The 56,722-nt window shown below is 62.4% G+C and carries 55 protein-coding genes (2 of these 55 running past the window's edge); 31 read left to right on the top strand and 24 right to left on the bottom strand.

The window, feature by feature from the left end; genetic code table 11:
* Both ACWFSR_RS14175 and ACWFSR_RS14170 read left to right on the top strand, forming a co-directional pair.
* Positions 1-94: the end of a Gfo/Idh/MocA family protein gene (locus tag ACWFSR_RS14175; protein WP_197109192.1), read on the top strand. 923 nt of this gene lie to the left of the window's left edge; only the last 94 of its 1,017 coding nucleotides appear in the window; its start codon lies off the left edge, out of view; its stop codon occupies positions 92-94.
* Between the two features lie 51 nt (positions 95-145).
* Positions 146-1,057 carry a TerC family protein gene (locus tag ACWFSR_RS14170; protein WP_447522716.1) on the top strand — a complete coding sequence of 304 codons (912 nt, stop codon included), beginning with the start codon at positions 146-148 and terminating at the stop codon, positions 1,055-1,057.
* A 104-nt stretch (positions 1,058-1,161) separates the two neighbouring features.
* Here ACWFSR_RS14170 and ACWFSR_RS14165 read toward each other — a convergent pair whose 3' ends face one another.
* The gene (locus ACWFSR_RS14165; protein ID WP_197109193.1) at positions 1,162-1,809 is read right to left on the bottom strand and encodes a biliverdin-producing heme oxygenase; all 648 of its coding nucleotides are present in this window, start codon (positions 1,807-1,809) and stop codon (positions 1,162-1,164) included.
* A 133-nt stretch (positions 1,810-1,942) separates the two neighbouring features.
* Between ACWFSR_RS14165 and ACWFSR_RS14160 the strand changes: the two genes are divergently transcribed.
* Positions 1,943-3,430 (top strand): MFS transporter, encoded by a 1,488-nt coding sequence (locus ACWFSR_RS14160; RefSeq protein WP_447523454.1) that lies wholly within the window; start codon positions 1,943-1,945, stop codon positions 3,428-3,430.
* On the opposite strand, the gene ACWFSR_RS14155 is transcribed toward ACWFSR_RS14160, so the two are convergent.
* From ACWFSR_RS14155 to ACWFSR_RS14145, 3 genes are all read right to left on the bottom strand, one after another.
* Positions 3,427-4,014 carry a hypothetical protein gene (locus ACWFSR_RS14155; RefSeq protein WP_447522715.1) on the bottom strand — a complete coding sequence of 196 codons (588 nt, stop codon included), beginning with the start codon at positions 4,012-4,014 and terminating at the stop codon, positions 3,427-3,429. The two genes, ACWFSR_RS14160 and ACWFSR_RS14155, sit on opposite strands and share 4 nt — an antisense overlap.
* Before the next feature lie 44 nt (positions 4,015-4,058).
* Positions 4,059-4,466: a DUF4383 domain-containing protein gene (locus ACWFSR_RS14150; protein WP_447522714.1), complete on the bottom strand. Its 408-nt coding sequence runs from the start codon at positions 4,464-4,466 to the stop codon at positions 4,059-4,061.
* Between the two features lie 101 nt (positions 4,467-4,567).
* Positions 4,568-4,975, bottom strand: coding sequence for a DUF4383 domain-containing protein (locus ACWFSR_RS14145; protein ID WP_197106826.1), 408 nt, complete (start codon positions 4,973-4,975; stop codon positions 4,568-4,570).
* A 260-nt stretch (positions 4,976-5,235) separates the two neighbouring features.
* On the opposite strand from ACWFSR_RS14145, the gene ACWFSR_RS14140 reads away from it, so the two are divergent.
* Complete coding sequence (locus ACWFSR_RS14140; protein WP_447522713.1) at positions 5,236-5,997, top strand: FadR/GntR family transcriptional regulator; 762 nt, start codon at positions 5,236-5,238, stop codon at positions 5,995-5,997.
* A 54-nt stretch (positions 5,998-6,051) separates the two neighbouring features.
* Here the strand turns inward: ACWFSR_RS14140 and ACWFSR_RS14135 are convergent, their stop codons facing one another.
* The gene (locus ACWFSR_RS14135) at positions 6,052-6,351 is read right to left on the bottom strand and encodes a DUF2470 domain-containing protein (protein WP_197106821.1); all 300 of its coding nucleotides are present in this window, start codon (positions 6,349-6,351) and stop codon (positions 6,052-6,054) included.
* A gap of 71 nt (positions 6,352-6,422) precedes the next feature.
* On the opposite strand from ACWFSR_RS14135, the gene ACWFSR_RS14130 reads away from it, so the two are divergent.
* Positions 6,423-8,462, top strand: a complete 2,040-nt coding sequence (locus ACWFSR_RS14130) for a heavy metal translocating P-type ATPase (protein ID WP_447522712.1) — start codon at positions 6,423-6,425, stop codon at positions 8,460-8,462.
* A 49-nt stretch (positions 8,463-8,511) separates the two neighbouring features.
* Here ACWFSR_RS14130 and ACWFSR_RS14125 read toward each other — a convergent pair whose 3' ends face one another.
* Positions 8,512-9,021, bottom strand: a complete 510-nt coding sequence (locus ACWFSR_RS14125; RefSeq protein ID WP_447522711.1) for a MarR family winged helix-turn-helix transcriptional regulator — start codon at positions 9,019-9,021, stop codon at positions 8,512-8,514.
* A 92-nt stretch (positions 9,022-9,113) separates the two neighbouring features.
* Between ACWFSR_RS14125 and ACWFSR_RS14120 the strand changes: the two genes are divergently transcribed.
* On the top strand, positions 9,114-9,905 hold the full coding sequence (locus tag ACWFSR_RS14120) for an SDR family NAD(P)-dependent oxidoreductase (protein WP_447522710.1): 792 nt from the start codon (positions 9,114-9,116) through the stop codon (positions 9,903-9,905).
* A gap of 87 nt (positions 9,906-9,992) precedes the next feature.
* Here the strand turns inward: ACWFSR_RS14120 and ACWFSR_RS14115 are convergent, their stop codons facing one another.
* The 3 genes from ACWFSR_RS14115 to ACWFSR_RS14105 all read right to left on the bottom strand — a co-directional run bounded on the left by ACWFSR_RS14115 (position 9,993) and on the right by ACWFSR_RS14105 (position 12,209).
* Positions 9,993-10,247, bottom strand: coding sequence for a hypothetical protein (locus ACWFSR_RS14115; RefSeq protein ID WP_447522709.1), 255 nt, complete (start codon positions 10,245-10,247; stop codon positions 9,993-9,995).
* A gap of 157 nt (positions 10,248-10,404) precedes the next feature.
* The gene (locus ACWFSR_RS14110; protein ID WP_447523453.1) at positions 10,405-11,154 is read right to left on the bottom strand and encodes an SDR family oxidoreductase; all 750 of its coding nucleotides are present in this window, start codon (positions 11,152-11,154) and stop codon (positions 10,405-10,407) included.
* A 32-nt stretch (positions 11,155-11,186) separates the two neighbouring features.
* Positions 11,187-12,209 (bottom strand): zinc-dependent alcohol dehydrogenase, encoded by a 1,023-nt coding sequence (locus tag ACWFSR_RS14105; RefSeq protein ID WP_447522708.1) that lies wholly within the window; start codon positions 12,207-12,209, stop codon positions 11,187-11,189.
* 159 nt (positions 12,210-12,368) lie between these two features.
* Here ACWFSR_RS14105 and ACWFSR_RS14100 point away from each other — a divergent pair, with 159 nt between their 5' ends.
* From ACWFSR_RS14100 to ACWFSR_RS14080, 5 genes are read left to right on the top strand one after another with little or no spacing between them, the layout of a single operon-like run.
* Positions 12,369-13,613: a CaiB/BaiF CoA transferase family protein gene (locus ACWFSR_RS14100; protein WP_447522707.1), complete on the top strand. Its 1,245-nt coding sequence runs from the start codon at positions 12,369-12,371 to the stop codon at positions 13,611-13,613.
* On the top strand, positions 13,610-14,743 hold the full coding sequence (locus ACWFSR_RS14095) for an extracellular solute-binding protein (protein WP_447522706.1): 1,134 nt from the start codon (positions 13,610-13,612) through the stop codon (positions 14,741-14,743). The genes ACWFSR_RS14100 and ACWFSR_RS14095 overlap by 4 nt, the downstream gene beginning before the upstream one ends.
* On the top strand, positions 14,728-15,198 hold the full coding sequence (locus tag ACWFSR_RS14090; protein WP_447522705.1) for a MaoC family dehydratase: 471 nt from the start codon (positions 14,728-14,730) through the stop codon (positions 15,196-15,198). Before ACWFSR_RS14095 ends, ACWFSR_RS14090 begins: the two co-directional genes overlap by 16 nt.
* Before the next feature lie 22 nt (positions 15,199-15,220).
* Positions 15,221-16,234, top strand: coding sequence for a LacI family DNA-binding transcriptional regulator (locus ACWFSR_RS14085; protein ID WP_197122555.1), 1,014 nt, complete (start codon positions 15,221-15,223; stop codon positions 16,232-16,234).
* Between the two features lie 21 nt (positions 16,235-16,255).
* Positions 16,256-17,227 carry an aldo/keto reductase gene (locus ACWFSR_RS14080; RefSeq protein WP_447522704.1) on the top strand — a complete coding sequence of 324 codons (972 nt, stop codon included), beginning with the start codon at positions 16,256-16,258 and terminating at the stop codon, positions 17,225-17,227.
* Here ACWFSR_RS14080 and ACWFSR_RS14075 read toward each other — a convergent pair.
* The 3 genes from ACWFSR_RS14075 to ACWFSR_RS14065 form a co-directional block, all read right to left on the bottom strand.
* Positions 17,224-17,550 (bottom strand): ArsR/SmtB family transcription factor, encoded by a 327-nt coding sequence (locus ACWFSR_RS14075; protein WP_447522703.1) that lies wholly within the window; start codon positions 17,548-17,550, stop codon positions 17,224-17,226. The two genes, ACWFSR_RS14080 and ACWFSR_RS14075, sit on opposite strands and share 4 nt — an antisense overlap.
* Complete coding sequence (locus ACWFSR_RS14070; protein ID WP_447522702.1) at positions 17,547-18,020, bottom strand: SRPBCC family protein; 474 nt, start codon at positions 18,018-18,020, stop codon at positions 17,547-17,549. The genes ACWFSR_RS14075 and ACWFSR_RS14070 overlap by 4 nt, the downstream gene beginning before the upstream one ends.
* A 193-nt stretch (positions 18,021-18,213) precedes the next feature.
* Complete coding sequence (locus ACWFSR_RS14065) at positions 18,214-22,293, bottom strand: family 78 glycoside hydrolase catalytic domain (RefSeq protein WP_447522701.1); 4,080 nt, start codon at positions 22,291-22,293, stop codon at positions 18,214-18,216.
* A gap of 269 nt (positions 22,294-22,562) precedes the next feature.
* Here ACWFSR_RS14065 and ACWFSR_RS14060 point away from each other — a divergent pair, with 269 nt between their 5' ends.
* From ACWFSR_RS14060 to ACWFSR_RS14025, 8 genes are all read left to right on the top strand, one after another.
* Positions 22,563-23,732 (top strand): mandelate racemase/muconate lactonizing enzyme family protein, encoded by a 1,170-nt coding sequence (locus ACWFSR_RS14060; RefSeq protein WP_447522700.1) that lies wholly within the window; start codon positions 22,563-22,565, stop codon positions 23,730-23,732.
* Positions 23,719-24,387, top strand: a complete 669-nt coding sequence (locus ACWFSR_RS14055) for an RraA family protein (protein WP_447522699.1) — start codon at positions 23,719-23,721, stop codon at positions 24,385-24,387. The genes ACWFSR_RS14060 and ACWFSR_RS14055 overlap by 14 nt, the downstream gene beginning before the upstream one ends.
* A 27-nt stretch (positions 24,388-24,414) precedes the next feature.
* Positions 24,415-25,281 (top strand): amidohydrolase family protein, encoded by an 867-nt coding sequence (locus ACWFSR_RS14050; protein WP_447522698.1) that lies wholly within the window; start codon positions 24,415-24,417, stop codon positions 25,279-25,281.
* Positions 25,282-25,443: 162 nt separating this feature from the next.
* The gene (locus ACWFSR_RS14045) at positions 25,444-26,769 is read left to right on the top strand and encodes an ABC transporter substrate-binding protein (protein WP_197109212.1); all 1,326 of its coding nucleotides are present in this window, start codon (positions 25,444-25,446) and stop codon (positions 26,767-26,769) included.
* A gap of 92 nt (positions 26,770-26,861) precedes the next feature.
* The gene (locus tag ACWFSR_RS14040) at positions 26,862-27,842 is read left to right on the top strand and encodes a carbohydrate ABC transporter permease (protein ID WP_197109213.1); all 981 of its coding nucleotides are present in this window, start codon (positions 26,862-26,864) and stop codon (positions 27,840-27,842) included.
* Positions 27,839-28,768, top strand: coding sequence for a carbohydrate ABC transporter permease (locus ACWFSR_RS14035; RefSeq protein WP_197109214.1), 930 nt, complete (start codon positions 27,839-27,841; stop codon positions 28,766-28,768). The genes ACWFSR_RS14040 and ACWFSR_RS14035 overlap by 4 nt, the downstream gene beginning before the upstream one ends.
* Before the next feature lie 2 nt (positions 28,769-28,770).
* Positions 28,771-29,094: an L-rhamnose mutarotase gene (locus ACWFSR_RS14030; RefSeq protein WP_197122571.1), complete on the top strand. Its 324-nt coding sequence runs from the start codon at positions 28,771-28,773 to the stop codon at positions 29,092-29,094.
* 102 nt (positions 29,095-29,196) lie between these two features.
* Positions 29,197-30,507, top strand: a complete 1,311-nt coding sequence (locus ACWFSR_RS14025) for an L-fuconate dehydratase (RefSeq protein ID WP_447522697.1) — start codon at positions 29,197-29,199, stop codon at positions 30,505-30,507.
* A 60-nt stretch (positions 30,508-30,567) separates the two neighbouring features.
* Here the strand turns inward: ACWFSR_RS14025 and ACWFSR_RS14020 are convergent, their stop codons facing one another.
* From ACWFSR_RS14020 to ACWFSR_RS14000, 5 genes are all read right to left on the bottom strand, one after another.
* The gene (locus tag ACWFSR_RS14020; RefSeq protein WP_447522696.1) at positions 30,568-31,134 is read right to left on the bottom strand and encodes a hypothetical protein; all 567 of its coding nucleotides are present in this window, start codon (positions 31,132-31,134) and stop codon (positions 30,568-30,570) included.
* Positions 31,135-31,136: 2 nt separating this feature from the next.
* Positions 31,137-31,574: a hypothetical protein gene (locus ACWFSR_RS14015; protein WP_447522695.1), complete on the bottom strand. Its 438-nt coding sequence runs from the start codon at positions 31,572-31,574 to the stop codon at positions 31,137-31,139.
* Positions 31,571-32,062, bottom strand: coding sequence for a hypothetical protein (locus ACWFSR_RS14010; RefSeq protein ID WP_447522694.1), 492 nt, complete (start codon positions 32,060-32,062; stop codon positions 31,571-31,573). Before ACWFSR_RS14010 ends, ACWFSR_RS14015 begins: the two co-directional genes overlap by 4 nt.
* A 20-nt stretch (positions 32,063-32,082) precedes the next feature.
* A complete protein-coding gene (locus ACWFSR_RS14005) occupies positions 32,083-32,646 on the bottom strand; it encodes a hypothetical protein (protein WP_447522693.1) in 564 nt (187 codons plus the stop codon).
* Between the two features lie 129 nt (positions 32,647-32,775).
* On the bottom strand, positions 32,776-33,318 hold the full coding sequence (locus ACWFSR_RS14000; RefSeq protein ID WP_447522692.1) for a hypothetical protein: 543 nt from the start codon (positions 33,316-33,318) through the stop codon (positions 32,776-32,778).
* A 488-nt stretch (positions 33,319-33,806) separates the two neighbouring features.
* Here ACWFSR_RS14000 and ACWFSR_RS13995 point away from each other — a divergent pair, with 488 nt between their 5' ends.
* Positions 33,807-35,345 (top strand): sugar transferase, encoded by a 1,539-nt coding sequence (locus tag ACWFSR_RS13995; RefSeq protein ID WP_197106808.1) that lies wholly within the window; start codon positions 33,807-33,809, stop codon positions 35,343-35,345.
* Between the two features lie 389 nt (positions 35,346-35,734).
* Here the strand turns inward: ACWFSR_RS13995 and ACWFSR_RS13990 are convergent, their stop codons facing one another.
* Positions 35,735-36,847, bottom strand: a complete 1,113-nt coding sequence (locus ACWFSR_RS13990; RefSeq protein ID WP_447522691.1) for a glycosyltransferase family 4 protein — start codon at positions 36,845-36,847, stop codon at positions 35,735-35,737.
* A gap of 83 nt (positions 36,848-36,930) precedes the next feature.
* Between ACWFSR_RS13990 and ACWFSR_RS13985 the strand changes: the two genes are divergently transcribed.
* On the top strand, positions 36,931-37,695 hold the full coding sequence (locus tag ACWFSR_RS13985; protein WP_447522690.1) for a CDP-alcohol phosphatidyltransferase family protein: 765 nt from the start codon (positions 36,931-36,933) through the stop codon (positions 37,693-37,695).
* On the opposite strand, the gene ACWFSR_RS13980 is transcribed toward ACWFSR_RS13985, so the two are convergent.
* From ACWFSR_RS13980 to ACWFSR_RS13970, 3 genes are read right to left on the bottom strand one after another with little or no spacing between them, the layout of a single operon-like run.
* Positions 37,692-38,618, bottom strand: a complete 927-nt coding sequence (locus ACWFSR_RS13980) for a hypothetical protein (protein WP_447522689.1) — start codon at positions 38,616-38,618, stop codon at positions 37,692-37,694. The two genes, ACWFSR_RS13985 and ACWFSR_RS13980, sit on opposite strands and share 4 nt — an antisense overlap.
* Positions 38,615-39,718, bottom strand: coding sequence for a Gfo/Idh/MocA family protein (locus ACWFSR_RS13975; RefSeq protein WP_447522688.1), 1,104 nt, complete (start codon positions 39,716-39,718; stop codon positions 38,615-38,617). The genes ACWFSR_RS13980 and ACWFSR_RS13975 overlap by 4 nt, the downstream gene beginning before the upstream one ends.
* A complete protein-coding gene (locus ACWFSR_RS13970) occupies positions 39,715-40,905 on the bottom strand; it encodes a DUF1972 domain-containing protein (protein WP_447522687.1) in 1,191 nt (396 codons plus the stop codon). Before ACWFSR_RS13970 ends, ACWFSR_RS13975 begins: the two co-directional genes overlap by 4 nt.
* 170 nt (positions 40,906-41,075) lie before the next feature.
* On the opposite strand from ACWFSR_RS13970, the gene ACWFSR_RS13965 reads away from it, so the two are divergent.
* The 3 genes from ACWFSR_RS13965 to ACWFSR_RS13955 all read left to right on the top strand — a co-directional run bounded on the left by ACWFSR_RS13965 (position 41,076) and on the right by ACWFSR_RS13955 (position 48,438).
* Positions 41,076-41,753, top strand: a complete 678-nt coding sequence (locus ACWFSR_RS13965) for a hypothetical protein (RefSeq protein WP_447522686.1) — start codon at positions 41,076-41,078, stop codon at positions 41,751-41,753.
* Between the two features lie 137 nt (positions 41,754-41,890).
* Positions 41,891-47,221, top strand: coding sequence for a PKD domain-containing protein (locus ACWFSR_RS13960; protein WP_447522685.1), 5,331 nt, complete (start codon positions 41,891-41,893; stop codon positions 47,219-47,221).
* A gap of 11 nt (positions 47,222-47,232) precedes the next feature.
* Positions 47,233-48,438 carry a hypothetical protein gene (locus tag ACWFSR_RS13955; protein ID WP_447522684.1) on the top strand — a complete coding sequence of 402 codons (1,206 nt, stop codon included), beginning with the start codon at positions 47,233-47,235 and terminating at the stop codon, positions 48,436-48,438.
* Between the two features lie 61 nt (positions 48,439-48,499).
* Here ACWFSR_RS13955 and ACWFSR_RS13950 read toward each other — a convergent pair whose 3' ends face one another.
* Positions 48,500-50,251: a right-handed parallel beta-helix repeat-containing protein gene (locus ACWFSR_RS13950; protein ID WP_447522683.1), complete on the bottom strand. Its 1,752-nt coding sequence runs from the start codon at positions 50,249-50,251 to the stop codon at positions 48,500-48,502.
* Positions 50,252-50,420: 169 nt separating this feature from the next.
* On the opposite strand from ACWFSR_RS13950, the gene ACWFSR_RS13945 reads away from it, so the two are divergent.
* The 7 genes from ACWFSR_RS13945 to ACWFSR_RS13915 all read left to right on the top strand — a co-directional run bounded on the left by ACWFSR_RS13945 (position 50,421) and on the right by ACWFSR_RS13915 (position 56,008).
* On the top strand, positions 50,421-52,016 hold the full coding sequence (locus tag ACWFSR_RS13945; protein ID WP_447522682.1) for a Wzz/FepE/Etk N-terminal domain-containing protein: 1,596 nt from the start codon (positions 50,421-50,423) through the stop codon (positions 52,014-52,016).
* A 44-nt stretch (positions 52,017-52,060) separates the two neighbouring features.
* Positions 52,061-53,287, top strand: a complete 1,227-nt coding sequence (locus tag ACWFSR_RS13940) for an O-antigen ligase family protein (RefSeq protein WP_447522681.1) — start codon at positions 52,061-52,063, stop codon at positions 53,285-53,287.
* A 4-nt stretch (positions 53,288-53,291) separates the two neighbouring features.
* Complete coding sequence (locus ACWFSR_RS13935) at positions 53,292-53,735, top strand: adenylyltransferase/cytidyltransferase family protein (protein ID WP_197106797.1); 444 nt, start codon at positions 53,292-53,294, stop codon at positions 53,733-53,735.
* 109 nt (positions 53,736-53,844) lie between these two features.
* Positions 53,845-54,489 (top strand): peroxiredoxin-like family protein, encoded by a 645-nt coding sequence (locus ACWFSR_RS13930; protein WP_197106796.1) that lies wholly within the window; start codon positions 53,845-53,847, stop codon positions 54,487-54,489.
* A 67-nt stretch (positions 54,490-54,556) separates the two neighbouring features.
* Complete coding sequence (locus ACWFSR_RS13925; RefSeq protein ID WP_197106795.1) at positions 54,557-54,745, top strand: hypothetical protein; 189 nt, start codon at positions 54,557-54,559, stop codon at positions 54,743-54,745.
* Between the two features lie 6 nt (positions 54,746-54,751).
* Entirely contained in the window at positions 54,752-55,516 is a 765-nt protein-coding gene (locus ACWFSR_RS13920; RefSeq protein ID WP_197106794.1) for an SGNH/GDSL hydrolase family protein, read from the top strand.
* A 54-nt stretch (positions 55,517-55,570) separates the two neighbouring features.
* Complete coding sequence (locus ACWFSR_RS13915; protein WP_197109235.1) at positions 55,571-56,008, top strand: OsmC family protein; 438 nt, start codon at positions 55,571-55,573, stop codon at positions 56,006-56,008.
* 14 nt (positions 56,009-56,022) lie between these two features.
* Here the strand turns inward: ACWFSR_RS13915 and ACWFSR_RS13910 are convergent, their stop codons facing one another.
* Both ACWFSR_RS13910 and ACWFSR_RS13905 read right to left on the bottom strand, forming a co-directional pair.
* On the bottom strand, positions 56,023-56,640 hold the full coding sequence (locus ACWFSR_RS13910) for a bifunctional 4-hydroxy-2-oxoglutarate aldolase/2-dehydro-3-deoxy-phosphogluconate aldolase (protein WP_447522680.1): 618 nt from the start codon (positions 56,638-56,640) through the stop codon (positions 56,023-56,025).
* Between the two features lie 34 nt (positions 56,641-56,674).
* Positions 56,675-56,722, bottom strand: partial view of a sugar kinase gene (locus tag ACWFSR_RS13905; protein ID WP_447522679.1) — the final stretch only. It continues 861 nt past the right edge of the window; 48 of the gene's 909 nt are visible here — the last part of the coding sequence; the start codon falls outside the window, past its right edge; it ends in the stop codon at positions 56,675-56,677.

The raw sequence follows: 56,722 nt of genomic DNA, 5'->3' as shown, positions 1-56,722 counted from the left end.
GCGCACCGAAGCCCCCGAGCATCCGTTGGATGTCTCACTAGAGATTCTGGAGACGCTCGACACGATGCGCGCCCAGATCGAGGCGATGGGCTAACTTTCTCAGGCGCACTCTCCCAATTGCGGGCCTCTAGTGGAGAATTGACGAATGGAATTCTCCTTCGCCTTCACGCCTGACCTCATCGCGGTCTTTCTCACACTCTTCGTCCTGGAAATTGTGCTCGGCGTCGACAACGTCATCTTCATTTCGATCCTCGCATCGAAACTGCCGAAAGATCAGCAGGCGAAGGCTCGCAACCTCGGCCTCACCCTCGCGATGCTCATGCGAATCGTTCTCGTGCTCTTTGCAGGCTGGATCATCACCTTGAAAGACGAAATTTTCGTCATCGGTGAGCTTGGCTTCTCGTGGAAAGACATCATCCTCATTGCGGGTGGCGTTTTCCTGGTCTACAAGGCCGTAACGGAAATACACCACAAACTTGAAGGCGACGAAGAGCACAGCTCTGGCGGGGGCAGGAAAGCGGTCACCTTCGGGTCAGTCATCGCGCAGATTCTGGTTCTCGACCTCGTTTTTTCGCTCGATTCCGTCATCACGGCAGTCGGTATGACAGAAAACCTCGTCATCATCATCACTGTGGTTGTGCTGTCGTTCGGCATCATGCTCTTCGCGGCCCGCTTTATCTTTACCTTCGTGAACCAGCATCCGACAGTGAAGATGCTGGCCCTCTCGTTCTTGCTCCTCATTGGAGTCTTCTTGATCGCCGAGGGATTCGGGGTCTACATCGACAAAGCTCTCATCTACGCGCCGATGGCGTTCGCGATTCTGGTCGAAGCTCTCAACTTGATCGTTGCGGCCCGGCGAGCGAAACGCGAGGAGCGTCGCCTGCGCCCCGTGGGCCTGCGCCCGCGGTACGCCGATGTCGACGAGTCGATCGCGGTGCACACTGCTCTCGAGGGCCGTTCCAGCGCCGGGTCGGTAGGGCTGTCAAAGAAGCCCGTTGAGGGATCCGTGGATTCCGAGACTGACGGCGTTCGCGATGAGCGCTCGGGTCTCGGATAGCGCTCAGGCCTCGGACAACGCTGCGGCCGCAAGTGCAGGCAGCAGGGGAGAACGCTGCCCCAAGCGGGCCATGCCGGTTCGGCGACACGGCCCGCGCGGCGGGGCTAGGCGGCCGCTTTTGCGCGCGACAGGTCGATGAACAAGTCCGTGTTGAACTTGTAGGCGGCGAGTACTTCGTTAATGACGCGGTCACGCTCGGCGTCATCCCACTCGACAGCATCGAGCTGGTCGCGATACGTGATCTTGAACTCTTTGGGCTTGGCGATCTGGTCGAAAAGGTAGAAGCCGACACCGTTGGTTTCGAACCCGAACTGGCGCTGCATGAGCGTGCGGATGACTTGGCCACCCGAGAGGTCGCCGAGGTAGCGCGTGTAGTGGTGGGCGATGAATCCGCCAGCCCAGTCCTGGGCAGCAACTGCGCGCACGCGGGCCGCATAGGCGGCGGCGGTGGGGAGGGGAGCGATCTGGTCGCGCCAGTCGGCGCCGATCAGAAACTCGAGGTCCGCTTCGATCGCGGGCAGGCGCGTGAGCTGCGAGGTGATGAAAGGCGCGGCAACGGGGTTGCTGGCGAAATGGTCAGCAGCGGCTTCAATGGCTTCGTAGATGAAGTAGTGCTGGGCCACCAACGCGATGTAGTCCTCGCGGGTTCCCTTTCCCGTCATGAGGTCTTTCATGAAGTCGGCGCCTTCGCTGTCTCCGTGGCTCGACCAGGTGCGCTCACGAAGTGCTTGCGAGAAAGGAATTACAGCCACGAGGTCTCCTAGAAGGGGGGGTTAGGTTACCCTCACTCTAGCGAAGGCGAATTGGGCGAAACATCATCCGAAAGTTGGGTATTCGGCGGGACTGTATCGTGAGCACGTGAGTGCAACTGAACAACCCCGGGTGATGGCAACGACTAAGCAGTGGTTGGCGCTGGGGGTGCTGATGCTGCCGACTCTGTTGGTGTCGATCGACAACACCGTACTGAGCTTTGCCCTGCCGAGCATTGCCCGCGATCTACGCCCGAGCGCGGTTGTTCAACTCTGGATTGTTGACGTCTATCCGCTGGTGCTGGCCGCACTGTTGGTGGGGATGGGCAACCTTGGCGATCGCTTTGGCCGCCGTCGGCTGCTGCTCGTCGGCGCTTCGGGGTTCGGCATCGTTTCGGTGCTCGCGGCCTTCGCTCCCGACGCCACGTCGCTTGTTCTCGCTCGCATTCTGCTGGGCGTCTTCGGCGCGATGCTGATGCCCTCGACGCTGTCGTTGCTTCGCTCGCTGTTTGCGGATCGCCGTCAGCGGCGCCTCGCGATCGCGATTTGGGCCGCCGGGTTCTCGGCGGGTTCTGCCATCGGGCCACTCGTCGGGGGAGTGCTGCTGGAGAACTTCTGGTGGGGATCGGTGTTTCTCGTCGCCGTGCCGTTCCTGCTGCCGCTGCTGATCTTCGCGCCCGTTTTGATTCCCGAATCGAAGGATCCCACCCCCGGGCCGTTTGACCTGGGCAGCATCCTTTTGTCGATTCTCACGCTCGGCCCGGCGGTGTACGCGATCAAAGAACTCGCTACCGAGGGCGTGGGAGTGCTGCCCATTGCCCTGTTAGCAATTGCGGCGCTGTCCGGCGTCTTCTTTGTGCGCCGGCTGCTGGGGCAGGCCAACCCCATGCTCGATATGCAACTCTTTCGCGTGCCCTCCTTCAGCGGTGCCGTGCTCGTGAACCTCGTGAGCGTCTTCTCGTTGCTCGGTCTGCTTTTCTTCCTCACCCAGCACCTTCAGCTTGTGGAGGGATTGAGCCCGTTCGACGCTGCTCTCGCTCTGACGCCCGGCATTCTCGTGATCATTGTCGCGGGGCTCGTTGTGGTGCCGCTCGTGCGTTTCGTGCGGCCGGGCTATCTGATGGCGGGCGGCCTCACGCTGTCGCTGCTTGCGTACGGCTCCATCGCGCTGACCGGTAGCGATGCCACGGTGCTGAGCTACATCGTGGCGTTCTGTGTTCTCGGTGCCGGAATCGGTTCGGCCGAGACCCTCTCGAACGACCTCATCATTTCGAGCGTGACGCCAGACAAAGCGGGGGCGGCATCCGGAGTCTCAGAGACCGCCTATGAACTTGGCGCAGTGCTGGGAACCGCGGTATTAGGCAGCATTTTGACTGCGTCGTACCGTTCGACGATCGACGTTCCCCAGGGACTGAGTGCTGTGGATGCGACCGCCGCGCGTGAAACGTTGGGCGGTGCCGTAGAAGTTGCGTCCACGCTTCCCGGAGGGCTTGGCGAAGAACTGTTGGAGTCAGCGCGTCACGCCTTCGATTCAGGCGTAGTGGCCACATCGTGGGTTGCCGTCGGCCTCATGGCTGTTGCTATCACAATCACTCTGGTTACCTTGAGGTCAGTGCGGAGCTAGTGACCTTCGTGGCTGGGAAGGTCGAACATGTCGTCAGTGCCCTCGTCAGTGGGAACATCGCGCTGCGGAGTGAATGAGCCATCGTGTTCGCCATGGGGCTGGGCATAGATTCCAGCCTCCGTGGCAGCAAGAGCAGGGGTCGTCAGGGCAGCGACTGCAAGGGCGCCAACCGTGAGAGCGATGAGGTAGCGTCCAGCACTGGGTGCTGACGCAGTGGCGTTCGAGCCTTCACGAGTTCGACGAGAGTGGAGCGCTAGGGTGCCCGCCACAAAAAGTTGGAACATGGCGGCGATTCCCCACGGCACGACATCCAGGGACGCACCGAGCGCCGGATTCTGGAAGACGGATGCTGCGGTAAGCAGCAGGCCCCAGGCAACAAGCGGCGTCACCGCTACGACCATGGCGATGCGCACAAACGGCAGTGTGTCGCGGGTGAAGGCCAGAATGCCCCACCCGAACTCGACGACACCAAGAATGGCGAGAGGGATGCCCAGCGCGAGAGGGGAACCGATCACGAGTGCAACATGGATTAGGCCGGTGCCTACTGCGGCAAAAGCGATCCAGGTTCGGGTAATTGCGGACATGACGGTTCTCCTCTCGGTGCGTGATCTGGGACTAGTGGTGCGAGTTATGCGGTGACGCTAGATGCACGCTTGTCGGCACCGAGGCCAACAGCAAGCAGGACGACGGCGCTGGCAAAGTGCAGCACGTTGTCAGCAGCGTTCAGGGCCAAGATATTTAGCGCAGAACCTACGAGAAAGAGACCGAGGAAGCCGAGCGCCAAGTAAGCAAAACCGACTACGGAGTTCACGGTTCGGGCAGCCTTCACGTTGGAGAGGCTAGCCAGCAGCAGGGCAGCTCCAATAAGGAGGTGGGCCACGTTGTGGAAGATGTTCACTTCGAACAGGCCCAGCAGCAGTCCGCCCTCAGTGGCGAAGAATCCGACACCGTTCGTGACGGTGAAGCCGAGCAGTCCGACGAGAATGTAGACCGCGCCGAAAACTGTTCCCAGCAGGCGGTTAGGTGATTTAGTCATTACAGTGCCTCCTCTGCGCAAACCTTGTGTTCGCGCGGTTGACTCTTATTCGTAGCCCTCGCCGAACTGGTTTGGAGTGCGAATTAGTGAGTCGGAGAGGATTACGCGCTCACGCCGGTCACGCGGCTGTCGGCACCGATGCCAACGAGCAACAGCACGACGGCGGCCGCAAAGTGCAGAACGTTGTCGGCGGCATTGAGCGCCAGAACGTTGAATTCTGACCCGACAAGCAGCAGCCCGGCGAAGCCAAGGATGAGAAGGGCAAAGCCCAATCCGGAATTGACCGCGCGCGCCGCAGTCCGGTTTGAGAGCGCTGCCAGCACCAGAGCCGCGCCAACCACTAGGTGGATAACGTTGTGGAAAACGTTCACTTGGAACACGCTGGCGAGCATTCCGCCCTCGGTCGCGAAGAAGCCAGCTCCGCCGCTGACAGTGAAGCCGAGCAGACCAAAGAGAACAAAGAATGCTCCGACGATGGCTCCGAGCATGCGGTTGGGTGATCGGGTCATGATTGTTCCCCCTTGTGCGCACACTAGGTGAGTGCGCATCGTGTGCTCTCTATTCGTAGTCGCTTCGAGCAACGCGCGCTAGGGGGAGGGGGAGGTGAATTTTCTTCCCAGGAGTGATTGAGCGTGTGATTCCTCCTGTTTTATTCAGTGGGCGACCTAAAAGACTTCATGGTGCAAGTAATGATCTAGGCAGGACGGTTAGTTCGCGCCAGCGCTGTGACAGAGTTCGAGGTGAGGATGCGCCCCTTTATGCTGAATGAATGGATCCTGTGAGTGCCGATGACGCTGCGCCCAAGTGGCTGGCCAGTGGTGAGGTCGGCCGTGCGCCGGCTGCTCGCCTGGGAGTTGCCGTCGTTCGCGAGCTCGTAGATTCGATCGTCACCGAGAAGGTTCCCTCGGGCACCACCCTGCCTCCCGAAGGCACCCTGAGCTCACACTTCGGCGTGAGCCGCACGGTTATTCGCGAGTCTGTAAAGCGGGTTGAAGAAAAGGGTCTGGTGACCGTCGCACAGGGTCGCGGAACCACCGTCAACCCGGCAAGTGCGTGGAACATGCTTGACCCGGTCGTGCTGTCGTCGCTCGTCGACAATGACGACACTCTCGGAGTGCTCGACGAACTCGCGGTAGTGCGCGGAAGTCTTGAATCATCAATGGCCGGTGCTGCTGCCACGCGCCGCACTGACGACGACCTTGCTGCCCTTCGTGCCCTTGTGGAACGGATGGAAGCCACCCTCAGCGACGCCGAAGAGAACAACCAGGCAGACGCAGAATTTCATCGCCTCGTGATGGAGCAGTCGGGCATCCGCTTGGCAGCAAACATCACGGGAATCCTTTTCGACCGCGCGCTCTCGAGCAACCGATTTGTGGGTGAGCGCGCCGATGAAGGTTCACTACGCGTCACGCTCGCTGAGCACGTTGCCGTCTTGGATGCCATCGAGAGCGGAGACAGCAAAGCCGCGTCTGAAGCGATGGCCACCCACATCTCGCGCGCGTGGCTGCGCCGCCGCCCCACCGCATCCTGACTTTCGGTCGCTGTGAGTCCCCCTTGCGGGCAGATCACCAATCGCGAGGGCTGGCTAGTGGGGGCGAGCCGGCACGCCGAGCTTTTCGCACGCGGCATCGTAGAGCTTCACGATCTCGTGGCGGATCTCCGCGCGCTCGGTGATCTCCGTGCTCCACGGCACGGTCACGTGATGTTCGATGCCGTCGACATCCGAATACTGCCACGTTCCCTCGGTGCCATCGAGCGACACCATGGCCGCAGAAATGGCGGAGGATTCCGCGAAGGCGCGCACAATGAGCAAGTTGTCATCGTTGTGGTCGCTGTTCATATGGGCGAGTACTGCGGACACAATTTCTTCACTGAAAGTAGTCACGGCTCTACGGTAGCTGGGAGTCGCCGGGTTTGGGGTTGCTCCATACCCTAGAGGGGTATAGCGTGGCGCCCATGGATGGAATGACCGAGCACGACACGCAGACCTCCCACAAGCAAAGCTCTGGCCACTCTGGCCATGCCGACCACGTAGCCCAGTTCCGCCGCCTGTTCTGGATCATGCTGGTGATCGCGGTGCCCGTCACGGGTTTCAGCATGATGTTCTCCGAGATCATCGGCTACACGATTCCGGATGTCGCGGCGTTCCACTGGATCTCGCCAGTGCTCGGCACGGTCATGTACTTCTGGGGCGGAAAACCCTTCCTCACGGGCGGCTACTCTGAGCTGAAGTCGCGCAAGCCCGGAATGATGCTGCTGATCTCACTGGGCATCACGGTCGCGTATGTCGCCTCGCTGGCATCCACTCTTGGCCTCATCGACCAAGCCCTTGAGTTCTGGTGGGAGCTCGCGCTTCTGCTCGTCGTCATGTTGCTCGGCCACTGGGTCGAAATGCGGTCGCTGGCTCAGACCTCTAGCGCACTCGATTCTCTTGCCGCTTTGCTTCCGGATGAAGCGGAGAAGGTTGAGGGGGACGACTTCGTCACCGTGCCGCCGTCTGATCTCGTTGTGGGCGATGTCGTCATCGTGCGTCCCGGCGGACGAGTACCCGCCGACGGCGAAGTGATTGACGGTTCAGCCGAGGTTGATGAGTCGATGATCACGGGAGAGTCGCAGCCGGTTTCGCGCGGCGAGGGCGACCGCGTTGTGGCGGGAACCGTGGCTACCGATAACTCGATCCGAGTGAAGGTCACCGCGATTGGCGATGATACGGCGCTCGCGGGCATCACCAAGCTCGTTGAAACGGCGCAAAACTCCTCGTCGCCCGCCCAGCGCATTGCCGACACCGCCGCCGGCTGGTTGTTCTGGTTCGCTCTCGGTGCCGCAGCGATCACCGCGACCGTGTGGACTCTCGCGGGCAGCCCGGATGACGCGATCGTGCGCACCATCACGGTGCTTGTCATTGCGTGCCCGCACGCTCTTGGCCTCGCCATCCCGCTCGTCGTCTCGATCTCTACTGAGCGCGCGGCTCGCGCCGGAGTGCTCGTGAAAGACCGCATCGCCCTCGAAACAATGCGCAAGGTCGACACCGTTCTCTTCGACAAGACGGGAACCCTCACGAAGGGCGAGCCCGCCGTCACGCACGTCGCGGCGGTCGGGGATGCGAGTGAAGACGACGTTCTTCGACTGGCTGCGGCCGCGGAGAACGACAGTGAGCATCCGCTGGCTAAGGCGATTGTGACCGCTGCGAAGGAGCGCGAACTCGAACGAGTAGGAGCCTCCAACTTCAGTTCATCGAGTGGTGTTGGCGTTGAAGCTTCTGTCGATGGTGCGACGATCAGCGTTGGCGGGCCGAGCATGTTGCGCCAGCACGACCAGCAGCCCATCGACGTAACGACCGAGTGGGCGGATGCCGGCGCGATCATTCTGCACGTGCTCTCTGACGGTTACGTGATCGGGGCAATCGGGCTCGCGGATGAAGTGCGCGAAGACTCGCGCCAGGCGATCGATGCACTGCACTCGAAGGGCATCACGGTTGTGATGATCACGGGAGATGCGGATGCTGTGGCACAGTCGGTAGCCGCAGAGCTCGGCATCGACCGGGTGTTCTCGGGCGTGCATCCAGAAGACAAAGCCGGCAAGGTTGCCGAACTGCAAAAGGCGGGCGGCACCGTCGCAATGGTCGGCGACGGCGTGAACGATGCGCCAGCGCTCGCCCAGGCGGATGTCGGAATCGCGATCGGTGCCGGAACTGACGTAGCCATCGCCTCGGCCGGTGTTGTGCTCGCCAGCGACGACCCACGCTCGGTGCTCGCCGTGTTCGAACTCTCGCGCCGCAGCTACGCCAAGATGCGCCAAAACCTGTGGTGGGCTGCCGGCTACAACCTCATCTCGGTGCCCCTCGCTGCTGGCGTGCTTGCCCCCATCGGCTTCGTGCTGCCGATCTCCGTCGGAGCGCTGCTCATGTCGGCTTCGACCGTCGTCGTTGCAGTGAACGCGCAACTGTTGCGCCGCCTCGACCTGCGGCCCGAGGCAGTTATTGCGCGCAAGGACTAGCGGCCGAGCCAATCGCCATCCGTGTTGAGGATGCGCCGAGCTTGGTTTGCTAGTCAGCGTCGGAGGAGAGTGATCTTGGCGGCTGCCATCCCTCCCGCTTCCGGATTGCTTGCTGGATACTCAGACTGATTTCTCTTAGCTGACTCTGTTGCGCCTTTGTGAGCGGATCGAGGACGAGTTCCGTGACCGACAAAGCGTGCACCGGGGTGGCCTTGTCGAGCATCTCCAGCCCGGCTTCGGTCAGGCTGGTAAGCATTGACCGCCCGTCCAGGGGGTCTCGAGTGCGCTGCGCCCAACCCCGTCCCTCGATACGCGACACTGCTCGAGATAACCGCGAAAGCGAGCTGTTTGCATAATCCGCCAGAACGGTCATCCTCAGCGTGCGGTCTGGCGCGTCAGCCAATGCGAACAGGATGCCGTACTCAAAGTGCGTGAGATCGAAACCGCGAACCAGAGGGACGTCGAGGGCGGGTGGCAGCCATTCGAGCACCGTCGCAAGTGCCGCCCACGTCGCGAGGTCATTTCCTGTGAGACGGTTCGGGGTGCTGGAATCAGTCATGTTTACACGCTACAGGTTTACTTGACTGAGCAACCAAATGAGGTTAGTTTTTACTTGACTGAGCAAGTAAAAAACGAGAGGCCCCTTCGACCATGGATATGCAGCTGGAAAACAAACGTGCCTTTGTAAGTGGTTCGTCGCAGGGGATCGGGTATTCGATCGCGAAGGCGCTTCTCCGGGAGGGCGTAGCGGTGGTCATCAACGGCCGTGACGACAGCCGGCTTCAGCAAGCGCTGACGAACCTCCAAGCTGAAGTACCTAGTGGGAACGTGACGGGTATTGCGGCGGACTTTGCCGACGCCGCTGAAGTGCAGCGCCTCCTCGATTCGCTCGGTGGCGTCGACATCCTTGTTAACAACGTCGGCCTCTTCGATTTAACGCCCTTCGCCGAAATACCCGACGATGACTGGTCGCGCTATTTCGAGGTAAACGTGATGAGCGGAGTCCGACTGTCCCGAGCGTTGATGCCCAGGATGATCGACGCAGGATGGGGCCGGATCATCTTCATCGGGAGCGAATCAGGCGTAAACATACCCGCTGATATGACTCACTATGGCGTAACCAAGGCGGGCATGCTCGCTTTGAGTAACGGCCTAGCCAAGCTCACCCGCGGTACCGGCGTGACGGTTAACACAATTCTTGGCGGCCCAACCTACTCAGACGGCGTAGCCGCTACCATCCGCGACATCGCCGAGGCGCAACGACTCTCGACAGATGATCTGAAGGCGTCCATCATTGGGGGAAACCAAACCTCTCTCCTAGAGCGCTTCATCGAGCCAGCCGAAATCGCGAACCTCGCCGTCTATCTCTCGAGCCCGCTTTCATCTGCAACGAACGGAGCCGCCGTGCGCGCTGACGGCGGAGTACTGACCGCAATGCTTTGACCAGCGCAGCCGGTAGCTCCGCCCTCCGACGATGGTGGAAGCGCCGGAGGGCACTCTTCGGAGCATCGTCTACTTCGTTGTCTAGTGTCATCCGAATGGCGTGAAGCCCGGAGCTGCGTGGGCTATCGCGCTGAGAACGCCGAGGATGATCAGGAGTGCGCCCAGCATCCCAATGTAAAGCGGGGATGGCGCGAGCGGAGAGTAGGGGTTGTAGCTGGGGAGCCACTCCTCGACGGCCGAAATCCAGAAGGCGAAGAGCGGGCGGCGCACGACGACGAGGGAAACGCCGGCCACGACTAGGCCGATGGCCAAGAGAATCTGATCCCACGCAAGACCATTCATGTTGCCGGAAACCTTTCGCCGCAGTCTCGGTTGGATGCCGCGGGTCGCGAGCGGGCATCCGACCTCAGTAGTACCAGAAAACGAATCCGAGAGATACCCAGAAACAACTGTTGGCACCCACCGTCGAGGATGGATGCCAACAGTCTGCGCGTGAGGGCTAGCGGCCGAGCCACCCGCCATCCACGTTGAGGATCGCGCCCGAGACGTAGTCGGAGGAGCGCGACGCGAGGAACACGGTGGCACCCGCGAGGTCGCTGCCGACGCCCCAGCGACCGGCGGGGATGCGGTCGAGGATTGCCTTCGAGCGGTCGGGGTCGTCTTGCAACGCCTGAGTGTTGTCGGTCGCGATGTAGCCGGGGGCGATCGCATTCACGGTAATGCCCTTGCTGGCCCACTCGTTGGAGAGTGCCTTGGTGAGGCCGGCGATGCCCGACTTCGCTGCCGTGTAACCGGGCACGTTGATGCCGCCCTGGAAGCTCAGTAGCGATGCGGTGAAGATGATCTTGCCGCGGCCGCGTTCGATCATCGAGCGAGCGATGGCCTGCGTGAGCGTGAACTGGCTCGACAGGTTCACTTGAAGCACGCGATCCCACAGTTCGGTGGGGTGTTCGGCGGCAGGGGCGCGCTCGATGGTTCCGGCGTTGTTGACGAGGATGTCCACGTTGCGGGTCGAGAGCGTCTCGCCCAGCGCGGCCACGGCATCCGGGTCGGCAAAGTCGCAGGCGATGCCCTCGAAGGTGCGGCCATACGAGGTGACCGCCTTTTCGATGTCGCTGCCCGAGGCCTCGATGGTGGCGCTCACACCGATGATGTTCGCGCCGGCGGCGGCGAGTGCCTCGGCCATGGCGAAGCCGATTCCACGTCGTGCACCCGTGACGACCGCGGTGGTTCCGGTGAGGTCAAACATGCCGTTCATGGGGTTGCCCTTCAGTTCTGTGCTCACTTCTGGCCCGCGACATCCACGAGAATTTTCATCGCTTTGCCCGCGGCAAGATCAGCAAAAGCTTCGCTGGTTTGCGACAGCGGCACAATGCGGGTGATCAACAGCTCGGCCGGGATGACGCCGCTATCGATCAGCTCGATGGCCTTTTCAAAGTCGGTGCGCTGGTAAACGCGCGCTCCCATAATCGTGAGTTCGCGCCAGAAGACGCGCAGCAGGTTGATCTCGCGGGGCGTGGGGTGGATGGCCACAACCACGAGAGTTCCGCGCACCTTCGCGAGGTCGGTGGCGCCGAGCACGGCAGCCGCAGCACCCGAGACTTCGAAGACCACATCGGCACCGGCATCCGCGGTCCACTCGTTGACCCACGCGACTTGGTCTACCTCGAGAGGACTGATGGTCGTGAAGCCAAGCGCTTCGATTTGAGCGCGACGACCGGCGTCGATCTCGATGACCGCGACCTCAGCGCCAAATTCGCGGGCGACGGAGGCGATGAGCACCCCAATCGGACCACCACCGATAATCACGGCCTTGTCTCCGGGCACCAAGCCCGAACGGCGAACATCGTGCACCGCAACCGCGGCAGGCTCAACGAGCGCGGCGTGATCCAGGCGCAGCTCGGGCGGCAACGCCACGAGGGTTTCGGCGGGAACATTCCACTTGCCCTGCAGGGCGCCGGGGGAGTCGATGCCGATGAAGTCGAGGTTCTGGCAGATGTGCTGATTGCCCGCGAGGCAGGCGGGGCACGTGTTGTCCCACCAGAGCGGCATGACGGTGACGTGGTCGCCAACGTTCCACCCCTCAACGCCGTTGCCGAGAGCGGAAATGGTGCCGCTCATCTCGTGACCGAAGGTCAAGGGCAGCTGCACGCGGGCATCCATGTTGCCGTGCAGGATGTGCATATCGGTGCCGCACAGTCCGTTGTAGGCGACAGCGATCTGGACTTCACCGGCGGCCGGAGGCTTCGGTTCGTACTCTTTGACCTCGAGGCGTTGCTCGCCTACATAACTCACGCTCAGCACTGGTGCGCTCCTTTGCGATTAGTGGTGCGCGAGGGAGGAAAGGTGGCTGGATGCCGTGAAGCAGCCGGTCTTTGACACCGTTTCCCTTGCGCCTATTTCTGCGTCATACTAGCATGATCAAACGATTGTTCACGAGGATCAACAGAAGGCTGAACAGCAATGGATGACCACACCGGCGCACCAACGGAGTCTGCGCCAATGGACCGCCCCCTCGAGGGCATTCTGGTTCTGGACTTCAGCCAATTCTTGGCCGGACCAGTAGCCGCAATGCGCCTCGCAGACCTCGGCGCCCGCGTCATCAAGGTCGAACGACCCGGCACGGGAGACATCGGTCGCACCCTCGCTTTCGCCGGTCGAGAGTTCGACGGCGACACTGTTTCCTTCCACGCGATGAACCGCAACAAAGAGTCGATCACGGCTGACCTCAAGGTCGCCGATGATCTCGCCTACGTCAAAGAGCTCGTCGAGCGTGCCGACGTGATCATCCAGAACTTCCGCCCCGGCGTGATGGAACGCATCGGCCTCGACTTCGAATCGGTGCGCGCCATCAACCCCGGCATCGTCTACGCCAGCGCAACCGGCTACGGCGAAGAGGGCCCGTGGAAAGATCGCCCGGGGCAAGATTTGCTCGCTCAAGCCATTTCGGGCATCCCGTGGCTCAATGGCTCGAAGACCGACGGCCCCGTGCCGGTCGGGCTCTCGATTGCCGACCACCTGATGAGCTGCCACATTGCCCAGGGAGTGACAGCACTTCTCGTGCGCAAGTTCCGCACCGGCAAGGGCGGAATGGTGCAAACGAGTCTTCTCGAAGCCATGCTCGACCTGCAGTTCGAACTGCTCAGCACCAAGCTCAACGACGACACCATCACGGTGCAGCGTCACGGCGAACACTCGGCCCACGCCTTCTTGGCGGCGCCCTACGGCACGTATCCCACCACAGATGGTTACATCGCGATGGCGATGAATCCGCTGCCGAAACTGGGCGACCTGCTCGGCATGCCCGAACTCAGCGCGATGCACGACCCGCAACTGGCGTGGGATCGTCAAGAGTACGTGGAAGAGATTCTCGCGGCGCGGTTCGCGACCGGCACCACCCAACAGTGGCTCGACATTCTTGATGCCGGCGACGTGTGGTGCGCCCCCGTGCTCACGCTCGACGAGCTGTTGAACTCGGGCGGATTCGAAGCGATTCGGATGACGCAGCCCGTGAACCGCGGAGGCAACGACCTGCTGACCACCCGCAGTCCCATCCGCATTGATGGCCAGATTCTCACGAGCACTAAAGCGGCGCCCACTCTCGGAGAAGACAACGCTCGGATCCGGGCAGAGTTCCCGTCGCGCGCCGCTACCGCCGCAGCTGCCGGGGAGAGCACCGGTGCCGCGACCCAGGAGGCTTCCGCATGAGCCCGACCGTCATCCGCGGAATGACGTGGGAACACGAGCGCGGCTACGGCAGCGTTGTGAAGGCAGCCGAAGCGTATCGCTCGGTTGCTCCCGACGTGGAGGTGCAGTGGGAGTACCGCTCGCTGCAGGCTTTTGCCGACCAAGATTTGGAGAGTCTGGTCGAGCAATACGACCTGCTTGTGATCGATCATCCGCACATTCCGATCGCGGCAGAAGACAAACTCTTTACGCCGCTGAACGGTCGCGGGTTCGACGCCGAGCTGGCCACGCTGGCAACGCAGTCGGTCGGGCGTTCGCACGAGTCGTATCAACACCTCGGGCAGCAGTGGGGGCTCGCGCTCGATGCTGCAGCACAGGTTGCCGCGTACCGCCCCGACCTTCTCGACGAACCGCCCCGCAACTGGGATGAGGTGCTCGCGCTCGCCGAAGAGGGTCGCGTGCTGTGGCCATTCAAGCCCGTCGACTCGTACTCGAGTCTCATCACGATCGCGGCCGGACTGGGCGAAGATCCCATGGCAACGCCCGGCAGGTTTTTGTCGGAGGAGACTTTGACTCGGTCGATGGAACTGCTCACGCGCCTGGCTCGCTTGGTGCCCGCCGATAACGCCGGCTTCAACCCGATTCAGGTCGCCGATGTGCTGGCCGAGAGCGACACCTTCGCGTACTCGCCGCTGCTCTTCGGCTACACGAACTATTCCCGTACCGGCTACCGCTCGAACCGCGTGCAGTACATCGACATCCCGAGTTCGACTCGTGGTGTTGCGGGTTCACTGCTCGGTGGTGCCGGTATCGCAGTGTCGTCACGCAGTCAGGTGATGGATGCCGCGATCGCGCACGCTTTCTGGCTCGCCTCGGGCCCCGTGCAAGAGGGTTCGTACTACGACGGCGGCGGCCAGCCCGGCAACGCGGTCGCGTGGGAAAGCGCTCGCACCAACGCCGACAGTCTCGACTTCTTCACCGGCACGCGCGCGACCCTCGAGGGTGCCTACATGCGCCCGCGATTTGCGACCTATATCGAACTGCAAAATGCGGTCTCCCCGCTCGTGACCTCGGCCCTGCTCGGCGAAATCACGATCACTGAACTACGCGAACGCCTCGATGCGGGCGTCGCAGAATGGCTGGTGCGCTGATGCTCACGAAAGACCGCTGGTACGACGACCACGAGGTGGGGGAGCGCCGCGAAACCGTCGGCCGCACCATCACGGAAGCCGACATCGTGCTGCACGCTGGCCAGACCGGCGACTTCTTTCCGCACCACATGGATGCCGAATGGATGGCAACGCAGCCCGCCGGTCAGCGCATCGCCCACGGCACCCTCATCCTCTCCGTCGCGGTGGGAATGACGGCAGGGGACATCAACCCGCAGGCCATGAGTTATGGCTATGACCGCATCCGCTTCATCCGCCCCGTCTTCATTGGGGACACCATTCGGGTGACCGCTGAGATCAACGAGATGTCGTTGCATGCCAAGCGCCCGGAGGAGGCGGGCTACCTGCACGAACTGGTGACGGTAACCAACCAACATGGTGACACCGTGATGGTGCTCACGCATCTCTATCTGGTCAATCGACGTACCACAGACTAGTTGCCCGAATACACTGGCAACCATGGCTACTTTGAGTGATGTTGCAACCCGTGCCGGAGTTTCGGTGTCGGCGGTCTCGCGCGTGCTGAGCGAAAAGCCTGGCGTGCGGGTGAGCGTGGCAACACGTCAGCGCATTCACGATGCCGCAAAAGAGCTCAACTATCGCCCCAACTTCACCGCTCGGGCGCTCAAGTCGTCGCGAACTCACGCGGTTGGTCTTGTCGTGCCCGGTGTCACGAACGCCATCTTCGCCGAGCTCATGCGCGGTGTCGAAGAAGAGGCAAGGACCAAGGATTACATGGTGCTGATCGCTAGCACCGAACGTTTGCCCGAGGGTGAAGAGTCGATCCCGCGTCTCATGGGTGAGGGACGAGTCGACGGCGTGCTCGTGCAATTCGGCGACCACTTGAGCGGTGACGACCTGCGCACCGTGACCGACAGCGGGCTGCCCGTGATCTCGATCAACACGATCAACCCCGGCAGCGGTGGCTCTGTTCGTCTTGAAGATGAGGCAGGGATGCGCCTCGCGACCGAGCACCTCATCGAACTCGGGCACACCCGCATTGGGTATGCCGGCGGTGTGCCCACCTCGGAGTCAGGTCAGCGTCGACTCGCTGGATTCCTCGAGGCGATGGCTGCGGCGAAGCTCACGGTCGAACCCGAACTTGTCACTGACTTCGGGTACTACCCCAAGCAGGGCGCTCAGGCTTTGGATGCCATGGCCGAGTTGTCGACCCCTCCCACGGCGGTCGTGGTGGCCAACATCAACGCCGCTCACGGTGTGCTCTCTGAGGCACGACGGTTGGGCATCCGCGTTCCTGAAGACATGTCGATCGTGGCCATGCACGACACGTGGACGGCTGAAATTGCGTGGCCGCCGCTCACGTGCGTGCGCTTGCCGCTGTATGAACTTGGCCGTGCCGCCATGGCGAGCCTGTGGGATAACATCAACTCCGGAACCGCCGAAGACCGTGTAATCGCCGACCCAGCACCGGAGCTGATCGTGCGTGAATCTACTGCGCCGCCGGCGCGCTAACACTCCCTGGAGGAGCCACTAGTGAAGACCAGATCAACTCAGCGCGGACTTGAACTGACAGAGATCGGCCTCGGTGCCGCCCAGCTCGGCAACCTGTACCGCGAAACCACCGACGCTGAAGTTGAAGAGGGCGTTGCTGCCGCGTGGGATGCCGGAGTTCGTTACTTCGACACCGCACCCCACTACGGTCTGGGCCTCTCCGAGCGCCGCCTCGGCGAACAACTGCGCACCCACCCGCGCGACGAATACGTGATCTCGAGCAAGGTCGGCAAGCTCCTCGTCGCCAACCCCGGTGGAGAAGACCGGATGGATGACGAAGGCTTTGCCGTGCCCGCCGTCACCAAGCGTCAATGGGATTTCAGTCGCGACGGCATCCTTCGCTCAGTCGAAGAATCTCTCGCCCGCACCGGGCTCGACCACTTCGACGTGCTCTACATGCACGACCCCGACGACCACTTCGAGCAAGCGTCGACGGAGGGCATTGCAGCGCTTATCGAGTTGCGCGAACAGGGCGTGGTGAAGGCCGTCGGTGCGGGCATGAACGCGGCGGCGCCGTTAGCTGAGCTAATTCGCCGTGCGGACGTCGACCTCGTGATGTGCGCTGGCCGCTTCACTCTCATCGACGACGACGCACTTGCCGACCTCATGCCGCTCGCTCTCGAACGCAACGTGGGCATCGTGGTTGCCGGCGTCTACAACTCCGGGTTGCTCGGTCGCAATCGTCCAAGCCCCGACGCGACTTTCGACTACGGGCCTGTTCCGCCCGCCATTCTTGAGCGGGCCAATCGGGTCGCCGACGCTTGTGAAGCCCACGGCGTCACGCTGCCCGAAGCCGCTATTGCATACGTGCTGCGGCATCCTGCCGTGGTCTCGGTGGTGGTTGGCGCCCGCGGCGGCGACCAGGTTCGCTCGAACATCGAGCGCTATGAAGCCGCGATGCCAGAGGGGCTGTGGGCTGACCTCGAAGCGGCCGGGCTAATCGCCGCTCTCTAGTCGCCGCGCTCTAGTTCTTCGGCGATCGCCTTGATCGCGAGAAGGCGGCGGTCCCACTCGGCGCCAATGGTGTCGAGGCGTGTGGCGGCTTCGCTGAGTTGTGAGCCGAGCACGCGATAGCGCAGTTCGCGGCCCACTCGAACGGGCTCAACGAGCCCGGCATCATGCAGCACGTTCAAGTGTTTGGCGATGGCTTGGCGCGTCACGGGCAAGCGTGCGGCGAGGGCGGATGCCGAAGCGTCGCCTTCTCCGAGCGCCGCCAGAATGCTCCACCGGGTTTCATCTCCCAGAGCCGCAAAGACGGGGGCGAGTGTAGTGATCATGCGCCCTCGAGATAGGCGACGAGTTCGTCGAGTTCGGAATCCCAGCCACCGCGGTGGTCTTCCATGTTGGCAGCGGGGTCGTCGCCGAAGTTGAAGCCCGTTTCAACGACGGTGAGCTGTGTGCCTTCCTCGATGGCATCCAGAGTGAACCGGAACACGGTTGAGCGCTTCGGGTCGATCGGCTTGGTGGGGTCGTCAGTTGGTCCGCCCCAGCGATACGCGATCACGTTCGGTTCATCGAGTTCTTCGACCTGCACTGGAAAGCTGCCATACCCCTCGAAGGTAAAACTGCCGGTTTCGCCAACCGCGACAGTGTCGAACGTCGCGACCTCGGGGAACCAACGCGAGAGGTGTTCTGGCCTGCTGATGGCTGCCCATACCGTGGCCACCTGCGCCTTGATGGTGATGGTTCGCCGCACGGTGAATGCGTCGCTGTCGACGGCGGCGGGTGGGTTGCTGGTCATAGTCATAATTCTCTCCTCAATTCATGGATGACTGCAACCCGATAGTTGCATTAATCTTCAGCGAGTGCAACCAGTTGATTGCAGAATGCGAGGCCCGCGCACTGCGAGTGCTCGCGGCATCCGTAAACCACCATCGCTCGCTACTAAAAAGGAGGGGCCGAGCCTAGTGGCTCGACCCCTCCTGTTCTCGTGTGTGGTGCTACCGAACGGTCACACTGACCGGCTGCGAGGCGGTTTCGCCGTGAGGGTTCACGAACACCACGACGAGCTGGTGCTTTCCGGGAGCGATATCTGAAAGCTCCACCGCCACATACTGCGCGAGCGGAGTTTCTGCCGTCAGCGCCCCTTCGCTCACGACAACACCATCGAGCTCGAAGCGATACTCGGTGGCATTCGTGCCCCACCAGAGATTCGCGAACGCCGTGAACGTCGACGACTTTGCCCAGTTGTTGTGGCTCGCCGTGGGGCGACCGGGGTCAGCAGACGTGACCGTCACCGTGGTGGTGGATGTCGACCGCACGCCCTGCGAGTTCACGAGCTCACCCGTGTACACGTACGTTCCGTTCGGCTTATCAGTGAAGTCGATGCTGGCCTTCTGCGCGTAGACCGAAGCCGATTCCGGCAGAACCATGTTCACGAGTTCCCCATTCTCATAGAGGCGGAAAACACTGCCCTGGGTGCCCCACCACATGTTCATCTCCACGCGGTAGTTGCCGTCGTGCAAGCCATAGGCCCACCCGCTGGTGTTGGAGAGTGTTCCGCGCGACGGCAGTTGAGTTGCCCCATCGTCGAAGGGAAGCACCGTGAGGGTTGCCGATTCTTCGGTGACCAAGCCGTCTCCGTTCGTTGCTGTTGCCGTGAGTACGACATCCGTGCCCACGAGCGCAGCAAGTTCTTCAGCAGAGATCGTTGCATCTGCCGCGACAGCCTCGCCGTTGAAGGTGACAGCCAGCGACTGGATGCCGCTCTCTGCGTCGCTGGCCGTTACGCCCAGCTCAAGGGCGGCATCCGCAAAGATGACCCCGGATGGCAAGCCGGCGAGCACGGGAGCCGTGTCGTCGGTGGCTATCGTCGGCTCGCAGAGTGCGGTGAGGTAGTTGTCAGAAGCGACATCCGGGTCGGCGGAGACGGTGACAGCCTGGCACCCAGCACCCACGTCGGGGAGCGTTGCGAACCCACCCTCAACCTCGACGCCGGTCAGTGTTCCATTGAGGTAGACCCCAGTAGTTCCGTCAGGAACCGGCACGACCAGATCGGCCGTCGTGTTTCCGGGGATCTCCGTGACGAGGCGAATCGTGCCATCCTCAGCATGGTTGAAGGCTGCACCAATCTGACCCTTGACGGTCGGAACGGTAATGCGCGCCTCGTCAACGCCACCCGGCTGCGGCTTCACTTGGAAGGTTTCGTAACCCACCTCGATCGGTTCGATGCCGAAGAGGCCTGCAGGCACATGGAATGCCGGTGAGGCCGCCCAGGGGTGCGAGTAGGTGAGGTTGTTCTTCTGCGACGGGTCCCACGCTTCCATCGTTGCGCCAGCACCGAGGTTGATCATGTTCATCCAGCTCGACGTACCTTCATCGGTGAGGAGGCCAACTGCGGCATCCGCAGCTCCACCATCGAAGAGGCCCGAGATCGAGAAGCCGGCGCAATACACGCTGCACGCCATGCCCTTTGAGGCGACAAAGTCGGCAACCTGCGCAGACTCGTCATTCTCGGGAACCCCGAACGAGAGAGCGAAAGCACTCGCGTGGAGTGAGTAGTGGCCGGTGAGGACGCCGTCGGCATCCATTCCATCGTCGTAGCTGCCGGTGTCTTCGTTGTAGAGCAACTCGTTCATAGCGTCACGCATGCGTTCGGCCTGAGCGGTGTACGTTGCAGCATCGTCATCGAGACCGAGTGCATCTGCCATAGCGGCCATGTCGACGAGCGAGCGGTACGCCAAGGCATTAATCACCGTGTTGTACTCGCGGAACTCGTAGTTGTCACGCTGGCTAGTGGGCCAGTCGACGATGTCGCAATCGGTGCGGCTAGCGCAGCCATCCGACCCGGACGACTTGAATACAAGGCCGGTTTCGGAATCGATCCACTTGGTCGGCATCTTGTCGACGAGTGATCCGTATGACGTCTCGACCTGTTCGAGATTGCCAGTCTGGCGCCAGGCATCATGGACCGCCAGCACCACGTACATCGGCCATTCGGTAGGCCACGTGCGGTTGTTCGCGAAGTAGTCCATCGAGTAGCGGCCGAGCGAGAGATCTTCCATGAGGTACAGCGACGACTTGAGCTGAAGGTAGCCGTCTGCTTCATAGTTGATGCGCTCGCGAGTCCAGGAATCGGTGTAGAAGTTCGCGTTGAGTGCTTCGATCGAATTCTTCGACAGCGAATAGACCTGGTTGAGGTTGTCATCGGATGACGTGAAGGTCGATGCTTCTTCGTTGAACGGATAGACGAGCGCAAGCGCCTGAAGGTTCTCGGCGGTTACGGGCTCGGGAGCATCCAGAATCTCGAGGTAGCGGAACACTCGCATGCCCCACGTTTCGATCGTCTGCTCACCGTCAGTGAGCGTTGCGACATCCCGGTACTCATTGGTGTTCGTAGTCAGCTTGTACTTCACCGTGTTCTCGGCCGAGGTGATCTCACCGAAGCGGAGTTCGACGGTATCGCCCGCTGTGCCATCGGCAATGTCGTAACTGACGCCACCGATCCACGTGCGACCGAAGTCAACGAAGTAGTTTCCATCACCCTTATCGACGATAGAAATCGGGTCGTGAAGCTGCTGCTCGACCTTGGCGATCGGCGTAGCTTGCAGATCAGGGAAGGCCGGCTTCTCGACTGCGCCCGACCATTCGGAGTCATCGAATTCCACGGTGGTGTAACCGGTGGGGAACTCGCGGAGGTCGAGGTTCTCCTTGGGAGCGGTGTAGCGCGACGAGCTGATCGATCCAGCATCCGGAAGCACCGGTGAACCAGGAAGAGCGGTCCACGATTCGTCACTGCCGAAGGCCTCCGTTGAGCCATCCGCATAGGTCACGACGAGCTCGCCGATGAACTTCTGAAGCGAAGCATCGGCCGAATACGCCTGGATGCCAATCGCATTGAGGGCGCCCTGCTCAAGCAGCGCGGTGACATCGAACCCGTCGTAGCGGTTCTCGGTGCCGATGCGGTTCGTGGGGCCGAGGCCCACAAACTCGCCATTGACGTAGGCCTTGAAAGCGAACTGACTGTGCGTCCGGAAGTCTCCAGCCGTGGCGAAGAGCGTTGCTCCGGTGATGGCCTGGTCACTGAGTTCAACCTCGGTGCGCAGGAACGCCCAGTTGGTCGTGATCGTTTGCGCACCGGGAACGGAAAGGAGGCAGGCACTGGACTTGCCCACCGTGATAACCCCGTTGTCGACAGAGCCGCACGCGAGCGGGCTAGAGCCGGTCGGGTCAAAAGCGAACAGTTCTTCGCCATCCGGTGCAGTGACAGTGAGGGCGCTCACCGTTCCACCTTCGGAACCACCGGTGCGGAAGCCGACGCCGCCGGAAGCGAATGCAGTATTGGTGCGTTCGTCAACCTGCACGCCAGCGACCGATGTGGTGATGGTCGAGCCCGACACCGTGATCTGAATGTCGACCGGAACGTCTGGCGTGATAGAGCCGCTTGGAAGCGCCACGGCGGGGAGAGCGACGTACTTGCCGTTGGTCAGAGTGTGCGGAACAAGCTGATTTTTGTCGGCACGAAATTGCCACATGTAGGCGTTGGAGCCATCGACGCCGCGCACAAAGATTCCGAGGGCAACCGTGGTGCTGATGGTGGTGTCGAGCGTGTAGTCGACCCACGGTGCAGCCGCGCCGGGGTATTCGGAGGAAGCCCAGATGGGTTCAGCATCCCAGTCGCTGCCGACCGCCGTGCCAAACCACGTTGGAGTGGCGGATGCCGATTCAGCGTCGTCGGAATCCCACGTGGTGACACTCCAGAAGTAGCGAGTGGCGGCGGCGAGAGGATCGCCACCATAGGCGACGTCAGTCTGATCGGTGGAGGAAACCTTGCCGGAATCCCAGACGTCACCATCACCGTTCGCAGCGGCATCCGCTGTACTCGACACCCGAATTTGATAGGCGGATTGAACGATCGTATTGACGTACCACGAGAATGTGGGGTCTTCGAGATCATCGAGATCGGCGGGCTTCTCGAGCCCGTTGATGCGCAGGCCGGTCGGGGCGGTTGTGGCCGCGGCGGCGTGCGCAAAAGTTGAGGTGCTGAGGGCGAGTGAGGTGATCAGGAGCAGAAAAGCCAACGCGGCCGCTACTGCTCGGGATGGACGGAGGACTCTTGGCGACATTGCCAGTTGCATCGGCTTCCTTGCCTTTTGCGATCGCACAGCGACCGGGACTGCTTCCTGAAATTCGACTCTGAATCGATTCAGGCTGAATCGATTCAATAGTGACGCAGCGTTCTACCCCTGTCAAGGGGTGTGGTGAGCCACTAATTCACACCCTTGTGATCAAACGTTTGATCAAGTACCGTAACCACTATCGCTCGCTAGTAGAAACGAGGCGCCCTTCCATGGGACTCACTGACACAGCCCTAACCATTACCGCCGTGCGCGCAGTGTTGCTTTCGCACCGGTACCAGCCCGGAGAAGAACTGACGTGGGTAGGAGGCACCATTTGGTCGTGGGATGCCGCGCTCGTCGAAGTAACCCTCTCTGACGGAACAACCGGTGTCGGAGAAGCGGGAGCCGGGATTATGGCCGCCGCTGCCGTGCCCGGAATCGTCGACGCTTTTCGGCCCTACGTGCTCGACCACGAGTTCGCTCACCCCCTCGAAGTTGCTGACCACCTGCGTGCCTACACCGCCTTTTGGGCGCGCGGCGGAATGCTCAACGGCGTTGCCGGAGCAATCGAAACCGCTGCACTGGATGCCGTTGGCAAGCGCCTGGGCGTGCCCGCCTACGAAGTGCTCGGTGGCCTCAAGCGCGACTGGATCGAGTCGTACGCCAGCGGCGGACTCGGCACTACCTTCGGCGAGGTCTCTGACTGGGCCGCCGCGCAGATCGAGGCCGGCTTTGGCACCGTGAAGTTCCGCGCCATGACCGACCCCGACACCACCATCAAACTGCTCGACCATGTGACCGCGCTGCTGCCCGAGGGCGTGCAGTTCGTTATCGACGCCGTGCAGGCCTGTGCCTCAGACCCGTGGCCTGTCGACGAAGCGATTCGTGTCGGGCATAAGGCCGCCGAACTTGGCGCCCGCTGGTACGAAGAGCCCTGCCAAGCGGATGACGTGGCTGGCTACGCCGCCGTGCGTGCCGCCGTCGACGTGCCGATTTCCGGTGTCGAATCCAACGGAACCGTGCGGGATTTCGCGCAACTGCTCGACGCCAACGCGCTCGATGTTGCTCAGCCCGACGTCACTTTCGTGGGTGGCCCCAAGGCTTTCGCGCAGGTCGCCGAGCTTGCTCACGCCACCGGCGTGAAGACGGTTCCCCACGTGTGGGGTAGCGGCGTCACCTTCGCCGCGAACCTGCACACGGTGCTCGCCAACCCCTACGTTGAGCTCTTCGAGTACTGCACCCTGCCGAATCCGCTGCGCGAAGCGATGCGGGTGGAAGAGGTCGACTTTAGGGATGGCGGAATCGTGGCTCCGAAGGCACCAGGCCTCGGCATCCAGCTCACTCCCGAAATCGAAGCCCAGTTTCCGTTCAGCCCTGGAGGTGGACATGTCATCCGCTAACGCAGGTTTCACCCCGCTGCCCGGCGACGAGCGCCTCACGACCGCGATTCTCAGCGACTCGTGCGACGAATCGGGCCTGCGCAACCAGGTGCTGACGCAGCGCCTCGCGCCCATCACTCCCGGCTCGCGAGCCTTCGGGCGGGCCCGCACCGTGCGGTTCGCCCCAGCCCTGGAGTCAGACCTCGATGACCCGTACAAGGAGTCGATCGAATTCATTGACGGCATCGGCGCTGGCCAAATGATCGTAATCGCGACCAGTAACAGCAACGACTCTGGCTTCTGGGGAGAACTCTTCAGCGCTGCGGCGCTGGGCGCGAAAGCCTCCGGCGTCATCACCGACGGCAACCTGCGCGATACCGACAAGATCGCCGAACTCGGGTTTCCGTCGTTCTCCCGCTCGCGCCGCCCCATCGACTTTCGGGCCCGGATGCGCGTCATCGCCTCCGACGTCGTGGTCGAGCTGGGTGGGGTGCTGATTGCACCCGGCGATCTCGTGATGGCCGATGACGACGGAGCAGTGGTGATTCCCCAGTCGCACGAAGACGAAGTACTGACGCGAGCCCGCACCCGAGCATCCAATGAATCAACGGTCTTGGCAGAATTGCTCGCCGGAGACTCGCTGCGCACCGTGTGGGAACGGCACGGCATTCTCTAAACTGGCCACCTGCGAAGGGACTACACCGTGGTTTTTCCAATCATTGACGCTCACCAGCACATCTGGAACCCCAACCGGGCCCACTATGACTGGCTCGACGAATCACTGGCTCCGATCAATCAAGCGATGACCCTCGATCAGCTCCTTCCTGAGCTGCGGGATGCCGGTGTCGATTACACGGTTCAAGTGCAGTCAGCAGACAACTTCGATGACACGCGTTTGATGACGGAGTGCGCGGCCGCTAACCATGAGGTTGCGGCGATCGTGGGCTACGCGCCCCTCGATCGTCCCGCGCAGGCGGCCCGCACGATCGAGTCGTGGGAGGGTGACACTCGCATGGTGGGGGTGCGCACTCTCATCCACAATCAAGAAGACCCGGAGTGGTTGCTGCGGCCCAATGTCGACGAGGGGCTCACGGTGCTGGAGCGCGCCGGGCTCACCTTCGACGTGGTTGCCGTTCTGCCGGAGCACTTGGCGCTGATTCCTGAACTGTCGCGGCGGCATCCGGAACTTCGCATGGTCATTGACCACTTGGCGAAACCGCCCATCGGACTCGAGGAGCGCGAGCCCTGGTGGTCAGCGATTGAGGCCGCGGCAGAAAACCCCAACGTCTATGCCAAGGTCAGTGGGCTGTATTCGGCGGCTGGTGACCCGCAGCAGTGGACGACCGAATATGTGCGTCCGTTCTTCGAACGGGCCCTCGAGGTTTTCGGAGCGAAACGCTTGATGTATGGCGGCGACTGGCCTATTTCAGTGCTCGCCGGCGGGTACACGCGAGTGTGGCAGGGCCTCCAGCCGCTCTTTGACAGTGTGGATGCCGTGGACCGCGAGCAGCTGCTTGGCCGTACTGCGGCAGAGTTCTACCGCATCGATCCCGCTCGCATTGGTTACTAAGGCGCCGTGCGAAAATCGCCAAATAACAGTTGAAAAACCTTTGATCAAACGTTTGCACAACTTCCGCGCTTGGTATAACGTTTGAGCACCGGAGAATTCGAGCCGTTCCAGGGCCTTGTTCTCTCCACTACGAAGCAGTAGAAATCTCACCAAGGAGTGTCAATGAAGACCAAGAGGTTCCTTTCCGCCAGTGCAGGAGTGGCCATAATTTCGGCCGCTGCACTCGTTCTATCCGGCTGTTCAGCTGACGGAGGCGCCACCGCCCCCGAGCAGACTGACTCGGGTGGAAAAATCACGGTGTGGGTTGACCCGCCCCGTGTTCCCGCCGCAGAAGCTTTCCAAGAGGCACACCCTGAGATCGAAATCGACGTTGTGCAGATCGATGGAACCGTGGGTGGCCAGACCGTGAAGCAGGCATTCGCCAACTTCGACTCTGCCGGATCAGGATGGCCTGACGCCATCTTCTTCCCCTCCAACGACGACATTGCGTGGGCAACTGGTGCTGCCAGCAACTACGCTGCCGACCTCACCGATCTGCTTCCCGATGTCATCGATGGTTACGACCCCGCAGTGCTTTCGTTCTGTGACATCGATGGTCAGATCCGCTGCCTCCGCAACGACGCTGCACCCGACGTGTTCTGGTACAACAAGGCATTCTTCGACGAGAACGGCTACACGCTGCCCACCACGTGGGAAGGCTACGGCGACCTGGCTGTGGAGATTGCAGCAGACCACCCCGACAAGATCAGCGGATTCCTCGGCGACGCTTATGCCGTGAACCGTTACCTTCAGGCCGCGGACTGCCCCACGAACGACCGTCTCTCCGAGTCGGAAGTTCACATCAACCTCGATGACCCGAACTGTGTTCGCGCCAACGAACTGCTCACCCAGATGTATGACGGTGGAGCACTCACCACACAGGGCATCTTCGACGGTGACGCCGCAGCAGCTGGCGTCAACCTCGTCATGAGCCCCGGTGCCGTCTGGTGGGGTAACTACCTCTTCCGCGACACCTGGAAGATTCCTGCCGGCGAGATGAGTGCAAGCGCACCGTTGACGTGGGAAGGCGAATCAAGCCCGACCGCCGGTAACGAAGGTGGCGGCCTCTGGGGCGTCTCCTCGCACATCACCGGAAAGCAGCTCGAAAACACGCTGACCTTCGCCACCTTCGTCGCGACTGACCCGGCATGGCAGGTTGAGCTCTCAACCGGTCTCCCCGGCTATGGCCCGATTCAGGATGCTTGGCTCGACAAGCTCGCAGAAGACGGCTACTTCGCTGATGTTGCCTCCGTGCAGCAGGCATTCAAGGATGCAGCGGCAGCAGTAGCGCCGTACTCCTACATGCTCTACGACACCGGTGCGGCCTGGACCGAAACGGTCAGCCCCACGCTGATCGCGGATGGATCCGTCAGCGATGCACTCAGCACCTTCGGTACTGAACTCGTGAACCGCGCCAACTCGGTCGGCTACACGGTCACCGCCGAATAGAAGTACCCAGCTAGGCACAGCAGGTGTGGGGGTTTCAGATCCTTGAGGCCCCCACGCTCTGTTCCACTCCCGAACTCATAGGCGAGGACTACATGAGCAGCTCAACGCTAGCCACGAAAGGCACGGAGCCACCGGCCACCGGCCCCCGTGCATCCACCACACCCCGGCGTCACCGCACACGCCACGCGGAATCACGCGGCGCCTGGATTCTGCTTGCCCCCTACCTCGCGCTGCTTCTTGTTGCCGCAGCGATCCCCATTGGCTATGCCTTCTGGATCGCCCTGCAAAAAGCACCAACCCTCGTCGATCCCTCCAGCGGATTCGGCGGCTTTGACTCGTTCATCACGGTAATCACCGACTATCGGTTCTCCGGAACGTTCATCAATATCTTCTCCGTCATGATCGTGTGGTTGCCGCTCATGATGGTCGGCATCGTCGGCTTGGCCCTGCTAGTTCATGCCAGCCCCGGCCGCTTTGGCGACACAATGCGGTTCTTCTACTTCATCCCCGGAGCGTTGAGCGGAATCGCGAACTTCGTGCTCTGGGTTTACCTCCTTCACCCCACCCAGTCACCGCTCGCGCCGCTCTGGCAAGAAGTCGGGTTCGGGTCGCTGAAAGAGATCGTGACCGACGGCAACATGCCGATGATCCTCACCGGAATGTTGTTCTTCCAAGGTGTCGGAACCTGGATCATCGTCGTCAACGGTGGCCTCAACGGCATCCCCGACGAAATCTTTGAAGCCGCCAAGATCGACGGCGCGAGCGCCTGGGATCTGGCCTGGCACATCAAGCTTCCGCTCATCCGCCCCTGGATTGGCTATGCCGCCCTCATGAACCTTGCCTATGGATTCCAGCTCTTCTTGGAGCCCTACCTGCTGCGACAGATTTCGTCTGGCGCGATCGCCGGCGAATGGGCACCAACCCAATTGGGTTACGCCTTCGCTTTCACTAACCGAAACTTCCCGGCCGCAGCAGCACTCTCCATCATTCTGCTCGTAATTACCCTCAGCATTGGAGTCGTCATCGTGATGAAGAGTGGACTCTTCGGCGACGAAAAGGAGAAGAAGCGATGAGTAACAGCGCTCCCGGCGTCGTCGGCGCCAAACACTGGACCGTCGGCCGAATTGCCCGCATCACCGTCATGGTGATCGTTGCTGCCGCCTTCATCCTTCCCATTATTGGCTTCATTGCGATGGCCTTCCGCAGCCAAGAGGGTGTCCTTGCCGGCACCGACGGATTCCTTGGTCTCGGCGGTGTCTCGTGGGACAACGTTGTGTTCAGTTGGAGCCAGATCAACGGCTTCGGCCCCGGTGATGGTGGCCTCTTCACCCGCTGGGTAGGAAACTCCCTCGTGATTGCCATCGTTGGTGGGGTGCTCGCCCTTATCGCGGCGCTTCCGGCGGGGTATGCGCTAGCGCGACTGCGATTCCGTGGCCGCAAGGTGCTGCTCTTCGCCACCCTGCTCGCCATGGTGATGCCGAACACTGTTCTCGTCATCCCGCTGTTCCTCGAAGTGAACGCGATCGGAGCCGTCGGCCAGCTCTGGCCGGTCGCCGTCATCATGGGCTTCTTCCCCTTCGGCACCTACCTCGTCTATATCCACTTCATGACGACCATGCCGCAAGAGCTAGTAGAAGCAGCCCGCATCGATGGCCTCAGCGAGATCTCCACCTTCTTCTACGTGGCACTGCCGATCTCGAAGCAAGTCGTCGCGCTCGTCGCGTTCTTCTCCTTCGTGGCCAACTGGACGAACTTCTTCCTGCCGCTGGCTCTACTAACCTCGAACCAGGAAAACAAGACGATTTCGATCGGCATCCAAGAGCTCATCGGCGCCAGCCCACTGTTCAATGCAACAGTGGCGGCCGGCCTCGACGTGAAGCTCTACATGCCCCAGCTCGCGCTCGCCACGTTCATCTCCATGATCCCGCTGCTGATCGTGTTCCTCACGGCCCAGCGTTTCCTGATGCGTGGACAAACCGTTGGTGCGGTGAAGGGATAACAATGAAACGAGTAGCCCAGGTCATCGGCCTCCCACCCGAGAACCGAGACGAGTACGAGCGATACCACGCCGCTGTGTGGCCAACGATTCTCGAACGACTCGCGGCCAGCAACATCCACAACTATTCGATCTATCGTCACGGCGATCTGCTGTTTTCGTACTTCGAATACACGGGTGACGACTATGAAGCCGATCAGGCAGCGATTGCCGCGGACCCCGAGACGAAGCGGTGGTGGGCTCTTCAAGAACCGCTGCAGCAGCCTCTGGATGATCGTGCCGAAGGCGAGTGGTGGAAAGAGCTGCCCGAGGTCTTCCACGTTGACTAACTAACCAGCCTTCTAGCGATACCGCGCACCGCAGCGCACCAGACGCGCCTCACCCGCGCAGACATACCTCTTATTGGTTCTGAGCAAGGAGAACTCTTCAGCATGACTACTATCACCAGCGTTGACGTCTATGACGTGCGTTTTCCGACGTCGCTCACCGCCGACGGCTCAGACGCCATGAACAAGGATGGCGACTACTCGGCCGCCTACGTTGTACTCCGCACCGACGAAGAGGGCGTCGCGGGCTACGGCTTCACCTTCACTATTGGTCGAGGCAATGACATCTGTGCGCTCACTGCTGAACAGCGGGCTGCACCGCTTGTTGGCCGGGATGTCGATGAGATCGTCGGTGACCTCGGCGGCATTTACCGCGAGCTGAAGTCTGATTCGCAACTGCGCTGGCTTGGACCAGAAAAGGGTGTCGAGCACTTGGCGATGGCCGCCGTGATGAACGCCGTCTGGGATCTTGCTGCGCGTCGCGCCAACAAACCACTCTGGCGTTTGCTTGCCGACATGACTCCTGAGCAGCTCGTCGACACCGCCGACTTTCAGTACCTCACCGACGCCCTCACTAAAGAGGAAGCGATCGCGATGCTGCACGAACTCGCTCCTACCAAAGAGCAGCGCATTGCCGAGCTCACCGAGTCGGGCTACCCCTGCTACACGACGAGTGCCGGCTGGTTGGGTTACTCCGACGAGAAGCTTCGCCGTCTCTGCCAGGAGGCTGTGGATGCCGGCTACCGCCACATCAAACTGAAGGTTGGCGCGAACCTCGACGAGGACATCCGTCGCTGCGGTATTGCTCGCGAAGTGATCGGTGCCGACGCGAAGCTCATGATCGACGCCAACCAGGTGTGGGATGTCAATGAGGCGATTGTCTGGGTGAAGGCGCTTGCCGAGTTCAACCCGCTGTGGATCGAAGAGCCGACGAGCCCGGATGACGTGCTCGGCCACGCCACGATTCGTAAGGCTGTTGCTCCGATCGGTGTCGCAACCGGAGAGCACGGCATGAACCGTGTGCTCTTCAAGCAGATGTTCCAGGCCGAAGCCATCGACTTCTGCCAGCTGGACTCTGCACGCCTCGCGGGCCCGAACGAGATCATTGCCGTGTACTTGATGGCCAAGAAGTTTGGCGTTCCGGTCTGCCCGCATGCGGGTGGCGTTGGCCTCTGCGAGCTCGTGCAGCACCTCTCGATCTTCGACTACGTTGCCGTGTCAGGCACGCTCGAGAACCGGGTAACCGAGTTCGTCGATCACCTGCACGAACACTTCGTTGACCCCTGCATCGTCGAGAACGGCGCCTACCGGGTGCCGATGGCGCCCGGCTACTCGGCCCAAATGCACGAGTCGTCGGTCGCCGAGTTCTCGTTCCCCGACGGCAGCTACTGGGCGGGTGTGGCTGTCGCGTCGTAGTCGCGGGCACGCCGCAGGATCACGCCGGTCTCATCGTGCACGAGCGGCATCCGTCGAGCTTCAGACATGCCGACCCACCTCCGTATGGCTCGCACGGGCGGCCAGTTCGGCCCGCGCGGCGGCGAGAGTGTCGGGGTGTGGCGTGCCCTGAATGTATTCGCGGATCTGGCGAGATTGCAGCATGGAACGCTGGCCCAGCGCGACCGTGCCACTCAACCCGTGGAGCTGCCCATTTGCTCGTTGCAGTTCAAGTTCCCTCACCCAGCGCACCTCACCTTTGCTGAGGAAGCCGACATAGGGGTCGCTAACGCAGCCTGTTAGTTCGGGGCGTGGAATCGTCAAGGTTCGAAACCACGTGCGAGCAACGAGGTGGTCGTCATAGAGCCAGACTCCGAGAAAGAGGCACCGCAGGCCGGCGCTCATCGCCCAGACGAGGAAAGCGAGCGCGAGGAACTCTTCGCCGGCGAAATCTGGATGGGTAAGTGCGGATGTTGGACCCGGGGCCAGTACGGCAAGAACTGTCACAATGGCAAAGGGGAGTGTGAACCAGCGGGTGTAGCGTCCCGTTCCGATGACGCGAGTTCTCTGCGGATGCCCGGCAGTTGCTTCGTCCACAGCAGCGTTCATGGTCACACCCACGCTTTCCACGTGCGGATCACGCGAGACGTGCGGCGCGCCATCCACTTGTCGAGCTCGGGATCGGCGCCGGGCGCTCCGAGCAGCGTGGGGGAGAGGAAACCGAGAAAGGGGCGCGTCTGGAGTTTCACCACTCCGTACTGCCCGAAGGATTCAATGTGTTCCGCAATCTCGGCCACCTGGGCGTCGAAGTGGCCGGGTTCGGTGTTGCTCTCCAAGACGAGATCGGGGCCGGCCTCAAGAACGTAGCCGCCGTCAGAAACCACGGTCACAGAGATGTCGACAGCGTCGGGCGTGGGTGGTGTGAAGTCAACCGTCGCCGTAAATGTGTTGAGAAATTGCGGATGCACGACGACCTCAATTGTCGGAAAGCGGGCGGCAATTCGCTCGGCCACCTTCTCGGCAACGGGTACTGCAATGTTCGTGGTCACTTCGGCAGCTCCGGTCCGTTAGGGAGCAACTCGATTCGGCCGCGACCCTGATGGCGGTCCCACGGAATCCACGTCGCTGAAATGCGAAGCACGCCCCGCCCACCATGACGCTCCCACCCCACTCGGGTTCTCAATCCCCGGAGGTTTTGGGTTCCGTACCCCGCTGGACCTCCCCTCCCATGGTGAAAGATCATCACAGCTCGCACCAGTTCGGAAAGCGTCGCATCCTCCGGGACCACAACGCCGTGTTGTTGCAACCAATCGCTATTCACATAGGCGCGCAGCCTCTTCTTGAGCTCGGCGGGATCCGGATCGAGGTCGGCGTTCACTGTGATCGCGACGTCTCGCTCGTGTGCCGCGACCGCCAGTCTGCGCCCCTCTGCATCGAACCCTCCGAGTCGAGTGGGATCGATGCGGTTGGCTTTGATAGCAATAAGGGCGTCTTCGATTGTGACGAACATGGCGAGATCATCGTTGTCATGGAGCACGATCGGGAACCGTGGGTCCATCAGGCAGCACTCCGCTGCAGCAACTCAGACCTCTCAGAGTCCAGCGCGCGATCAAGACTCGCTAAGGTGCGGCGCTGTGTGCGATCGAAGCGCAGGGTGTCGCTGAGCCGGGGTTCTGGGCTGCGGTACTCGCCAAAATCCGCAGCCCCCTCCTGCCAAGTAATGAGGAAGGACTGAAGTGACTCTTGCGGGTCGTCTAGCTGGTCCCACATCTCGCGATAGCTGCTTGCGATGAGAAAGCGGCAGACGCGGGCGGCTTGAGTGAAGTTGTGCAGGGTCACGTCCAGTAGTTCGACCTCAACTTCGTGTGCGTCGTCGCGGAAACTGAACGCTCTGCGCTCCTCCCGCTGGGATACGGTCACACCTTCTGCGAGACGCTGGAGTGTTATTCGAACCGCATCGGAAGCCGAAAACAGGCCAACCTGAAACCCGACGCTCAGTACCTCCTCGGTGAGTAGCCTCGCCGGGAGAAAAGTCTCGGCAGGCATCACGCTCGGGCACACGAGCCCCACGGAAAAACGCTGGTTGGTGAACCACTGCTCACGGGACTGCAGATCCTTCACGTACCCGTCAGCTCCCTCGCAATTCCTGCGCGGTACAGGACATTCTCACGCTAGCGGTTGAGCGCGGTCAATCGCTAGGGAAACTGAGCATTAGTGGGCGCTTGTGCCTCTATCGGGGTGCGGTGCTCGCTATCGCAGCTGCCGGGCGCCGAGGGAGCGTTGTGGTGGCACGAGTCCGGAGGGCGCGGGCTTGCGTTCGGGAGGGAGGGCGCGCAGTCGCACCGAGGAGTTGATGAAGTAACAAGCGATGAGTATGAACTGCAGCAGAGAGAGAACACGCGCTACCCAAGCGATCACTCCCATTGCGGGCTCGGCGACGAGAAGCCACACTTCGTCCGCTGCGCCCCAAATGGTGAGCGCGCCGAGAACGAACCCGGCAGTGGGCCGTGCAGTCGCGCGCCACCAAGGCCGAGGAGGAGTTATGGGCTCGGCGCGGCCGCGAAAGGTGCGCACCGCCACTACGAACGCAAGCGACGTGAAAGCGACGCCGAACAAGAGTGAGACGGCCGATGACGCTCCGACGGCATCCAGCAGAAGATCGCAAAGTTGAAGCAACGCTATTGCCGTGACAAAGAAGAGCAGCTTTGCCCACCACGCCATGAATCGCAGGGGATCGGTCGTGAAGCCGCTCATGCGTTTTCGGGCCTCCCGCTCGGTGAATGTTGAGTTCACTTCGAAAGCTACACCAGTCGATGCACCTGGGGCACGTGCTCAACACCGTCAAGCGGGTAGACCACTTGGCGGTACTGGCCCGGGGCGTTTGCGGCGAGCGCAACTCTGAACCGGGGCTGCATCCCTGTAGTTCCGCTGGATTTGGCGGGCGAAAACGGTCGCGCCACCTAGCCGACACGCCGCGTACCCCCCAAAATGGGGGTACGCACCCACGGGGAGGGGGAGTATCTTCACCACTACCCCCTTTGGGGGGTCAGAACGATCAGAGCAGTTTAACCAACCCGCCCCCGCAGTGCGTGCCGATTGGCACGCCATCCCGCAGCGCGCCCCCGCAGCGCTCCTATTAGCGTCCCCTCTATGCCGACACCCGAAATGTCGTGATCCCGATGCAAGCCATGATCGAATCTCCCCTGTCATCCGCCCAGCAGCTGCACCAACTTTCTGTGCAACGCCCGGAAATTCAGGCGTGCCAGATCGGGAGTTGACCGATGAGTCAGCTCCGAAAGTTTCCTGAAGCAGAGCCCAGCGACAACGAACGTGCACGACTTCGCTTGGTCGACGGCGTTGAATTCGAGCCCCACGCTCCGAGCAATCCCCACCCTGACTCTGGGGTGGCGTGGGCTCGTGCCTACCAAACACGACTGCTCATTTCGGATGCCGCCATCATTGTCGTCACGATGATCGCTGCGGTGTTTACCCGGGCGGTCGTCGATAGCACCCCCGGTTTCATCTCAGAGTTGCCGCCAATCGTGTGGCTGGGGTTGGGCGCAATTGCGCTCGTGTGGATCCTGGTGCTTGAGGCATTTCACACCCGGGATTGGCGCATCATCGGTTCTGGTCCCAATGAATATAAGCGCGTAATCACGGCATGCATGACCGCGTTCGGGCTGCTGTCGGTCACAGTGTTGGTGATTGAGGTCGGCTTCCCCGGCAAAGCCACTGTGGTGACTATGGCGTTGGGCGTCGTTGGCCTGCTCGTCAGTAGGTGGGCGTGGCGTCGGTGGCTCACGACGCAGCGTCGGTACGGGCACGCGCTCTCGCGCGTGGTGGTGGTGGGCACTCGCTCCGAGATCGATTACGTGGTGTCCCGCATTAAGGGAAACCTGAGCACTGCGTTCAAACTTGTCGGGGTTCTCACCGACCCAGAAATCAGCGCCCCCAGGACCGCTGGCGCTCCCCACCCCTACAGCTTCACGCCCGAAGAGGTAGTGGAGGCCGCAGCGGATCTCGGGGCTGACGCCGTGATCGTCGCCGGCGATCACGGCTTTGGTAATGACTTCATCCGCAATCTCGCCTGGAGATTGGAAGGCACCGCGGCTGAGCTGATCTTGGCTTCGTGCCTTGCCAATGTGGCTGGACCCCGCATCCACTTTCGGCCAGTGGAAGGTCTGCCGCTCATCCACGTAGAAATTCCGCAGTTTGATGGTGGCAAGCATGTGGTGAAGCGAGGGCTCGACATTGCGGTTTCTGCGATTGCCCTCATCGTGCTGGCGCCGCTGTTTCTGCTTCTGGCGCTCGTCATCCGTGCTGAAAGCCCCGGTGGTGCGTTTTACAGCCAAGTACGGGTAGGTCGAGATCTCGAGACATTCCGCATGTTCAAATTCCGTTCAATGGTCTCGGATGCCGACGCCAAGTTGGCCGAACTGCAAACGGAAAACGAGGGCTCCGGTGTGCTCTTCAAACTGAAGAACGACCCCCGCGTGACCAGAGTGGGACGCTTCATCCGCAAGTACTCTCTCGACGAACTGCCGCAGATCTGGAACGTACTCAAGGGGGACATGAGCCTTGTCGGCCCCCGACCGCCCCTACCCAGCGAAGTGCGCGCCTATAAGGGCAAAGTAAACCGTCGCCTCTACATCAAGCCAGGGCTGACCGGAATGTGGCAGATCAACGGCCGCTCCGACCTGAACTGGGAAGACAGCATGCGCCTCGACCTCTACTACGTCGAGAACTGGTCCGTCGTCGGTGATCTTGTCATCATGTGGCGCACCTTCAAAGTGCTCGTCAAGCCGGTCGGAGCCTACTGACGATGTGCGCGCACCGCTATTCACCTCAACCAGCATGTCTCCCCCCAGACGCCCTCACCGTTGTCATCGGGAGATCGGTGAGGGCAAAACCCGTCGCTGATATGCGCCACGAGAAGTGGGATTTTCGTGTACCCGTGCAGGCCGACATGAGAGGAGCTGTCGTGAACGGAACCGATGGCACGCTCGGGAGGCCTCGGCGCCCTCCGACACTCACTCATCACCGCCGCACGGCAAGTCCACCAGCTCACGCGAAGCGGACTGCGCAGTCAGCGGCGGGCGCCCGATCATGAGCCACAAAGGCCACCCCAGTAAGAGGAATGAAGCCGCGTCGGGAGGGCCGTGCGCGCGTGCCCCTATTAAGAGGAGTAGCTCTGTTCGAAATGGAGCGGTTAGCGTGAGGCCCGGTGTGGGTCGTCGACGATGCGCGCGCGGAGGGCGCGAACGCTGGCAGCCCAGGAATAGCGGGTGCTTTCTGCTGACGGTGGAGCGGCATCTGAGGCTAGCGTCACGCCGTCCGTGGACGGATGCTCGCGCGCGGGCGCCGAACGGATTGCCGCAGCGATAGCCGCCACATCATCGGGGTCGGCGAATGTCGCCTGCGCTCCGGCTAGTTCGTGAAAGACAACGATGTCGCTCACGACAACTGGTGCGCCGAACGAGAGCGCCTCGATGACGGGAAGCCCGAAGCCTTCGTCACGAGTGAGAAACAGCAGCAGCGCCGTGTGGGTGTAGAGCCATGCCAATTCGTCGTCGTCGATGAAGCCGAGAAATCGGATGGCGCCGCTCTCCGCGGCGGCGTTTACCGCAGCCGGCAGCTCAGCGCTGCGCCCTTGCGGTTCGCCGACGATCACGAGCGGAGTGCGCTCGGTGGCGCGACCTGAGGCGAGGGCTGCCTCGATGGTGTTCGCCAGATTCTTGCGGGCATTGAGTCGGCCAACACAGAGCAGAAAATCGCCTGCTAGATCGTCGAGCCCCGGTGGCTTTCGTGGAGCGGACTCCGTGAGCCCGCGCCCCACGGCCAGCCCAATCGGCGTGACGGGGCGACCCTGGCTCAGCCGGCTGATGCGCGCAGCCTCCGTCGCCGACGATGTGAACAGCCATGTCGCCCGCCGAGAGCTCAGCGGCATGAGCGCAAAGTACGCGCGCTCCTTGAGCGTGAACCACTCGGGCGACGTGAGAAACATGTAGTCGTGGATGAAGACCGCTGAGTGCCCGAACGCTGGCGTGAAATTGTGGGTGATGGTGACATCCGCGTGCAGTCGTTTCGCGATGAAGGGCAGCTCGACGATCGCACTGACACCCTGAGGTCGGAGGCGGGTGCCGACAACGTCCGCGCTCGCCGGCAGCTCCGAGCGCGCAGTATCGATGGATGCTCGGGGCACCGCCACGCTGACCTCGTCGTCGGGGAATTCGCGCAGCCAGGCCCACACGAACTCGCGCAGCACTTGACGGTTCGAGGCCGGACCTCGAACCCACCAGAACCCGTCAAAGAGAACGCGCATGACCCCCATGCTAGACCCGGTGGTTTCGCTGCCCACCGGGGAGAGCTCTCGACCCAGCCCGGAGCCTGGGGCTATGGTGAAACATGACCGCCACAGGGGAACGCCCAGAAGTGCCGGAAACATTCGGTGCGATTGTCCGCTCGCTCGCGTCCGCTCAAAAGCCTGGGCGAGGTGCTCCGCCGTATTCGCGGTGGATCAACCGCCGCCTTGGCCGCCTGCTCGCCGCCGCGGCCTATCTCGCCGGGCGCACGCCCAATCAGGTCACCGGCCTCAGCGCGCTCATGACGGCGATCGCGCTTGTGCTCGTGGCCACCGTGCAGCCGAGCTGGTGGCTTGGCATCCTCGTGGCATTCCTGCTGTTGCTCGGGTACGCCCTCGACTCTGCTGACGGCCAACTGGCGCGGTTGCGTGGCGGCGGTACGAAAGCGGGAGAGTGGCTCGACCACGTTGTCGACGCGTTCAAGATCGTGATTTTTCACGGTGTCATCCTGATCTCGCTGTACCGTTTCGACACTGGATGGCCCGACAGCATCTTGCTGATTCCGCTCGGCTTCATCGTGGTGTCGTCGGTGTTCTTCTTCGCGATGATTCTCACCGATCAGTTGCGCCGCATAGCCTCCGCCGAGCGTGGGCGCAGCTACGCCAAGCCCAGCGGTGGCGGCGGTTGGCTGCAGACGATTGTCGCGATCCCCACTGACTACGCCGTGCTCTGCCTCAGCTTTGTGCTCTTTGGCTGGATGGACGGCTTCGTGGTGTTGTACGGGCTGCTGTTTCTTGCCAACGCGCTCATTTTGCTCGCTGTGCTTGGGCGCTGGTTTCGGCAGCTGCGCGCTATCGACGCGAGCTAGTTCTCGAACTCGCGCACGAGCGCAACGGTGCTTTCGATGTGAGAGCGACTGGATGCTCCGAACACGATTGATTCGATTCCGGGCTGCGCATAGATCCACTCCAGTGCCTCTCGCGGGGGGATCGCTCCCGACGCAAACACCGACATCGCGACAGCACGGAACGGCCGCTTCGCCAGCGCATCCTGATACGCCTCGACGCCACCCGACATCCGGAACCCGATCTTGTTGATGTTGGAACACACGAGCGGATTCTGGATGCCGGCCTGGTCGAGGTGATCGAGCAGCATCGGCAGGTTCATCGTGATGAAGCCGGGCTCGGCGCCGTAGCGGGTGCGCACGTGGTTCGCGAAGATCGCAAAGGCGTCGGTAAAGCCGAGCCCCAGCAGCAGATCGACGACGACGTTCTGCAACCAGACCACAGGCGTGCGCACGCCAGCGAAGCCGGCCATCTCGGCATCCACGAGCAGGGTGATGATGCCCTCGATGTCTTTCTTGGCCAGCGAACGGCCGCCGCGCATCATCGCGTTGAGCATGCCCTCGTCGGGCATGAAGCGATTGAGGGCCCCCAAGATTCCGTTCTCGGTGACCGCGTCGGCGTACTTGTGCGCGTACGGCATGCAGGGGAAAAACGAGAACCCGTCGTAGCGCTCGGGGTCAGCGCGCACCCGCTCCACGACATCGGCAATGCGGTCGTGCGTTGTGCACATGAGAGTGCGGATGCCGCTGGCGTAGGCATCGTCGATGACCGCCATGATCGCATCCAGATCCTGAAAGCGCATGGCCTGCTCGCGCGCTTTCTCCTCGGAGCGATGGTTGATGCCAAAGAACTGGTTATCGCCAAACAGCACCGGGTCGAGTTTTGACGAACCGGGAGTGCTGAGCGGGCCGCCCGAGTCGGCGGTGCGCGGGGCGGTGGTGCTCATGAGCGTCTCCCTAGAAGGCTTCCACGGCGGGCTTTGGGTGCGGTCGAAGCCGTGGTCTCGCCGACGAGGGTGGTCGTGGCGGGCCCGGCAGCGGCATCCGCTGTCAGTAGTTCGATGATGCGGTCGGTGATGGCAGCACTCGCGAAGTCGTTGGTGGCGGGCAGCGAGGGGTCACCGATGCGCTGCACGAAGTGATCGAGTTGAGCGCTGTATTCCTCGCCGCGGAGGTAGAACCACACCTCATCGGTGAGCTCGGTGGTCGACTTGATCGTCCAGCCGGGTTCGTAGCCCTCGAGCTCGGGGGCGGTGCTGCGCAGGTAGACCTGAATCTCTTGGCGGTCGGCAATGATCTTGCCCTGAGTGCCGAAGATGCTCACCCGGGTGGTCATCTTGCGGTACGACTCATCCGACCAGTTCACCGACAGCTGACCACTGACTCCGTCGGGAAAGTAGATCGTGCTGTACACCTCGTCTTCGGTGTTCTCCGAAAAGACGCTGCCCAGAATGGTGCCGCCGACGCCGGTCGCGTTGCCGACAAACCACGTCGCGAGGTCGAGCGGATGCGCGGCATAGTCATAGAGACAGCCGCCGCCCTCGGTGCGCTTGCTGCGCCACGTCGTGCCCTTCGCCTTGAGCACGACCGGGCCATACGACTCGGCCTGCAGGTGGGTGACCCGGCCGATCGCGCCTGCCTCCAACAGTCGCTTTGCCTCACGGAAGGTACCGACGAAACGGTTGTGATATCCGACTTGCGTGACGAGGCCACGGACGGCTGCGACTCCCGCAAGCTCGGCGGATTCCGCTGCGGTGAGCGTGAGGGGCTTCTCGCAAAACACGTGAAGCCCGCGGTCGAGAGCCGTGCGCACCATCGCCGCATGAAAGCGGGTCGGGGTCGCGATGAGCACCGCATCGAGTTCAACGCTGTCGAGCATCTTCTCGAAATCGGTGAAGGTCTTTAGGCCCGTGTACTTTGAGAGCACCCCGAGAATGTAGCCAGCCGAATCGACAACCGCCTCCACCGAGACGTCCGGATGCGCGCGAATCATCGACAAGTGCGAGAGCCCCATTTTGCCTAGGCCAACCACTCCCACGCGGATCATGCGTTCGCTCCGGGTCGCGGCGACGGGGTCGAGCGCGGAGCCGAGACGGGAGCCGTGCCAGCGGGGAGCTGCTCGGCGAGGAGCTCCGCGTACTGCCCCGCGACGCGTTCCCACGTGAACTCGGCGGCATGTCTGGCGCGGCTGGCGGCCGCGAGCGAAGCCCGGCGATCGGGCGACGAGAGCAGCGTCGTGATGTGGGCGGCTGCGTCATCCACGCCCGAAAAATAGAGCGCACCGTCACCGGCTACCCAGCGGTTGTAGGGATTGTCGTGGGCGATCACCGCGTTGCCGGCGGCCATTGCTTCCACGAGAGAAGGGTTGGTGCCACCAACGGTGTGGCCGTGCAGGTAGCCAAGGGAATGGAATCTCAACGAAGACACCTCATCGGGTTCGTAAATCGGGCCGACGAACAGCACCTCATCGCTGGCGGCTTCGCGCACCGCCCGCGCATAGGGATCGCTGTCGTCGTAGGTGCCGAAGATCGCCAACTGGTGATCGCGGCGTTCTCGGGAAAACGCGGTGACAAGTTCGAGAATCGTGTTCTCGGGGATGGGCCGACAGATGAGTGTCAGATAGCGCCCTGGCGTGAGGCCGCGACTGGTTACCGGCAGAGTGTCAGCGGCTTCGACAGCGTGGGCGCCGTACGTGATCGTGACGAGTTTCGAGCGTCGAGCGCGCGTGGCCAAATAGGTTTCGATGACCGGATGATCGGCAATGAGTCGATTGCCCACCCAACAGGCGATCCGTTCGTTTATCCACAGAATTGCCTGCCGACCCTTGCCCCAGCGGGAACGAGACCACTCGATGCCGTCCATGTTGATGACATTCGGGATGCGCTTGAGACGCTGCAGGATGTTGAACACGGCCGTGTTGTAGCCAAACGTGAGGCAGATATCGCGGTGTCGAATCGCATGCCGGATCGAGGTGAGGTCGAAGCGTGCGGTGCCCAACCATCCTTCGCGTTGTTCCGGAATCAGTACCCGTTCGATGCCGTGCCACAGGTCTGTCGTGATGGGGCCGGTGCCCGGAACTTGGCAGTAAACAACAGGGCGCCAGCCGTGGTCGCGCAGAAAAATGGCGACGTTCTCGGCGGCAGTTTCAAAGCCACCGTAGGCGGCAGGAATGCCGTGAGTTCCGAGGATGCGCACAATTGGTTCGCGCTCGGCAGGGGAGTGTGGGTCGTTCAACTTTCCCTCCTCCGTTGACGGACTCAAGAACTTCGACCAGACTCCCCACTGTCTGGCTTGGAAGTGTACGCCGCTCGCGTTTTACGCTGTGGCCCCAGAACAGGGGGTACGGTGCTGAAGGGCGCGGGTGTACCGTCCAGTACCGACCACTCCCGAGGCACGGAGCTGCCATGACTATGTCGAAGCACCCAGGAACCGAGTTAGAGCCTGAAGCTGTGGCGGCCACGCCGTCGTGGCTGGGCACCCGCCCCCGTCGCATGATTGCGGGCGGTATCGTCGTTGCGCTCCTCGTCGTGCTCGGGGTGGTGCTGTTTGGGCAGTTCGCGCCGACCGCGAATCCCGGCGTTTCTCCCGGGGCGACGCCGAGTTCAGGGGCAGCGACGGAGTCGCCAGCAGCACCAGCACCAGCGACAGCGGCACCGGTCGACGGGCCAGCCGTGCCCGATGTCACACCCGTTCCGATCGAGGAGCCAGCGGATGTCACCCCCGGCCTCGTGGCAAAAGTCACCAAGGTTGAGGAGGTCGATGGCACCGCTCGCGGCCCCGGTGAAGTCGCTGGTCCGTCGTTGCGCGTGACGGTCACGATGACAAACTCGACCTCGTCAGTGGTCTCGTTGCGCACAACCGTGATCAGTTGTTACTTCGGTGCCGACCGCACGCCGGCGCCCGAACTTCGTGAGCCGGGCGGCTCACCGCTGCCAGCATCCCTTGCGGCAAATTCGGCGATCGATGGCGTATACATTTTCACTGTTCCTGCTGATCAGCGTGGCAATGTCACCCTTCTCGTCGACTACTCCGTCGACGTGCAACCGGTTGTTTTCCAAGGGGATATCGCGGACCTGCTGTAACGATCGGTCTACCCACCTCGGCGGGCGACCCCTGAAACGTGACCCCCTTTTGGGGGGCACCCAAACGGGGCGGAGGGGGAGTATGGTGACCCACCAAGTGGAACCTGAATAGCCACAAACCCCCGAGAAGGCACATCATGCGCTTAACCCGCCAGATGCCACCGAACCCGCTGAGACTTGTTTCCGCCGCAGCGGCGATGACATTAATTGCGACTTTGCTCACCGTAACGCTGCCCACCGCAGCTGTTGCCGACACTGCGGCTGCCCCGCCTGTGCCCACCACTGTGTCTACTGATCCCTTACCCACGCCCCAAATCAATGGTGTGGTCTGGGACCAGGTCATCGTGGGCAACACCGTCTACGCGTCTGGCGATTTCAGTTCGGCCCGACCGTATGGTTCGCCCGCGGGTACCAACGAGCAGAGTCGGTCGTACGTGCTCGCGTACAACCTCACGACCGGCGCGCTGCTGTCGTGGGCTCCGACGTTCAACGGGCAAGTTCGTGCTCTGGCCGCATCTCCTGACGGAAGCCGGCTCTATGCGGTCGGCGACTTCACGTCGGTGAACGGTGTCTCCAAAAGTCGCATCGTTGCGTTCAACACCGCCACGGGAGCCATCTACGGCGGCTTCGATGCTGGCGCCAACTATCGCGTTTATGCGGTCGTGGCCACGAACACGCAGGTCTTCTTCTCGGGACCATTCACTTCGGTGAGCGGAAACACTCGGCTGGGTGGCGCTGCCGCCCTCGCCTCGAACGGCGCGGTCACCTCGTGGGCTCCCGAGCTCGCCGGCGGACGTGCCTTCGGCATCGTTGTCTCGCCGGATGAATCCAAAGTCGTGATTGGCGGAGACTTCACGACCGTGAACGGATCGAGCAATCCCGGCTACGGCCTTGCCATGGTCGATGCCACTGGGGGCGCGCTCATCACGCCCTTCGCCACCAACAATCAGGTGCGTAACGCCGGCCTCAACGCCGCCATTTTCTCGCTCTCGTCTGACGCTGACAGCTTCTACGGCACCGGCTATGTCTACGGCTCCGGCGGCAACCTTGAGGGCGTCTTCCGGTCGAACTGGTCGGATGGCGAACTCGTCTGGGTGAACGACTGCCACGGTGATACCTACTCGGTCTCTCCCGCGCCCAACGGAGCCATCTATGCCGCAGGGCACTCGCACTACTGCGGCAATATCGATGCCTTCCCGCAGACGAACCCGTGGTCGTTCAACCGCGGAATCGCCTTCTCAAAAGACGCCACCGGAAGCATCTCCCGTGACCCTTACGGCTACCACGACTGGTCGGGCAACTCGAGCCCGTCGCTGCTGAACTTCTTTCCCGACATCAACCTCGGAACCTTCACTGGCCAGTACCAGGGCCCATGGGATGTCACGTCTAACGCTGAGTACGCCGTGTTCGGCGGCGAATTCACGCGCGTCAACGGGCAGAACCAGCAGGGACTGCTGAGGTTCGCGATCCCGGCGATCGCTCCCAATGCGGATGGCCCGCGCCTGACGGGTGCCGACTTGACCCCGACGATGAGCTCTCCCGCTCCCGGCACGATTGCGTTGAGCTGGACCGCCGACTGGGATCGTGACAACGAAAACCTGACGTACCACCTCATCCGTGATGGCAAGAGTGGATCACCGATTTACGTCACCGAGCAAGCGTCGCGATTCTATGACCGCCCGACCATGACCTACGTGGATACCGGCCTCACGCCGGGCCAGACCTACACCTATCGACTCCGCGCGATCGACCCCTATGGCAACAACGGCTGGGGTTCGACGGTGTCGTTCACCGCCGGCGCCACCGGTCAGTTGAGCGATTATGCGGCAGCCGTGATGGAGGATCAGCCCTCCAACTATTGGCGCCTCGGCGAGAGCGGAAACACCGTGGTCGACAGCGTGGCTCGCGACAACGCGACCGCCACCAACAACGTGGGCTTTGGAACATCCGGAGCAATCATCGGCGACAGCAATACCGCCGCGACCTTCACGGGAAGCTCGAACAGCTACGCCGGATCGAACACCCAAATCTGGCGCGACAACACCTTCTCGGTCGAAGCCTGGTTCAAGACGAGTACAACCTCGGGCGGCAAGATCGTCGGCTTCGGTAACCGTCAAACCGGCAACTCGAGCAACTACGACCGCCATGTGTACATGGACAGTTCGGGCCGCCTGAACTTCGGCGTGTACACCGGAAGCACTCGCATCGTGCAAAGCGCGAAGGCATACAACGACAACGAGTGGCATCAGGTCGTCGCCAGCATGGGCGCCGACGGAATGGAACTCTTCGTTGACGGAGTGCGCGTTGGCGTGAATCCCGACGTCGTGTGGGGCCAGAACTATTGGGGCTACTGGCGCATCGGTGGAGACCGCAGTTGGAGTGGCTCTGACTACTTCAACGGTGCCATCGACGAAGTAGCGGTGTACCCGACCCCCCTCACCGCGAGCCAAATCCAGAACCACTTCGAGCTCTCGGGCCGGTCGCTCTCCGGACCGCCCGCACCGACCGACGCCTACGGTGCTGCGGTCTACAACGCGAGCCCGCAGCTGTACTGGCGACTGGGGGAAGCCTCCGGTGCCGTCGTGAACGACTCCGGTCTGCAGGGACTCAACGGAAACCTCAGCGGCACCTACACGCGCAACGTGCCCGGTGCCCTCGGGGGAACAACAGACTCGGCAACGCAGTTCACGCAGGCGCTCGCGGCGACAACAACTTCGCTGCCGAACCCCTCGACGTTCTCGAGTGAAGTGTGGTTCAGAACCACGAGCAGCACGGGCGGAAAGCTCGTGGAGTTCGGATCCTCCGCCACCGGCACCGCCAGCAACTATGGCGACAACGTGATCATGCGCAATGACGGAACGCTCGTGTTCGGCACGGGCAGCACCACCGTCTCGAGCACGGCCTCCTACAACGATGGCAATTGGCATCAGGCGGTAGCGACCCAGGGATCAGCAGGGCTGCAGTTGTTCGTCGATGGTGCGGTGGTGGCATCCAGTGCGGCAACACCGACCCAGACGTTCTCGGGCTACTGGCGACTTGGCCGCGGCAACACCGTGGGAGTGGCATCGTCGAACTACTTTGACGGTGACCTTGATGAGTTCGCGGTGTACCAGACGGTGCTGACCCCGAGCGAAATCAGCTCGCACTTCCTCATCGGCACGGCGAACGAAGCACCGGTTGCTGACTTCACGCACTCGGAGAGCGATCTCGTCGCAAGCTTCGACGCGACCGGATCGTCCGACCCCGACGGCACTATCGACGCCTACGCGTGGGACTTCGGTGATGGTGCGTCGAGTACGGATGCCGTGGTCGATCACACCTATGCCGCCGCGGGAACCTACGACGTCACCCTCACGGTGACGGACAACAAGGGAGCCTCGGCAACCGCCTCCGCCACAGTGACGGTGTTGGCTCCGAATGTGGCGCCCACCGCGGCCTTCACGAGCGAAACCACCGACAACGTGGTGAGCTTCGACGCGAGTGGCTCGGCCGACAGCGACGGCACGATCAGCTCGTATGCGTGGGACTTCGGCGACGGAGCATCCGCCACTGGAGAGAGCACATCGCATCTCTACACGGCGGCCGGCACCTACGCCGTCACCCTCACCGTGACCGACAACCAGGGGGCAACGGGAACGGTCAGTCATGACGTGATCGCTCTCGATCCGCCCGTCGTGACCGTGCTGGCTCGCGACGAATTCGCTCGCTCCGAAAACTCCGGCTGGGGCACAGCTCTCGTCGGTGGTGATTGGTCGACGAACAGCAACGGCAACTTCTCGGTCGAATCGGATGCCGGAGTCGTGAACCACAGTTCGTCGGGCACTACCCGGCATGCGTGGTTGCCGAGCGTCTCCACGGACGACGTGACGGTCAGCGCGAGCATCTCCGTCGACAAAGCAATCACGGGTGGTGGCGCCTACACGGGCATCACGATGCGCGAAGTGGGCAACGGCTTCTACCAAGCCCGCGTGCGCTACTTCTCCAACGGCACCCTCGCCTTCCAGCTACTGAGTGGCAGCTCGACCAACATTGCGTACACGGATGTTGCGGGCCTCACTTTCAGTCCAGGCGACGTGCTGCTCGTGAAAGCGCAAACCTTCGGAACCTCACCGACGACCATTCGCGGCAAGGTCTGGAAGCAGGGAACAAGTGAACCCAGCGACTGGACCCTCACCGCAACCTCGTCGGTTGCCAATCTGCAAACCGCGGGTGCCGTCGGTCAGTACAGCTACCTGTCTGGGTCGGCCACCAATGCTCCCGTGCACGTGAGCTACGACTCGTTCGTAGCGACTGCAGGCCACGCCGAGGAGCCCGTGACGCCGACGAATTTGCTACCAACGGCATCCTTCACCAGTGCGGTGAACCTGTTGACCGCGAGCTTCGACTCGAGTGCGTCAAGTGACCCCGATGGCAGCATCGCTTCTCGATCGTGGGACTTCGGTGATGGTCAGTCGAGCACCGCAACGAGCCCCGATCACAGCTACGCGACCGCGGGTACCTATTCGGTAGTTCTGACGGTGACGGATGATCAGGGCGCCACGGCTACCGTGACGCACCCCGTCACCGTCAGCTCGACTCCGGCGAACCAGGCACCCACTGCCGCATTCACGTCGTCGGCGACCGAGCTCGCCGTGGCGTTCGATGCAACAGGATCGACGGATGCCGATGGCAGCGTCGCAAGCTACGCCTGGGACTTCGGAGATGGTGCGAGCGACACCGGCGCAACGCCTTCGCACAGCTACGCGAGTTCGGGCACCTACACGGTCGTGCTCACGGTGACGGATGACGAGTCGGCGACCGGAACGGTCAGTCACGACGTCGTCGTGTCGGCGCCGCCGGGCGCAGCCTTCGCCGAAGACACCTTTGAGCGCACGGTTGCCGCCGGTTGGGGCAGCGCGAATACGGGAGGTGCCTGGTCGTCGAATACGAACTCGACCTACACCGTCGGTAGCGGCGAGGGTGCTTTCGTGCACACGAGCTCGGGTACTACTCGCCGGGCGTTACTGGCGGGCGTGAGCGAAACCTCGGTAGAAGCTCACGTGGAGATCACCACCGATAAGGCTGCCGAATCCGGCCACATTGTCGTGGGCGTGATCGGTCGTCAGGTTGGGTCGGCGTTCTACCAAGCGCGCCTGCGCCTGCAAACCGGCGGAGTCGTCGGACTGCAGATCATGTCGGGCTCCACGGTGGTGCTCGCCAACATGAACGTGCCGGGAATGACCTACGCGGCTGGGGATACCTTCATCCTGAAGACCACGGTGGAGGGCACGAGCCCGACCACGATTTCGGCCAAGTTGTGGAAGGAGGGTGACACCGAGCCGGCCGCCTGGCAGCTCGTGACTACCGATTCCACGGCAGCGTTGCAGGCGGCAGGTTCGGTCGGATTTGAGAGTTACCTCTCGGGCTCGGCACCCAACGCTCCCGTCACCGTGAGGTTCGACAACTTCAGCGCGCGGCCCGTGCAGTAGGCAGCCTGAGCGTGTTAGGCACACGGTCGGCCCTGGGAGCAATCGGCTCTCAGGGAATGCAGGCTCTCTCGAGCTTCACGATTCAGGTGCTTGTCGCGCGCACGCTCGGCTTTGACGGCCTCGGTGCTTTTGCCATCGCGTATGGCGTAATGGTGCTCGTCGCCGGACTTGCGAGTGGGATGGTCGGCGACTCGCTCGTCGTACTGGAACGGCGTGCTCCGGCCGTGCGCTCGGCGCTGCAGCAGTTCGCTCTCGGTATTGCCGTGGTGGCCGGAGTGCTGTCTGCTGCGCTCGCGGGAGCATCCGGACTTCTGGATGCCTCCACCGCCGTCATGTTCGGAGCCGGCGTCGCCCTCTTCGCGCTCGAAGAACTCATGCGTCGCCTGCTCATGGCCGGGTTCGGATTTTGGCGCGTCATGCTGATCGACTTCGCGTCGTTCGCGGTCGCGCTCGCCGTGATCGGGCTGAGTGCGCTCGCCGGCACCCTCGGCCTCTTCGTGTTTCTCGGTGCCGTCGCGGCCGGTCAGCTCGCCGCTATCGGGCTCGGCGCAGTGCTTCTGCCGCGGGAAGAACGCTTCGTCGTAGGCTTCGTGCGCGGTGGCGTTGGCACCGTCTTTCGCTACGGCATCTGGCGGGCAGGTCAACAGTTTCTGCGGCCTGCACTTCTCACCGTCGTGCGCACTCTCGTGACCGTGCTCGCGAGCCTCGCCGCCACCGGACTCCTCGAAGCGGGTCGCGTCTTCGTCGCCCCAGCCACTCTCGCGGTCAGCGGCCTTAGCTCGTATCTCTTCGTCTCCTTCGCCCGCGACAACAGCAAGCCTCTGGCCGAGAAACTACGGCGAGCGGATCGTGCCGTCAGCACTCTGGTCAGCCTCACCGTGGTCGTCGGCGCGCTCCTTGTCGCGCTCCTGCCGTGGGGAGGCGCACTACTCTTTGGCACCGCACCCGACCTGCTCGCCGTGATTGGCTGGATCGCCTACACCGCGTCTATTGCCGCCGTGACTCCGTATGGTGCGCTCGCGGCGGTCGGCGGAAAACAAGCGGCCGTGTTTGGGATCCGGGCGGCCGATACTGTTCTCGCCATCGGAATCGTGAGCGCGGTATTGCTGGCCGGGGGAGATGTGCAGTGGGTGCCGGCGGCGCTGGCTGCGGCATCCATTCTCGGCGGTCTCGGTATTCGGTGGCTGATTCTGGTGCCGCTGGTGCGGGCGGGCTAGCGCTCGGGGCCGAACGTTGCGCTGCGGCGCGGTCGGCGAAACGCTCGGCCCAGCAACCGACCTAGCGCTCGATCACGCTGCCGCCGAGGTGCTCGAGCCCGGTCTGCTCTTGCCCGGTGCCGCGCGCAAAGTCGGCGAGCGAGCTAAACGGGGTCACCCCGATCGCGTTGGTCGGCCAGGCAATGAGGGTTCGTGGTTCGAGTTCGGTCGCGCGCACGTAGAGGTTGTTGTCGACGGTGATGCCGAAGTCGCGGGCGCTGCGGGTGCGGGAGTAGTCCTCGATCCAGATGAGAGCTTCACTGCTGCCGACGAGAGTGTTGCCGACGATGCTGACGTCGGTGCCGACCCAGGTCATCTCGGCGTCATCCAAATACCGTTCGTCGTGACCGGCTTCGTTCTCGTCGCTCTTGAGGCGGTTGTCTTGCAGCACCGCGATGGCGTTGCGGCTGCCCACGACGACGTTGTCGCGAATCTCGACACTGCTCGTGTCATTGATCTTCATGCCGAAGATGCCATTGTCGGCGAGGTAGTTGTCGGCCACGAGCGCGCGGGCCGAGATTTCGAGAAAGAGCCCGTGGCCGGCATTGCCCACGAAGGTGTTGCCCGTGATGGTCAGGTCGCGGCAGGACTGATCGAACCACAGGGCCGTCGCGTTGTTGTCGGAGAAGTCAGAGTTGCGGATCTCCACAGTGCGCGAGCGCGTGAGTTTGAGCCCGCCCGCGACGGGTGCGCGGTTGAACCACTCCGTGTTGTTGCCGGATGCTTTCAGCCCGTCGACCAGCAGGTTGTCGGCGTAGTTCGCGGCCACTCCGATCATCCCGCTTTCGGTAACCGTCACCTGGCGGATCGTCGTGTTCGCCGCCGTGATGAACAGGCCTGTCGTTGCCGACTCGGTGATCACCACGTTCTCAATTGTCACGTCGGGTCGCTCGACCGTGACTGCGCCAAAGTCGGGCACCGAGGGCGCAAAGCGACGAATGCCGATGCCGCGAATCGTCGATCCTTCTGCCCGGATGCTCAGGGCCCGCTGAAGCGTGCTTGCCCTCACGGTGTGGCCGCTGGGGTTCTCGCCGAGGTACAGCACGCCTGCGCTCTCGTCGTGGAAGAAGCTCGACACCGTCACCTCGTCTCGCGAGCCGACCTGCGTGAGTGGGGCGTCATCCAGCCACAGTTGGTCCGGATGGGCGGCAAGCGGATGCCCGGCAGTCACGAAGTTCCAGTACTGCTCGGTGTTGTCGGGGGCGCCCCGTTCGTAGGTGGGGCTCGAGTCGAAGACGGTGCCCCACGCCACCGACCAGAGCTCGCCATCAGCCTGCTCCCCGTCGGCCTGCCAGCCATCGACCACTTCGCTGCCGTCGAGCCAGACGACCTCTCCCGGGTGCGACTGCACCGTCACCGGGGTACCCTCGGCGATCGTGAACGCCTCGTGATACTCGCCACCCCGCAGCACGATCATGCCGCCGGCAGTCACCCGCGCCAGCGCCGCCTTGATCGTACGGAGCGGTGACTCGAGGCTGCCGTCCGCGTCGTTGTCGCCGGTGGGCGAGACGAAGAGAGCGCCAGCCTGGATGTCGTAGCTGGTGGTTCCGAGCGTGGCCGCTCCGGCATCCGCAGCGCTCGCCGCAACATCGTCGGGGGCGCCGACGCCCTCGACAACAGGAACGTTCGGTCGAGCGGTGCTGTTGGCGCTGCCGCCGAGAGACGAGACCACTAGAGCACTCGCAGCGATGGCGAGAGCGAGCACGATTGCGACCGCAGCGAAGACCTGTCGGCGTCGAAAACGCCGATTCGTCGTGCCTGTCGCAACGCTCACTAGCGCTCCTTATGGCGTGAAAACCGCAGCAATCGGGGGTGCGCTGCGGAATCGATCCGGTATCTATTCTCCCAGAATCGTGGGAAAGCTACTAGGGTAATGAAACCTGCAACGCTTGTTCGGCACACTGTTGTGTCGATTGTTACCCATCCCGATTGGGGTTCAACGCGTGGAAAGTTTGAGCTATCTCGAAATTTTCCGGCAGCGATGGCGTGCGATCCTTATTGCTGTCGTGGTCGGAGTGGGTTCCGCTGCGCTTATTGCGTTCAGCATCGCGCCGACCTACACGTCGACCGCCACTCTCTTCTTGTCGGTGAAAGACGTCAACGCCACGCTCGCGGAGCGTTCACAATTCTCCCTCGCTCGGGTCAACTCATACACCGACCTCGTGCGCAGCTCGGAGGTTCTAGAGCCGGTCATTTCTGACCTCGGCCTCGACCTCACGGTGCAAGAGTTGCGCAGCCAGGTCTCGGCAACCAACCCCAACAGCACGGTCAACATCAACATCGCTGCTCAGGCCAGTAGCGCTCAGGATGCCGCCCGCATTGCCAACGCGGTCGCCGACAGTCTTTCCCGCCTTGTTTCCCGCGTCGAAAATTTCGGCACGTTCTCGGTCTCGCTTGAGCGCCTCATCCCGGCGCTGCCGCCAGCGGCTCCGAGCGCTCCGCAGAAGACGGTCATTCTGGGTCTCGGTCTGGTTGCGGGGCTCGCCGCCGGCGCTGTACTCGCCCTGCTTTTGGCGCGCTTCGACCACCGGATGCGTCAACCCAGTGATGTGCGCCGCGTCACAGGATTGCCCGTGCTCGCGGCCGTTCCGCGAGGGCATCGTCGCTCGCGAGGCAACGGTGCTGACCCCGAGTCGACAGTAGAGGCTGCGTACACAGAAGCTCTCGCCCGCATCACCCAGGCCAACGGTGGCACGGTGCCGCGCATCCTGTTGCTCGCGCCGGCCGGAGCCACAGCCAATCACGCTTCGGTCTCGTTGGGCGTTGTCGGTGCAGTTTCTGCAACCGGCAGGCAAGCGCTTTTTGTCGAAGCGGAAGTTTCTGGGGGCGATGACACCGCCCTTGGCCACTTCGCCGGCACCGCAGGCCTCGCTGAACTGCTCAATGAGTCGACGACTCTGCCTGAAGTCACGCGCACACTCGACGGTTCGGAGGCACTATTCGTTTCCGCCGGGGTCGCCGAAACGACCGAAGTGGCCGCCGACAAGACCCTGCGATCGGTGCTCACCCGGCTCATTTCGCGAGCGGATGTTGTGATCACGCAAGCGACATCCGAGAGTCGCCCGCTGAGCATTCCCCTCATCGCCCCGTTCGTGGAGGTGGCCATGATCGTGGTTCGCTACAACCACACCTCCGAGGCTGAACTTGCGCAGACCGTCAGCCAGCTTCGTATTGCTGGTGTTCGCCCGCTCGGTGTCGTGCTGACGGGTGTGCCGAATGCTCGCCACCTCGAACTGATGGCGACGTGGACTCCGGATGACTTCGCAGGCGGCCCCGCGAAAGCGCACGTGCATTTGCGGCGCAAGGCCAGCAAGACCGCGGCGCCCACAGCGACCGCTACTGCCACCGCGGGCCCTTCAACGGACACCAAGGTTGGTCCCGACAGGAAGAAGAGCATGGCATCCGAATCCTCACCTTCGCCGACGCCCGTGCCGAAGCCCTCACCGCCTAAGCCTGCCCCGCCCTCAGGGCGCACCGAGCCTGCTGACGCCTCAGCCGCCGAGCGCTCAAGCGAGAATGAACGAGTGGTCGTGGACTGATGTTCGCGACAGAACAGCGGGGGCGCAGTACCGTCTCACGTTCCTTGATCGGAACGTGGCTCCTCGTTGTTCTGAGCGTCGTTTCGTGGCGTCCCGATGCCCTCTTTGATGGCGGCTTCGATGTCGTGGTTATTGCGAAAGCCCTTGTCGCGTTTACTGCTTTTCTGTGCGCGGTAGCGATTCATTCGCGCGCTCGCGTTCACGCGCGAGTGGGTGTGCGATCGGTCATCCTGCTCTTCATCGTTGTGGGCCTCTCGTGTGTTGGCGCACTAGCGGCAGACAGCCCGATGCCGTCGCTCGTGCTCGCCGTACGCATCGTGCTGCTCGCCGCCACGGTCTACGTGTTGGCGAGCAGTGCTGCGCCGCTCGAGGTGTTGACGTCCCTGTTCATTGCGATGGGCATCCTGACTCTTATCGGTGCCGCGAGCGGGCTGCCCGAATTTCTGAGCGACGGCCGGCTGCCGAGTGGCATCCCCGCCATGAAACCCAACGAGCTCGCCGGGCTTGCCGCGCCGCCCCTGCTCGCTATTGCGATCGACATCGCGCAGCGAGGGCTCACCCCGCGCAAGTCGGTGCTGCTCGTCACCTTTGCCGCGATCCTGTTGGCGACCGGATCCCGCACCACCCTGATTGTCGTCGTCATCGCGATGGTGCTGGCGGTCGTGCTGGCGTGGCCGGTTCCGCATTCCACGGGCATCGCCCTCATCCTGCTCGTGCCCGTCTCCTATGCCATGGTGGCGTTCACAAATGTGGTGTCTGAGGTCGCTATTCGCGGTCAGGATGTCAGTGAACTCGCGACTCTCAGTTCCCGCACGATTGCGTGGCAAGCGGTGTTCAGCATCCCGATGGACACCTGGCACAAGTGGATCGGTGTCGGCCTCGCGGCCAAGACCATCGAGGTGGATCAGCGCTGGTGGGATGTTCAAGTGCTCGACAGCAGTTGGATCTCCATCCTGTCGCAGGCCGGCATCCTCGGACTGATCGCGGTCGGAATCTGGGTGCTCTTCACCCTGAGGGACAGTCTCAAGAATCGCGAACTGCGCACCCTCACGCTTCCCCTGCTCGTTCTGCTTCTCGTGCGTAGTGCGCTCGAGAACGGGCTTATCGAGTCGAGCGTGATCTTCACGCTCTTCTTCCTCACGTCGCTCGTCCTTGAGCGAGGGCACCGTTACCCCTTCGAACGCAACCACTCTGTGCGGTTCGCGCTCGCTGTGGCACCAGCGCCCATCCCCCTCGAAGAACTCACACCTCCCCCGACCCGAACCCGGTGAGCACATGTCTCAAAGAATTGGATACGCCGCAGGAGCCTACGACCTCTTTCACGTTGGCCACCTCAACATTCTCAAACGCGCAAAAGAAGAGTGCGACTACCTGATCGCCGGCGTTGTTTCCGACGAAATGCTGGAGCAGACCAAGAAGCTGCGACCCACAGTTCCTCTTGAGGAGCGCTTAGAAATCGTGCGCAGCATCTGCTACGTGGATGAGGCGGTCGCCGAAACGGTGCCAGACAAGTTGGAGATGTGGCGTCGTTTGCAGTTCACGACGTTCTTCAAAGGTGACGATTGGCGCGGCACCGAAAAGGGGCTGAAGTTGGAGCGCGAGTTCGCCGCCGTCGGCGTCGAGGTTGTGTACTTTCCGTACACGGCCAACACGTCGAGCACCGGCCTGCGGCGGGCGTTGGAGTTGATCGAAGAGATGTCAGCCCGCGCACGGGCGTAGCGGAGCAAGCGCACCCGATTCACGCGGCAACCATTCAGACACCCGGAATAGCGTGGCGTTGCGGGCGGTTCTCCCCTGCAACGACATTTTCCCCAATTTTTGGAGCGCCATGAATCTCACCCAGCAGCTCAAAGAACGTGCCGACAACAGTGCGGCCACAAAGTCTGCCGAAGACAGCGCGACCCTCACGAACTCGGTGACCGAAGTCGAAAAGGCTGGCATCGTCAACAACGCGCTCAAGGTCGGCGACACCGCCCCTGACTTCTCGCTGCCGGATGCCGAAGGCAACACGGTGCGCCTCAGCGAACTGCTCGAAAAGGGCCCCGTTGCGATCGCGTTCTACCGCGGCTCCTGGTGCCCCTACTGCAACATCGAACTCAAGGCGCTGCAGGACATGCTTCCCGAGTTCCGTGCCGTTGGAGCAACGCTCGTGGCGATCTCCCCTCAAACCCCCGACGAGTCCCTCTCTCTCGAAGAGAAGCACAACCTCGAATTCCCAGTGCTCTCCGACGGCGAGCTCGAAGCGATCAACGGCTTCGGACTCCTTCACCCCGTGGATGACCGCACTAAGGCGTTCTACGAAAAGTCCGGCTACGACCTCGTGAAGTCCAACGGTGCGACCGGCTGGCAGCTGCCGCTTCCCGCAACCTACGTGATCGCGCAAGACGGCACTATCGCGTTCGCGTTCGTGCAGGCCGACTACAAGTTGCGTGCCGAGCCCGCCGACGTTGTTGAGGCGATCAAGGCTCTTTAGTCCCTCGGCCGCGTACCGATTTTTAGTACGCGGCCGCCGCCCTCCGGCTCAGGCGTAGGCTGGCGGGATGATTGAAACTCAGACACTTCTCGATGGCAGTTGGGCGTGGATTGCCCTCGCTATTGTCACCGCCGGCCTTGCGGAAATGAAGCATCGTCGGCGCTGGGTGTGGTTTCTTCTCGCCCTCATCTTCGGGCCGATCGCCACTGCGCTCGTCGTGATCTGGCGCCGCCCCGATTCCCCCTTCGGAAGGTAACGCAGTATGTCTCACCAGTTCGCTAGCTACGTCGCCATTGGTGACAGTTTCACCGAGGGCGTCGGAGATGAACTGCCGGATGGTCGGGTGCGCGGTTGGGCAGACCAAGTTGCTCTCGGTCTTGCGCTCGCATCGCCTGAGCCAGTCACCTATGCCAACCTCGCCATCCGGGGACGCCTCCTCGCACCCATCGCGGGGGAGCAGCTGAAAGCTGCTGTTGCCCTCCGGCCTCAGCTGATGAGCCTCAATGGTGGCGGAAACGACATCATGCGCCCCAAAGTGTCGCTGGAATCGATCACCGACCAGCTGCTGGCCGCAGTCGACACGGCCACGGCCAGCGGCATCCACGTTCTGCTGCTGAGTGGTGGCAACCCCAGCAAGCACCTGCCGTTCGGTTCGGTGATGGCCACGCGCGGTGATCGTTTGGCGCAGGAGGTCATGTCGCGCGCGTCGAAGGACAACGTGACGTTCGTCAACAACTGGGCGGATGCCGAACTCACGAAGCTGCAGTACTGGTCGGTCGACAAACTGCACCTCAACGCGCGCGGGCATGCCCGGGTGGCGAGCAACGTCTTGTCGGCGCTCGAAATTGCGGTGCCCGACTTTGGCGCTGATGAGGGGCCAGCGGATGACGCTCGCCCCCGCACTGCGGCCTACTGGCGTGAATACGTGCTCCCCTGGATCGGTCGCCGTCTCACCGGGCGTTCCTCGGGCGACAACCGCGAACCGAAGAGTGCGACCCTTCAGCCCGTGGAGATCGCGGGGCGCTAGGTTTTTCCGGCGGCGTTGGCGAGGCTGGCGCCGCACAACGATGAAGGAGCTCTCATGACAACGGCACCGACTACTTACGAAGTTCACGGGCGAAGCGTTGCCCGTCATGAGGCGTCAATTCAGGCCGGGAATCAGACGATTCCGATTGATGCGCTGTGGGGTGCCTCAGTGTCTTCTGCGCTGCCAGGGCCAGCGGATCTACTCGCGTCAGCGTTGGCCGCATGCATGCTCAAGAACCTCGAGCGATCCGGTGCGCTCATCCCGTTCAGCTACGAGAGTGCTGAAATTGATGTTCGCGCCCGCCGCCAAGATGCGCCGCCGAAATTCGTCGAGTTTGAATACGAAATTCGCCTTGTCACGAACGAAGACGAACGACGGGTTGATATGTTGCACCGGAACCTCAGCCACTACGGCACCGTGTACAACACGCTCGCGGCGGTGGCCGACGTGCACGGCACCATTGTTGTGGTCAAGCCCTCCGCCGAGATCTAGGCGCGCGCGGCGAGCTAGTTGCGCGCGGCGAGCAGTTCCGCGAGACGCGGCAACTGGGTCTCATCGGCGAGTGCCGAACCGACCGCAACAACCTTTGCGCCCGCGGTGAGGTACTCGCCGGCGTTGCCGGCATCCATTCCGCCGGTGGCGACGAATCGCATCGCGGGGAACGGTCCGCGCATTGCGCCGAACCAGCTGGTGCCCAAGAGGGATGCCGGGAAGGCCTTCACCCAGGTGAGGCCAGCGGCTTGTGCGGTCTGAACCTCGGTCGCGGAGGCAACGCCCGGCAGCGGGGGCATGCCCGCTTCGAACGAGGCGCGAACGACGTCGAGGTCGAAGCCGGGGCTGACGGTGAAGGCCGCTCCGGCATCCGCAGCTTGGCGCACGTGCTCGAGGGTGACGACGGTTCCCGCGCCGACGGACTTGCCGAGCTCCTTGCCGGCGGCAACAACGGCGCGCAGGGCTTCAACATCTTCGTCGCTCTGGATGGGCACTTCTACGGAATCGATACCGAGCTTCCACGCAGTCTGTGCCAGAGCAACGCTGCGCTCGACGCCGAAGCCGCGAAGGATCGCCATGAGGGGCTGACCCTCGAAGAGCTGGTCGAGGGATTCGTTAGAGATCTGAGCCATGAGAGTGAGCCTTTCAGCGGTGTGGGGAGAAGAGTTAGAGCGTGGGGAGGTCGGTTGTCGATTGCAGAACGAGAGCAGCGCG

The organism is Salinibacterium sp. NYA9b, assembly GCF_976973725.1.
The sequence above is the reverse complement of the archived record's forward strand: the minus strand, read 5'-3'. Positions and strand labels throughout refer to the sequence as shown.

Coding starts and splice junctions, on each gene's coding strand:
- ACWFSR_RS14170 (WP_447522716.1), top strand. CDS start 146: ATGGAATTCTCCTTCGCCTTCACGCCTGACCTCATCGCGGTCTTTCTC.
- ACWFSR_RS14160 (WP_447523454.1), top strand. CDS start 1,943: ATGGCAACGACTAAGCAGTGGTTGGCGCTGGGGGTGCTGATGCTGCCG.
- ACWFSR_RS14155 (WP_447522715.1), bottom strand. CDS start 4,014: ATGTCCGCAATTACCCGAACCTGGATCGCTTTTGCCGCAGTAGGCACC.
- ACWFSR_RS14150 (WP_447522714.1), bottom strand. CDS start 4,466: ATGACTAAATCACCTAACCGCCTGCTGGGAACAGTTTTCGGCGCGGTC.
- ACWFSR_RS14145 (WP_197106826.1), bottom strand. CDS start 4,975: ATGACCCGATCACCCAACCGCATGCTCGGAGCCATCGTCGGAGCATTC.
- ACWFSR_RS14140 (WP_447522713.1), top strand. CDS start 5,236: ATGGATCCTGTGAGTGCCGATGACGCTGCGCCCAAGTGGCTGGCCAGT.
- ACWFSR_RS14130 (WP_447522712.1), top strand. CDS start 6,423: ATGGATGGAATGACCGAGCACGACACGCAGACCTCCCACAAGCAAAGC.
- ACWFSR_RS14125 (WP_447522711.1), bottom strand. CDS start 9,021: ATGACTGATTCCAGCACCCCGAACCGTCTCACAGGAAATGACCTCGCG.
- ACWFSR_RS14120 (WP_447522710.1), top strand. CDS start 9,114: ATGGATATGCAGCTGGAAAACAAACGTGCCTTTGTAAGTGGTTCGTCG.
- ACWFSR_RS14115 (WP_447522709.1), bottom strand. CDS start 10,247: ATGAATGGTCTTGCGTGGGATCAGATTCTCTTGGCCATCGGCCTAGTC.
- ACWFSR_RS14110 (WP_447523453.1), bottom strand. CDS start 11,154: ATGTTTGACCTCACCGGAACCACCGCGGTCGTCACGGGTGCACGACGT.
- ACWFSR_RS14100 (WP_447522707.1), top strand. CDS start 12,369: ATGGATGACCACACCGGCGCACCAACGGAGTCTGCGCCAATGGACCGC.
- ACWFSR_RS14095 (WP_447522706.1), top strand. CDS start 13,610: ATGAGCCCGACCGTCATCCGCGGAATGACGTGGGAACACGAGCGCGGC.
- ACWFSR_RS14090 (WP_447522705.1), top strand. CDS start 14,728: ATGGCTGGTGCGCTGATGCTCACGAAAGACCGCTGGTACGACGACCAC.
- ACWFSR_RS14085 (WP_197122555.1), top strand. CDS start 15,221: ATGGCTACTTTGAGTGATGTTGCAACCCGTGCCGGAGTTTCGGTGTCG.
- ACWFSR_RS14075 (WP_447522703.1), bottom strand. CDS start 17,550: ATGATCACTACACTCGCCCCCGTCTTTGCGGCTCTGGGAGATGAAACC.
- ACWFSR_RS14070 (WP_447522702.1), bottom strand. CDS start 18,020: ATGACTATGACCAGCAACCCACCCGCCGCCGTCGACAGCGACGCATTC.
- ACWFSR_RS14060 (WP_447522700.1), top strand. CDS start 22,563: ATGGGACTCACTGACACAGCCCTAACCATTACCGCCGTGCGCGCAGTG.
- ACWFSR_RS14055 (WP_447522699.1), top strand. CDS start 23,719: ATGTCATCCGCTAACGCAGGTTTCACCCCGCTGCCCGGCGACGAGCGC.
- ACWFSR_RS14045 (WP_197109212.1), top strand. CDS start 25,444: ATGAAGACCAAGAGGTTCCTTTCCGCCAGTGCAGGAGTGGCCATAATT.
- ACWFSR_RS14040 (WP_197109213.1), top strand. CDS start 26,862: ATGAGCAGCTCAACGCTAGCCACGAAAGGCACGGAGCCACCGGCCACC.
- ACWFSR_RS14035 (WP_197109214.1), top strand. CDS start 27,839: ATGAGTAACAGCGCTCCCGGCGTCGTCGGCGCCAAACACTGGACCGTC.
- ACWFSR_RS14030 (WP_197122571.1), top strand. CDS start 28,771: ATGAAACGAGTAGCCCAGGTCATCGGCCTCCCACCCGAGAACCGAGAC.
- ACWFSR_RS14025 (WP_447522697.1), top strand. CDS start 29,197: ATGACTACTATCACCAGCGTTGACGTCTATGACGTGCGTTTTCCGACG.
- ACWFSR_RS14020 (WP_447522696.1), bottom strand. CDS start 31,134: ATGAACGCTGCTGTGGACGAAGCAACTGCCGGGCATCCGCAGAGAACT.
- ACWFSR_RS13995 (WP_197106808.1), top strand. CDS start 33,807: ATGAGTCAGCTCCGAAAGTTTCCTGAAGCAGAGCCCAGCGACAACGAA.
- ACWFSR_RS13990 (WP_447522691.1), bottom strand. CDS start 36,847: ATGCGCGTTCTCTTTGACGGGTTCTGGTGGGTTCGAGGTCCGGCCTCG.
- ACWFSR_RS13985 (WP_447522690.1), top strand. CDS start 36,931: ATGACCGCCACAGGGGAACGCCCAGAAGTGCCGGAAACATTCGGTGCG.
- ACWFSR_RS13980 (WP_447522689.1), bottom strand. CDS start 38,618: ATGAGCACCACCGCCCCGCGCACCGCCGACTCGGGCGGCCCGCTCAGC.
- ACWFSR_RS13975 (WP_447522688.1), bottom strand. CDS start 39,718: ATGATCCGCGTGGGAGTGGTTGGCCTAGGCAAAATGGGGCTCTCGCAC.
- ACWFSR_RS13965 (WP_447522686.1), top strand. CDS start 41,076: ATGACTATGTCGAAGCACCCAGGAACCGAGTTAGAGCCTGAAGCTGTG.
- ACWFSR_RS13960 (WP_447522685.1), top strand. CDS start 41,891: ATGCGCTTAACCCGCCAGATGCCACCGAACCCGCTGAGACTTGTTTCC.
- ACWFSR_RS13935 (WP_197106797.1), top strand. CDS start 53,292: ATGTCTCAAAGAATTGGATACGCCGCAGGAGCCTACGACCTCTTTCAC.
- ACWFSR_RS13930 (WP_197106796.1), top strand. CDS start 53,845: ATGAATCTCACCCAGCAGCTCAAAGAACGTGCCGACAACAGTGCGGCC.
- ACWFSR_RS13925 (WP_197106795.1), top strand. CDS start 54,557: ATGATTGAAACTCAGACACTTCTCGATGGCAGTTGGGCGTGGATTGCC.
- ACWFSR_RS13920 (WP_197106794.1), top strand. CDS start 54,752: ATGTCTCACCAGTTCGCTAGCTACGTCGCCATTGGTGACAGTTTCACC.
- ACWFSR_RS13915 (WP_197109235.1), top strand. CDS start 55,571: ATGACAACGGCACCGACTACTTACGAAGTTCACGGGCGAAGCGTTGCC.
- ACWFSR_RS13910 (WP_447522680.1), bottom strand. CDS start 56,640: ATGGCTCAGATCTCTAACGAATCCCTCGACCAGCTCTTCGAGGGTCAG.